At 71.3% G+C, this 50,815-nt stretch carries 46 protein-coding genes, 1 tRNA gene, 1 rRNA gene and 1 pseudogene; 22 read left to right on the top strand and 27 right to left on the bottom strand.

What is annotated here, in order from left to right; all coding sequences use genetic code 11:
* From AB0B33_RS37690 to dnaE, 4 genes are all read right to left on the bottom strand, one after another.
* Positions 1-72, bottom strand: a 16S ribosomal RNA gene (locus tag AB0B33_RS37690); the annotation flags it as partial.
* Between the two features lie 352 nt (positions 73-424).
* Complete coding sequence (locus tag AB0B33_RS37685) at positions 425-1,615, bottom strand: low temperature requirement protein A (protein WP_360781035.1); 1,191 nt, start codon at positions 1,613-1,615, stop codon at positions 425-427.
* Between the two features lie 420 nt (positions 1,616-2,035).
* Positions 2,036-3,511 (bottom strand): MFS transporter, encoded by a 1,476-nt coding sequence (locus AB0B33_RS37680; RefSeq protein WP_360781032.1) that lies wholly within the window; start codon positions 3,509-3,511, stop codon positions 2,036-2,038.
* Positions 3,512-3,578: 67 nt separating this feature from the next.
* Complete coding sequence (gene dnaE / locus AB0B33_RS37675) at positions 3,579-7,172, bottom strand: DNA polymerase III subunit alpha (RefSeq protein ID WP_360781030.1); 3,594 nt, start codon at positions 7,170-7,172, stop codon at positions 3,579-3,581.
* Between the two features lie 357 nt (positions 7,173-7,529).
* Between dnaE and AB0B33_RS37670 the strand changes: the two genes are divergently transcribed.
* The 5 genes from AB0B33_RS37670 to AB0B33_RS37650 are packed head-to-tail and all read left to right on the top strand — an operon-like array spanning position 7,530 to position 13,569.
* A complete protein-coding gene (locus tag AB0B33_RS37670; protein ID WP_360781044.1) occupies positions 7,530-8,177 on the top strand; it encodes a FadR/GntR family transcriptional regulator in 648 nt (215 codons plus the stop codon).
* The gene (locus tag AB0B33_RS37665; RefSeq protein WP_360781027.1) at positions 8,174-9,592 is read left to right on the top strand and encodes an amino acid permease; all 1,419 of its coding nucleotides are present in this window, start codon (positions 8,174-8,176) and stop codon (positions 9,590-9,592) included. Before AB0B33_RS37670 ends, AB0B33_RS37665 begins: the two co-directional genes overlap by 4 nt.
* Positions 9,589-10,506: an asparaginase gene (locus AB0B33_RS37660; protein ID WP_360781024.1), complete on the top strand. Its 918-nt coding sequence runs from the start codon at positions 9,589-9,591 to the stop codon at positions 10,504-10,506. Before AB0B33_RS37665 ends, AB0B33_RS37660 begins: the two co-directional genes overlap by 4 nt.
* Positions 10,503-11,894: an aspartate ammonia-lyase gene (locus tag AB0B33_RS37655; RefSeq protein ID WP_360781021.1), complete on the top strand. Its 1,392-nt coding sequence runs from the start codon at positions 10,503-10,505 to the stop codon at positions 11,892-11,894. Before AB0B33_RS37660 ends, AB0B33_RS37655 begins: the two co-directional genes overlap by 4 nt.
* A gap of 52 nt (positions 11,895-11,946) precedes the next feature.
* Positions 11,947-13,569: a CocE/NonD family hydrolase gene (locus AB0B33_RS37650; RefSeq protein ID WP_360781018.1), complete on the top strand. Its 1,623-nt coding sequence runs from the start codon at positions 11,947-11,949 to the stop codon at positions 13,567-13,569.
* Positions 13,570-14,030: 461 nt separating this feature from the next.
* On the opposite strand, the gene AB0B33_RS37645 is transcribed toward AB0B33_RS37650, so the two are convergent.
* Together AB0B33_RS37645 and AB0B33_RS37640 are read right to left on the bottom strand one after the other, a co-directional pair.
* On the bottom strand, positions 14,031-14,786 hold the full coding sequence (locus AB0B33_RS37645; protein ID WP_360781015.1) for a metallophosphoesterase: 756 nt from the start codon (positions 14,784-14,786) through the stop codon (positions 14,031-14,033).
* Entirely contained in the window at positions 14,783-15,415 is a 633-nt protein-coding gene (locus AB0B33_RS37640) for a GntR family transcriptional regulator (RefSeq protein WP_360781012.1), read from the bottom strand. Before AB0B33_RS37640 ends, AB0B33_RS37645 begins: the two co-directional genes overlap by 4 nt.
* 46 nt (positions 15,416-15,461) lie before the next feature.
* Between AB0B33_RS37640 and AB0B33_RS37635 the strand changes: the two genes are divergently transcribed.
* Entirely contained in the window at positions 15,462-16,631 is a 1,170-nt protein-coding gene (locus AB0B33_RS37635; RefSeq protein ID WP_360781009.1) for an aminotransferase class V-fold PLP-dependent enzyme, read from the top strand.
* On the opposite strand, the gene AB0B33_RS37630 is transcribed toward AB0B33_RS37635, so the two are convergent.
* Positions 16,628-17,572, bottom strand: coding sequence for an SDR family NAD(P)-dependent oxidoreductase (locus tag AB0B33_RS37630; RefSeq protein ID WP_360781007.1), 945 nt, complete (start codon positions 17,570-17,572; stop codon positions 16,628-16,630). The two genes, AB0B33_RS37635 and AB0B33_RS37630, sit on opposite strands and share 4 nt — an antisense overlap.
* A gap of 40 nt (positions 17,573-17,612) precedes the next feature.
* The gene (locus AB0B33_RS37625; protein WP_360781004.1) at positions 17,613-18,749 is read right to left on the bottom strand and encodes an acyl-CoA dehydrogenase family protein; all 1,137 of its coding nucleotides are present in this window, start codon (positions 18,747-18,749) and stop codon (positions 17,613-17,615) included.
* 31 nt (positions 18,750-18,780) lie between these two features.
* Here AB0B33_RS37625 and AB0B33_RS37620 point away from each other — a divergent pair, with 31 nt between their 5' ends.
* Both AB0B33_RS37620 and AB0B33_RS37615 read left to right on the top strand, forming a co-directional pair.
* Positions 18,781-20,268 carry an AMP-binding protein gene (locus AB0B33_RS37620; protein ID WP_360781001.1) on the top strand — a complete coding sequence of 496 codons (1,488 nt, stop codon included), beginning with the start codon at positions 18,781-18,783 and terminating at the stop codon, positions 20,266-20,268.
* Positions 20,269-20,281: 13 nt separating this feature from the next.
* Positions 20,282-20,698, top strand: coding sequence for a cupin domain-containing protein (locus tag AB0B33_RS37615; protein ID WP_360780998.1), 417 nt, complete (start codon positions 20,282-20,284; stop codon positions 20,696-20,698).
* Here the strand turns inward: AB0B33_RS37615 and AB0B33_RS37610 are convergent.
* A complete protein-coding gene (locus AB0B33_RS37610) occupies positions 20,695-21,159 on the bottom strand; it encodes a MarR family transcriptional regulator (protein WP_247012667.1) in 465 nt (154 codons plus the stop codon). The two genes, AB0B33_RS37615 and AB0B33_RS37610, sit on opposite strands and share 4 nt — an antisense overlap.
* A 74-nt stretch (positions 21,160-21,233) precedes the next feature.
* On the opposite strand from AB0B33_RS37610, the gene AB0B33_RS37605 reads away from it, so the two are divergent.
* Complete coding sequence (locus AB0B33_RS37605) at positions 21,234-21,797, top strand: carboxymuconolactone decarboxylase family protein (RefSeq protein ID WP_360780994.1); 564 nt, start codon at positions 21,234-21,236, stop codon at positions 21,795-21,797.
* Positions 21,798-21,880: 83 nt separating this feature from the next.
* Positions 21,881-22,588, top strand: a complete 708-nt coding sequence (locus AB0B33_RS37600; RefSeq protein ID WP_360780991.1) for an SdrD B-like domain-containing protein — start codon at positions 21,881-21,883, stop codon at positions 22,586-22,588.
* A gap of 6 nt (positions 22,589-22,594) precedes the next feature.
* Here AB0B33_RS37600 and AB0B33_RS37595 read toward each other — a convergent pair whose 3' ends face one another.
* On the bottom strand, positions 22,595-23,176 hold the full coding sequence (locus AB0B33_RS37595) for a short chain dehydrogenase (protein ID WP_360780988.1): 582 nt from the start codon (positions 23,174-23,176) through the stop codon (positions 22,595-22,597).
* Positions 23,177-23,248: 72 nt separating this feature from the next.
* On the opposite strand from AB0B33_RS37595, the gene AB0B33_RS37590 reads away from it, so the two are divergent.
* Complete coding sequence (locus tag AB0B33_RS37590) at positions 23,249-24,442, top strand: GAF domain-containing sensor histidine kinase (RefSeq protein ID WP_360780985.1); 1,194 nt, start codon at positions 23,249-23,251, stop codon at positions 24,440-24,442.
* Between the two features lie 10 nt (positions 24,443-24,452).
* On the opposite strand, the gene AB0B33_RS37585 is transcribed toward AB0B33_RS37590, so the two are convergent.
* The 5 genes from AB0B33_RS37585 to AB0B33_RS37565 are packed head-to-tail and all read right to left on the bottom strand — an operon-like array spanning position 24,453 to position 27,268.
* Positions 24,453-24,815, bottom strand: a complete 363-nt coding sequence (locus tag AB0B33_RS37585; RefSeq protein ID WP_360780982.1) for a response regulator — start codon at positions 24,813-24,815, stop codon at positions 24,453-24,455.
* A complete protein-coding gene (locus AB0B33_RS37580; RefSeq protein ID WP_247012679.1) occupies positions 24,812-25,495 on the bottom strand; it encodes a response regulator transcription factor in 684 nt (227 codons plus the stop codon). The genes AB0B33_RS37585 and AB0B33_RS37580 overlap by 4 nt, the downstream gene beginning before the upstream one ends.
* 38 nt (positions 25,496-25,533) lie before the next feature.
* Positions 25,534-26,055, bottom strand: coding sequence for a signal peptidase I (locus AB0B33_RS37575; protein WP_360780979.1), 522 nt, complete (start codon positions 26,053-26,055; stop codon positions 25,534-25,536).
* A gap of 10 nt (positions 26,056-26,065) precedes the next feature.
* The gene (locus AB0B33_RS37570) at positions 26,066-26,608 is read right to left on the bottom strand and encodes a hypothetical protein (RefSeq protein WP_360780976.1); all 543 of its coding nucleotides are present in this window, start codon (positions 26,606-26,608) and stop codon (positions 26,066-26,068) included.
* A 3-nt stretch (positions 26,609-26,611) separates the two neighbouring features.
* Positions 26,612-27,268 carry a TasA family protein gene (locus AB0B33_RS37565; protein ID WP_360780973.1) on the bottom strand — a complete coding sequence of 219 codons (657 nt, stop codon included), beginning with the start codon at positions 27,266-27,268 and terminating at the stop codon, positions 26,612-26,614.
* Between the two features lie 179 nt (positions 27,269-27,447).
* On the opposite strand from AB0B33_RS37565, the gene AB0B33_RS37560 reads away from it, so the two are divergent.
* Complete coding sequence (locus AB0B33_RS37560) at positions 27,448-28,887, top strand: MFS transporter (RefSeq protein ID WP_360780970.1); 1,440 nt, start codon at positions 27,448-27,450, stop codon at positions 28,885-28,887.
* A 3-nt stretch (positions 28,888-28,890) separates the two neighbouring features.
* Here the strand turns inward: AB0B33_RS37560 and AB0B33_RS37555 are convergent, their stop codons facing one another.
* The 4 genes from AB0B33_RS37555 to AB0B33_RS37540 all read right to left on the bottom strand — a co-directional run bounded on the left by AB0B33_RS37555 (position 28,891) and on the right by AB0B33_RS37540 (position 30,789).
* Complete coding sequence (locus AB0B33_RS37555) at positions 28,891-29,670, bottom strand: hypothetical protein (protein ID WP_360780967.1); 780 nt, start codon at positions 29,668-29,670, stop codon at positions 28,891-28,893.
* 35 nt (positions 29,671-29,705) lie between these two features.
* Positions 29,706-29,777 (bottom strand) — tRNA-Val (locus tag AB0B33_RS37550).
* 46 nt (positions 29,778-29,823) lie between these two features.
* A complete protein-coding gene (locus AB0B33_RS37545) occupies positions 29,824-30,285 on the bottom strand; it encodes a peroxiredoxin (protein WP_247012691.1) in 462 nt (153 codons plus the stop codon).
* A gap of 72 nt (positions 30,286-30,357) precedes the next feature.
* Entirely contained in the window at positions 30,358-30,789 is a 432-nt protein-coding gene (locus AB0B33_RS37540) for a DUF3052 domain-containing protein (RefSeq protein WP_247012693.1), read from the bottom strand.
* A 420-nt stretch (positions 30,790-31,209) separates the two neighbouring features.
* Between AB0B33_RS37540 and aceE the strand changes: the two genes are divergently transcribed.
* Entirely contained in the window at positions 31,210-34,005 is a 2,796-nt protein-coding gene (gene aceE / locus AB0B33_RS37535; protein WP_360780962.1) for a pyruvate dehydrogenase (acetyl-transferring), homodimeric type, read from the top strand.
* Between the two features lie 83 nt (positions 34,006-34,088).
* Positions 34,089-35,300 (top strand): alpha-hydroxy acid oxidase, encoded by a 1,212-nt coding sequence (locus AB0B33_RS37530; RefSeq protein WP_247012697.1) that lies wholly within the window; start codon positions 34,089-34,091, stop codon positions 35,298-35,300.
* On the opposite strand, the gene AB0B33_RS37525 is transcribed toward AB0B33_RS37530, so the two are convergent.
* A complete protein-coding gene (locus AB0B33_RS37525; protein ID WP_360780959.1) occupies positions 35,301-36,044 on the bottom strand; it encodes an SDR family oxidoreductase in 744 nt (247 codons plus the stop codon).
* 82 nt (positions 36,045-36,126) lie between these two features.
* On the opposite strand from AB0B33_RS37525, the gene AB0B33_RS37520 reads away from it, so the two are divergent.
* Both AB0B33_RS37520 and AB0B33_RS37515 read left to right on the top strand, forming a co-directional pair.
* Positions 36,127-36,717 carry a TetR/AcrR family transcriptional regulator gene (locus AB0B33_RS37520; RefSeq protein ID WP_360780956.1) on the top strand — a complete coding sequence of 197 codons (591 nt, stop codon included), beginning with the start codon at positions 36,127-36,129 and terminating at the stop codon, positions 36,715-36,717.
* 133 nt (positions 36,718-36,850) lie between these two features.
* Entirely contained in the window at positions 36,851-38,461 is a 1,611-nt protein-coding gene (locus AB0B33_RS37515; RefSeq protein WP_360781041.1) for an L-lactate permease, read from the top strand.
* On the opposite strand, the gene AB0B33_RS37510 is transcribed toward AB0B33_RS37515, so the two are convergent.
* From AB0B33_RS37510 to AB0B33_RS37490, 5 genes are all read right to left on the bottom strand, one after another.
* Positions 38,442-39,080, bottom strand: coding sequence for a nicotinamide mononucleotide transporter family protein (locus AB0B33_RS37510; RefSeq protein ID WP_247012703.1), 639 nt, complete (start codon positions 39,078-39,080; stop codon positions 38,442-38,444). The genes AB0B33_RS37515 and AB0B33_RS37510 overlap by 20 nt on opposite strands.
* A gap of 54 nt (positions 39,081-39,134) precedes the next feature.
* Positions 39,135-39,854, bottom strand: coding sequence for an MOSC domain-containing protein (locus tag AB0B33_RS37505; protein ID WP_360780952.1), 720 nt, complete (start codon positions 39,852-39,854; stop codon positions 39,135-39,137).
* A 298-nt stretch (positions 39,855-40,152) separates the two neighbouring features.
* The gene (locus tag AB0B33_RS37500) at positions 40,153-40,926 is read right to left on the bottom strand and encodes a hypothetical protein (protein WP_360780949.1); all 774 of its coding nucleotides are present in this window, start codon (positions 40,924-40,926) and stop codon (positions 40,153-40,155) included.
* A gap of 349 nt (positions 40,927-41,275) precedes the next feature.
* Positions 41,276-42,496, bottom strand: coding sequence for an ABC transporter permease (locus AB0B33_RS37495; RefSeq protein ID WP_247012708.1), 1,221 nt, complete (start codon positions 42,494-42,496; stop codon positions 41,276-41,278).
* Positions 42,493-43,401, bottom strand: coding sequence for an ATP-binding cassette domain-containing protein (locus tag AB0B33_RS37490; RefSeq protein WP_247012710.1), 909 nt, complete (start codon positions 43,399-43,401; stop codon positions 42,493-42,495). Before AB0B33_RS37490 ends, AB0B33_RS37495 begins: the two co-directional genes overlap by 4 nt.
* A 128-nt stretch (positions 43,402-43,529) precedes the next feature.
* On the opposite strand from AB0B33_RS37490, the gene AB0B33_RS37485 reads away from it, so the two are divergent.
* The 5 genes from AB0B33_RS37485 to AB0B33_RS37465 all read left to right on the top strand — a co-directional run bounded on the left by AB0B33_RS37485 (position 43,530) and on the right by AB0B33_RS37465 (position 48,421).
* Positions 43,530-44,744, top strand: a complete 1,215-nt coding sequence (locus AB0B33_RS37485) for a helix-turn-helix domain-containing protein (protein WP_360780945.1) — start codon at positions 43,530-43,532, stop codon at positions 44,742-44,744.
* Positions 44,745-44,916: 172 nt separating this feature from the next.
* Positions 44,917-45,840: an ACP S-malonyltransferase gene (locus tag AB0B33_RS37480; RefSeq protein ID WP_360780941.1), complete on the top strand. Its 924-nt coding sequence runs from the start codon at positions 44,917-44,919 to the stop codon at positions 45,838-45,840.
* Positions 45,837-46,820: a beta-ketoacyl-ACP synthase III gene (locus AB0B33_RS37475; protein ID WP_360780938.1), complete on the top strand. Its 984-nt coding sequence runs from the start codon at positions 45,837-45,839 to the stop codon at positions 46,818-46,820. The genes AB0B33_RS37480 and AB0B33_RS37475 overlap by 4 nt, the downstream gene beginning before the upstream one ends.
* Before the next feature lie 75 nt (positions 46,821-46,895).
* Complete coding sequence (locus AB0B33_RS37470) at positions 46,896-47,141, top strand: acyl carrier protein (RefSeq protein WP_004559006.1); 246 nt, start codon at positions 46,896-46,898, stop codon at positions 47,139-47,141.
* 29 nt (positions 47,142-47,170) lie between these two features.
* Entirely contained in the window at positions 47,171-48,421 is a 1,251-nt protein-coding gene (locus AB0B33_RS37465; protein WP_247012718.1) for a beta-ketoacyl-[acyl-carrier-protein] synthase family protein, read from the top strand.
* Positions 48,422-48,470: 49 nt separating this feature from the next.
* On the opposite strand, the gene AB0B33_RS37460 is transcribed toward AB0B33_RS37465, so the two are convergent.
* Both AB0B33_RS37460 and AB0B33_RS37455 read right to left on the bottom strand, forming a co-directional pair.
* On the bottom strand, positions 48,471-49,064 hold the full coding sequence (locus AB0B33_RS37460; RefSeq protein WP_360780935.1) for a hypothetical protein: 594 nt from the start codon (positions 49,062-49,064) through the stop codon (positions 48,471-48,473).
* Between the two features lie 30 nt (positions 49,065-49,094).
* Positions 49,095-49,598, bottom strand: a complete 504-nt coding sequence (locus AB0B33_RS37455; protein ID WP_290054326.1) for a DUF3145 domain-containing protein — start codon at positions 49,596-49,598, stop codon at positions 49,095-49,097.
* 273 nt (positions 49,599-49,871) lie between these two features.
* On the opposite strand from AB0B33_RS37455, the pseudogene AB0B33_RS37450 reads away from it, so the two are divergent.
* Positions 49,872-50,815, top strand: a pseudogene (locus AB0B33_RS37450) (hypothetical protein); the annotation flags it as partial.

Raw genomic sequence — 50,815 nt, 5'->3', positions numbered from 1 at the left:
TCAGCGTTCGACTTGCATGTGTTAAGCACGCCGCCAGCGTTCGTCCTGAGCCAGGATCAAACTCTCCAACAATGAACAGTTTAATCGAGGCAATTTAATGCTCTCAAAGGAACCTCATACGAGGTTCAATACATAAGCTCTACTGGCTTAGTTCACTAGCACACTGTTGAGTTCTCAAGCAACACACTTCGGACCGCCGCGCTGCGAAGCGCCTTGGTCTTCGGCTTTTGTTTCAAGCTTTGTTCCAGGGATACCACCCTGGATCGGGACCACCCACTCTACCACGACTGTGGGAGCTTGGTTCGTGTTCCCGGCGGCCACCCGGTTTCCCTGGCGACTTGGAGAACTTTACATGCCCCCGAAACCCCCTTGCACAGGGGGGTCCCTTTTTCGCGCCAGGCCGCTGACCTGCACCGATCGGCGCTCACCGCGGCTGCGGCTCCCCGTGCGTCGCGACGACCGTCAGCGCGACGAGCGCGGCCGCCAGCACGGCGGTCACGTGGACGGGCGCCGGCGTGAACGACGCCGCCAGGACGAGGACCGCCGTCACCGGGAACCCGATGGCGATCGGGCGGCACTCGTTGGTCGGGCCGATGTGCAGCAGCCACACGCTCAGCAGGAAGACCGCGACCGGCACCGTCGTGGCCATCGCCGCCGCCACGCCGCGGAGGTCGTGCAGCGCGCCCGTGTCGTAGGCGACCGCCACCTCGAGCCCCGCGCCCACCGCCGCGGCCGACGCGAAGATGAAGTAGTGGCCGTAGCCCCAGCTCATCGACGTGAACATGGTCGGGCGGCGGACGAGCCGCGCGTGGCCGGGACGGTCGAAGTACAGCCACCACATCGAGAACACCAGGACGAGCGCGGCCGCGGCCAGCGAGATCAGCGCGCCGAGGTGGCCCGGCTCCGCGGTCCCCTCCTTGAGCGCGTTCGTCGCGCCGAGGATCACCTCGCCGAGCACGATCAGGGTGAACAGGCCGTACCGCTCGGCGATGTGGTGCGGGTGCCACGTCGTGCCCTGCCGGCGTTCCGCCCACACCGGCACAGCCATCTCCAGGACGGCGAACACGACGAACGCGGGCAGCTGGGCACCGTGCGGCACCCACAGGAACGCGACCCACAGGACCTGCACCCCCGCGATGCCGGCCGCGTACCGCAGGGCGGCCGGACGGCACGACGGGTCGGACCGTGCGGCGCGCAGCCACTGGACCACCAGCGCCAGCCGCATCAGGACGTACCCGGCGACCATCAGCCGGAAGTCGCCTTCGAAGGCGCTCGACACAGCCGCCGCGACGGTCAGCCCGCCGGCGATCTGCACGAGCGTCGCCAGCCGGTACGGCACGTCGTCGGTGTCGAACGCCGAGGCGAACCAGCTGAAGTTCAGCCAGCCCCACCAGATCGCGAAGAACACCATCGCGAACGACAGGACGCCGTGGCCGGTGTGGCCTTCGGCCAGCGCATGGTGCAGCTGCGCGGCCGCCTGGCCGACCGCGACCACGAAGCAGAGGTCGAACAGGAGTTCCAGCGGCGTCGCGACGCGGTGGTGCTCACCGCGGTCCCGCGATCGCATGGGGCGGCGCCACACCCGGATCTCCGGGCGCAACGGCTGTTCGGTCATCGGTGCTCCCCGGGCTCGTGCCTGTCGGACGCCGTCATCCCACATGATCACGAGCCGGTGCGCAAAACCCGACACGAAGAACGGACGGGCCCGGTTCCCCCTCCCCCGGGCCCGCCCGCGCCGTCACGCGCCGGCGGCACCGACGGGCAGCCCTTCCGCGAGTGCCGGACGGTCCCCCGCGGACGCCGACAACTCACTGGACGGAAGGTGACCGAGCGTGTCCATTCCCTCGAACTCCGGACGCCTCGATCGCTCAAGCCGGTCACCCCATCCCCGGGTGGCCGACTGATTGCCACTGTCGGTAGCCGAAGCCGCGCAGTGAAGGCTCCATAAGATCTACCCGGTCGCTCTGCGTAGCACCAGGGAATTCCCGCGCTCGTCACCCGGATGGAGCATCGCAGCTCTGCGGAAAGTAGTGTCTCAGCCCCGCTGGACGTCCGCGGCCGAGCTGTGCGCCTCCCGCGCTTCGCGCTCTTCTACCGAGGCGCGGTGCCGGCGCGCCCGGAGCTCGGCGACCGCCAGCGCCAGCGCGCCGCACGTCAGGACGGCCGCGCAGCTGAGCGCGACGGTCAGCGCGACCGGGTAGGCCGAGCCCGTACCCACGACCGCGCCGAACACCGAAGCGAGCACCGCGGTGCCGATCGCGGTGCCGATCCGCTGCCCGGTCTGCAGCGCGCCACCCGCGACGCCGGCCATCCGGACCGGCACGCATTCGAGCGTCAACGTCGTGTTCGGCGAGATCACCATCCCGCCGCCCACGCCGGCGAACAGCAGCGGCAGCGCGAACGCCCAGCCGGACGACGCGGGCGGGACCAGCTCGGCGAGCAGCGCGACGAGGAGCAGGCCGAGGGCGACCATGCCCAGCCCCGTGACGGTGAGCCGCCTGCCGAAGCGGGGCACCAGCCGCCCGGCGACGGCCGCCGACACCGCCGAGCCGAGCGCGAACGGCGTCACCGAGAGCCCGGACTGCAAGGGCGAGTAGCCGAGGCCCTGCTGGAAGAACATGGCGAAGACCAGCCAGATCCCGGCGAACCCGCAGAAGTAGAGCGCGCCGACCGCCGCGCCGGTCGCGTAGCCGGGGGTGCCGGTGAACAGCCGCGTGTCCAGCAGCGGCGTCCGGCCGCGCCGGGACACCGAGTGCTCCCAGCGGATGAAGGCGACGCCGAAGACCAGGGCGATCGGGAACAGCCACCACAGGCGCGCCAGGCCGTCGTCGTCCGATTCGACGACCGGCAGCAGCACGCCGAGCACCGCGACCGCGAGCAGCACGATGCCCACGAAATCGATCTCCGACCGGATCTTGAGCTGTTTCTTCTCGCTGCGCGGCAGCAGCCGCAGGGCCAGCGCGAACGCGAGCACGCCGATCGGGACGTTGACGTAGAACACCCAGCGCCAGCCGTCCTCGGCGCCGAAGACCGCGATGATGGCGCCGCCGAGGATCGGGCCGACCGCCGTGGAGATCCCGACGACGGCGCCGAACATCCCGAACGCCCGGCCGCGCTCGGCGCCGCGGAAGAGGTCCTGGATCAGGCCGGTGTTCTGCGGGGTCAGCATGCCCGCCGCGATGCCCTGGGCGAGGCGGGCGAGCACCAGCGTCGTCTCGTTCGGGGCCGCGCCGGCCAGCGCGCTCGTGACGACGAAGGCGGCGAGGGCGCTGAGGAACATGTTCCGGCGGCCGAACGCGTCCCCGAGCCGGCCGCCGGTGACCAGGACCAGCCCGAACGCCAGCGCGTACCCGGACACGACCCAGCGGATCCCGCCGCTGCTCGCGTGCAGCCCGGACTGCATCGACGGGAGGGCGACGTTGACGATGCTGACGTCGAGCAGCCCCATGAACCCGGCCGTCAGCGAGACGGCGAGCGCTTTCCAGCGGCGGGGGTCGGGTTCGTGGGTCATCCCGTCCAGCAAACACGAAGGGCGGGGTCCGCGCGCGTTGTGCCCGCGAACCCCGCCCTCCGGGGGCTCACGTCGACGCGGTGATGCCGCGGATGCCCTTCAGCTCGCCGATCAGCATGGAGCTGACCTTCACCGGGTAGTCGTGGAGCGCGAACACCGTCTGGTTCCGGCCCACCAGCTTGAGGTGGACCATCGTTTCGCCCTTGTGGGCGAGCAGCGTGGACCGCAGCTCGCTGACCACCGACTGGTCGATCTTCTCCGCCGCGGCCAGCAGGACCAGCGGCGGTTCGTCGTCGCCGTTGCCGGTGCCGACCTCGGACAGGTCGAGCGTCGCGAGGCCGCCGCCGAAGATCGACATCTTGTCCTCGCGCCAGTTGACCCGGCCCTTGACCAGCACCGCGTTGTCCTCGATCAGCTCACTCGAGAACAGCGCGTACGACTTCGGGAAGAACAGCACCTCGAGCGAGGCGTCCATGTCCTCGACCGTGCAGATCGCCCAGGGCTCGCCCTTCTTGTTGACCCGCCGCTCCAGCGACGTGATCAGCCCGGAGATGACGATCTCGCCTTCGCGCGGCGGATCGGCGAGGATCCCGGCGATCGGCTTCGGGGCGTGCTTGCGCAGGATCCGCTCGGCGCCGTCCAGCGGGTGCGCCGAGACGTACAGGCCCAGCATCTCGCGTTCGTAGGCGAGCAGCTGCTTGCGCGGGTACTCCTCCTCGCCGAACTTCAGGTGCGCGAGCGGCGAGGAAGAAGCCGCTGCGGTGTCGTCTCCGTCGTCCCCGCCGAAGCCGAACAGGTCGAACTGGCCCATCGCCTCCTGGCGCTTGAGCGGGACGACGGCTTCGACCGCGTCTTCGTGGACCTGGATCATCGACAGCCGCGTGTGGCCGAGCGAGTCGAACCCGCCCGCCTTGATCAGCGATTCGATGACCCGCTTGTTGCAGGCCACCAGCTCGGACTTGTCGAGGAAGTCGGTGAAGGAGGCGTACTTCCCCTTCTCCTCGCGGGTCTTGATGATCGACTCGACGACGTTCGCGCCGACGTTGCGGACGGCACCCATGCCGAAGCGGATGTCGTCCCCGACCGCCGCGAACCGCAGGGCCGACTCGTTGACGTCCGGCGGCAGCACCTTGATGCCGAGCCGGCGGCACTCGGACAGGTAGACCGCCGACTTGTCCTTGTTGTCGCCGACCGACGTCAGCAGCGCGGCCATGTACTCCGGCGTGAAGTTCGCCTTGAGGTACGCGGTCCAGTAGGAGACCAGGCCGTACGCGGCCGCGTGGCTCTTGTTGAACGCGTAGCCGGCGAACGGGAGGATCGTGTCCCAGAGCGCCTTGACGGCCTCGGCGGAGAACCCGCCCGGGACCAGCTCGCTCGCCTTCATCCCGGCTTCGAAGCCCTCGTACTCGAGGTCGAGGACTTCCTTCTTCTTCTTGCCCATCGCGCGGCGGAGCACGTCCGCGCGACCCATCGTGTACCCGGCCACCTTCTGGCCGATGTGCATGATCTGCTCTTGGTACACGATCAGGCCGTAGGTGTCGGCCAGGATCTCCCGCAGCGGCTCGTCGAGCTCCGGGTGGATCGGCTTGACCTTCTGCCGGTTGTTCTTCCGGTCGGCGTAGTCGTTGTGCGCGTTCATGCCCATCGGGCCGGGGCGGTACAGCGCGCCGACCGCGACGATGTCGTCGAACACCGTGGGCTCCATGCGGCGGAGCAGGTCTCGCATGGGGCCGCCGTCCAGCTGGAACACGCCGAGCGTGTCGCCGCGGGCGAGCAGCTTGTAGGTCTCCGAGTCCTCGACGCCCAGGGTGTCGAGGTCGATGTCGATCCCGCGGTTGGCCTTGATGTTGTCGATCGCGTCGCCGATGACCGTCAGGTTCCGCAGGCCCAGGAAGTCCATCTTGAGCAGGCCGATGGCCTCGCACGAGGGGTAGTCCCAGCCGGTGATGATCGAGCCGTCGTCGCGCTGCCAGAGCGGGATGGCGTCGGTCAGCGGGTCGCACGACATGATGACCGCGCAGGCGTGCACGCCCGCGTTGCGGATCAGGCCCTCGAGACCGCGGGCGGTCTCGAAGATCGTCTTGCACTCTTCGTCGGTCTCGACCAGCGCGCGGACCTCGGCGGCCTCGCCGTAGCGCTCGTGCTTCGAGTCGACGATGCCCGAGAGCGGGATGTCCTTCGCCATGATCGGCGGCGGCAGCGCCTTGGAGATCTTGTCCGCGATCGCGTAGCCCGGCTGCCCGAAGTGGACGCGCGCGGAGTCCTTGATCGCCGCCTTGGTCTTAATGGTGCCGAAGGTGATGACCTGGGCGACCTTGTCCGCGCCGTACTTCTCGGTGGCGTACCGGATCATCTCGCCGCGCCGGCGGTCGTCGAAGTCGATGTCGATGTCGGGCATGGAGACGCGCTCGGGGTTCAGGAACCGCTCGAACAGCAGCTTCTGCGGGATCGGGTCCAGGTTGGTGATGCCGAGGACGTACGCGACGAGCGAGCCGGCGGCCGAACCTCGGCCCGGGCCGACCCGGATGCCGACCCGGCGGGCGTAGCTGATGAGGTCGGCGACGATGAGGAAGTAGGCCGGGAAGCCCTTCCCGATGATGACGTCGAGCTCGATCTCGATCCGCTGGTTGTAGTACTCGTCCGGCACGCCGTCCGGGAAGCGCCACTTGAGACCGCGCTGGACCTCTTCGCGCAGCCAGCCGCCCTGGTCGTAGCCCTCCGGCACCTCGAAGAACGGCAGCCGGTCCTTGTGCGCGTAGACGTCGTCGTAGGACTCGACGCGCTCGGCGATCAGCAGCGTGTTGTCGGCCGCGCCGGGCACCTCCCTGTCCCAGTACTCGCGCATCTCGGCGGCGGCCTTGAGGTAGTAGCCGTCGCCGTCGAACTTGAAGCGGGTCGGGTCGTTGAGGGTCTTGCCCGCCTGGACGCACAGCAGCGCCGAGTGCGTGTCGGCCTGGTCCTTGGTGACGTAGTGCGAGTCGTTGGTGGCGATCGGCTTGAGGTCGAGCAGGCGGCCGACCTCGAGCAGGCCCTCGCGGACCGACCGCTCGATGGGCAGGCCGTGGTCCATCAGCTCGAGGAAGAAGTTGTCCGCGCCGAAGATGTCCTTGTAGTCGGACGCGGCCTGGATCGCCGCTTCCTTCTGCCCCAGCCGCAGCCGGGTCTGCACCTCACCGGACGGGCAGCCGGTGGTGGCGATGATGCCGGCGTGGTTTTCGGCGATCAGCTCGCGGTCCATGCGCGGCTTGCGGTAGTAGCCCTGCATGCTGGCCAGCGAGGACAGCTTGAAGAGGTTCCGCAGCCCGGTGGCGTTCTGCGCGAGCATCGTCATGTGGGTGTAGGCACCGGCGCCCGAGACGTCGCCGCCCTCGCCCAGCTCGTCGGAGCCGCGCTGGTTCGACTGCCCCCAGAAGACCGGCTTCTTGTGGAAGCGGCTCTCCGGCGCGATGTAGGCCTCGATGCCGATGATCGGCTTGAGGCCGTGCTTCTTCGACTGCTGGTAGAACTCGTCGCCGCCGTACATGTTGCCGTGGTCGGTCATGCCGACCGCGGGCATGCCGAGGCGCGCCGCCTCCGCGAAGAGAGGGGCGATCTTCGCCGCACCGTCGAGCATCGAGTACTCGGTGTGGACGTGCAGGTGGACGAAAGAATCGTTCGACACCAGCGAAAACCTCCCCTGTCTGGATGGGACCGGCGCGCCCGGGTCCCCCAGCCTATCCCGCACTCACCGGGCTCGATTGTGCGCCTCTGGGGGCCGGGAGCGGAGGCACGACTCGCACTCATTTCGGGCGGTGATGATCACGGCACGCGGTGCGGCCGGGCGATCACGCGGAGCGGCCGGCGGGGTAGGCGAGGACGACCGCCGCGGGTACGGCGGCTCCCGTGAAGCCGCCGGTGAGGTGAGCCACAGCCGCGCCCGCTCGCGTTGACACCCGGGGGTGCGGGACCGAGCATTCCCCGCATGAACCTGTCTGACAGCCAGACAGCCGGACAAGGTGGTCCTCGCCGGGTGAGTGCCATGGAAGCCGTGCTGGCGCACCTTCGGCGGCTGATCGAACGCGGGGACTACCCCGTCGGCGCCAAGCTGCCTTCCGAAGCGTCCCTGAGCAGGGAGTTCGAGGTCAGCCGGTCGGTCATCCGGGAAGCGCTGCGCGGTCTGCAGGCCCTCGGGATGACCGAGTCCAAGACCGGCAAGGGCACCTTCGTCACCGCGACCGGGCCCGCCGAGAACCCCACCTTCGGGCCCTACTCCGCCCGGGACCTCATCGAGGTGCGCCGGCACGTCGAGATCCCCGTCGCCGGGTACGCCGCCCTCAGGCGCGACCAGGACCACCTCGACCTGCTCGGCCACCTCCTGGACCGGATGGACGCCGAGACCGACAACACCGCGTGGGTCGCGCTCGACTCGCTCTTCCACATCACCATCGCCCAGGCTTCGGGCAACCCCGTGTTCGGGAAGGTGATCGAAGAGATCCGGGACGCGCTGGCCCGCCAGTCCGCCTTCCTCAACCAGCTCGGCGACCGGCGCGCGCGGTCCGACGCCGAACACCGCGAGATCGTCACGGCCATCGCGAGCGGCTCCGAAGCGGACGCCGTCGCCGCCATGACCGCGCACCTCGAGCACGTCGAGGCCACCCTGACCAGCATCGTGAACGGGGACCAGTGACCGAACAGACCCTCACGCCGTCAGCCGACGCGGGCGACGCCGGCTACCAGAAGGCGCTCAAGCCCCGGCACGTGAACATGATCGCCATCGGCGGGGCCATCGGCACCGGCCTCTTCCTCGGGGCCGGCGGCCGGCTCGCCCAGGCCGGCCCGGCGCTCGCGATCGTCTACGCCGTGTGCGGGCTCTTCGCCTTCTTCGTCGTCCGCGCGCTCGGCGAGCTCATCCTGTACCGGCCCTCCAGCGGCGCCTTCGTCTCCTACGCCCGCGAATTCATGGGCGAGAAGGGCGCGTACGTCGCCGGCTGGATGCACTTCCTCAACTGGTCGACCACCGGCATCGCCGACATCACGGCGATCGCGCTCTACGCGCACTTCTGGTCGTTCTTCTCGCCGATCCCGCAGTGGGTGCTCGCGCTGATCGCGCTCGCCGTGGTCCTGACGCTGAACCTCGTCTCGGTGAAGCTGTTCGGCGAGATGGAGTTCTGGTTCGCCATCGTCAAGGTCGCCGCGCTCGTGCTGTTCATGGCGATCGGGATCTTCCTGCTGGTGACGCAGACGCCGATCGACGGCAGCGTGCCGGGCCCGCAGCTGATCACCGAGCACGGCGGGATCTTCCCCACCGGCCTCCTGCCGATGGTGCTGATCGTGCAGGGCGTGGTGTTCGCCTACGCCTCGGTCGAGCTGGTCGGCGTCGCCGCCGGCGAGACCGAGAACCCGGAGAAGATCATGCCGAAGGCGATCAACTCCATCATGTGGCGGATCGCGGTGTTCTACGTCGGTTCGGTCGTGCTGCTCGCGATGCTGCTGCCGTGGAGCTCCTACACGAAGGACCAGAGCCCGTTCGTCACCGTGCTCTCCCACCTCGGCGTGCCCGCCGCGGACAGCGTGATGAACCTGGTCGTGCTCACCGCCGCGCTGTCCAGCCTGAACTCCGGCCTCTACTCGACCGGCCGCATCCTGCGGTCGATGGCGACGGCGGGCTCGGCGCCGAAGTTCACCGGCGTGATGAACCGCAACCACGTGCCCTACGGCGGGATCCTGCTCACCGCGGCCGTCTGCGTGCTGGGCGTCGGGCTCAACTACGTCGTGCCGAAGGACGCCTTCGACATCGTCCTGAACTTCGCCGCGATCGGCATCCTCGCCACCTGGGCCATCATCGTGCTCTGCCACCTGCTGTTCGTCCGCAAGGCCGAGCGCGAAGGCTTCGAGCGGCCGTCGTTCCGGCTGCCGTTCTCGCCCTGCACCGAGATCGCGACGCTGGTGTTCCTCGCCGCCGTCGTCGTCCTGATGGGCTTCGACGAGACCGGCCGGATCACCCTCCTGGCGCTGCCCGTGATCCTCGTCGCGCTGGTCGTGGGCTGGTTCGCCGTGCGCAAGCGGATCGACATGCGCGCGTTCGACGAGGAGGGCGTGTGAGTCACGAACCCCTGGTCGAGCTGGTCCGCGGTGGCCTGGTCGAGGGCGTGCACCACGGCTCCCTGGTCGTGCTCGCCCCGGACGGCACGACGCTGTTCGCCGCGGGCGACCCGGACGTCCCGATGTACCCGCGCTCGACGGCGAAACCGTTGCAGGCCACGGCGATGGCGCGGCTCGGGCTGCGCCTGTCCCCCGCCGGCTTCGCGATCGCGGCGGCCAGCCACTCCGGCGAGCGGATGCACCTCGACGCCGTCGCGGACGTGCTCGGCGGCCGCTCCCCCGACGCGCTCGGCAACCCGGCCGACTTCCCCTACGACCCGGTCGAGCGCGACGACTGGCTCGCGGCCGGCCGCGCCCCGAGCCGCGTGGCACACAACTGCTCGGGCAAGCACGCGGCGATGCTCGCGACGTGCGACCTGAACGGCTGGGACATCGGCGGCTACCTCGATCCGGCGCACCCGCTGCAGCGCGCGATCGCCGCCACCGTCGAGGACCTGACCGGGCACGGCATCGAGCGCGTCGCCGTCGACGGCTGCGGCGCGCCGCTCTTCGCGACGACGCTGCGCGGGCTCGCCACCGCCGTTTCGAAGATCGCCACGGCCGCGCCCGGGACGCCGGAGCACCTGGTCGCCGACGGCGTCCGGCGGCACCCCGAGCTGGTCGGCGGCAGCCGCCGCGACGTCACCGCCGTCATGCGCGCGGTGCCGGGGCTGCTCGCGAAGGACGGCTTCGAGGCCGTCCAGGTCGCCGCGCTGCCGGACGGCACGGCGATCGCCGTCAAGATCGCCGACGGCGGCGACCGGGCGCGCTACCCGGTGCTGGCCGCCGCGCTGAAGCTGTGCGGCATCGACGTGCCGCCCGGCCCGGAAAACCTGCGTTTCGTCGGAAACCTGCCCGTGGGGAGCCTGCGATGACCACCCGCCGCGAACACGACCTGCTCGGCGACAAGGACGTCCCCGCCGACGCGTACTGGGGCGTGCACACCGCCCGCGCCCGCGAGAACTTCCCCATCACCGGCACGACGATCGCCGCGTACCCGCACCTGGTCGAGGCGCTCGCGTCGGTGAAGGAGGCCGCGGCGCGCGCCAACGCCGAACTCGGTCTCCTCCGGCCCGAGATCGCCGACGCCATCACCGGGGCCTGCCGGGAGATCCGCGAAGGCGCGCTGCACGGCGAGTTCGTCGTCGACGTCATCCAGGGCGGCGCCGGGACGTCGACCAACATGAACGCCAACGAGGTGATCGCGAACCGCGCGCTCGAACTGCTCGGGCACGCCAAGGGCGACTACCACGTCGTGCACCCCAACGAGCACGTCAACCTCGGGCAGTCCACGAACGACGCCTACCCGACCGCGGTCAACGTCGCGACGATCATCGCCGTGCGCGAGCTGGCCGAGTCGATGGTCGTGCTCGAAAAGGCGTTCGCGGCCAAGGCCGTCGAGTTCCACGACGTGCTGAAGATGGGCCGCACGCAGCTGCAGGACGCGGTCCCGATGACGCTCGGCCAGGAGTTCGGCACCTACGCGGTGATGCTCGGCGAGGACCGGTTGCGGCTGAACGAAGCCGTTGCCCTGCTGCACGAGATCAACCTCGGCGCGACCGCCATCGGCACCGGCCTCAACGCCGCGCCGGGGTACGCCGAAGCCGCGTGCCGGCACCTGCGCGAGATCACCGGGCTGCCGGTGGAAACGGCAGCGGACCTCGTCGAAGCCACTCAGGACTGCGGCGCGTTCGTGCACCTTTCGGGGGTGCTCAAGCGGATCGCCGTCAAGCTCTCGAAGAGCTGCAACGACCTGCGCCTGCTGTCCTCGGGCCCGCGCGCCGGCCTGAACGAGATCAACCTGCCGCCGGTGCAGGCCGGGTCGTCGATCATGCCCGGCAAGATCAACCCGGTCATCCCCGAGGTGGTGAACCAGGTCGCGTTCGAGGTGATCGGCAACGACGTCACCGTGACGATGGCCGCCGAAGCCGGCCAGCTGCAGCTCAACGCGTTCGAGCCGATCATCCTGCACGCGCTGTCGGAGAGCATCACGCACCTGGGCGCCGCCTGCCGGACGCTGGCCGAGAAGTGCGTTTCGGGGATCACGGCCAACGTCGACGTCCTGCGCTCCTACGTCGAGAACTCCATCGGGCTGGTGACCGCGCTGAACCCGGCCATCGGCTACGCGGCCGCGACGGAGATCGCCAAGGAGGCGCTGGCCACCGGCCGGGGCGTGGCCGAACTCGTGGTCGAAAAGGGCCTGATCCCGGCCGAAGAGCTGGCCAGGCTGCTGCGTCCCGAGACGCTCGCCCGCGCGAACTGAGGTACGGTCGGATCCGGAAGGATCGACTCCGCTTCGGCTGACAGGGGACCCCGTGCTGGACCGACTTGTCGACAAGCTGCTCGGGCTCCCGCGTGCCGAAGGGCCGAAGCCGGTCGTGACGCGCGACCTCGAAACGACGATGCCCGACGGCGTCACGCTGCTGGCCGACCGGTACGCCCCCGAGGGGACCACGCCGGCGCCGGTGGTGCTGATCCGCACGCCGTACGGGCGCACGGGCCTGCTGTCCAAGCTCTTCGGCGACACCTTCGCCCGGCACGGGCTGCAGACGGTCATCCAGAGCACGCGCGGCTCGTTCGGCTCCGGCGGCGAGTTCCGGCCGTTCCACCTCGAGCGCGAGGACGGCGTGGCGACCGCGGAATGGCTGCGGGAGCAGCCGTGGTGCGACGGCCGGGTCGCCATGGCCGGCGCCAGCTACCTCGGGCACACGCAGTGGGCGGTCGGCCCGTACCTCGAACCTCCCCTCGAGGCGATGTGCCTCGGCGTGACCGCGTCGGAGTTCGTCTCGACGTTCTACCCGGGCGGTGTGCTCGCGGCGGACAACATGGTGTCCTGGTCGGCGATGATCGGCCGCCAGGAAGAGCGGTTCGCCGCGCTGCCCAACCCGATCCAGAAGCGCAAGACCCGCCGCGCGATGGCGCACCTGCCGCTCAGCGGCGCCGACGTCGCCGCGATCGGGAAGCCGGTGCGGTTCCTGCAGGACATCACCACCCACTTCGTGCCGGACGACGACTACTGGGTGATGTCCGACCACAGCGCCGAAGTCGCGAAGCTCGACGTCCCGGTGTCCATGGTCACCGGCTGGTACGACCTGTTCATCCGCGGGCAGCTGCGCGACTTCCGGATCCTCGCCGAAGCGGGCAAACAGCCGCGGATCACCATCGGGCCGTGGGCGCACGGCGAGCCGGCGAGCATGGGCCCGATGATCCGCGACCAGCTCGGGTTCCTCCGCGCGCACCTGCTCGGCGACCGCGCCCAGCTGCAGCGCTCGCCGGTCCGGCTGTTCCTGCAGGGCGCGAACTCCTGGCTGGACTTCGAATCGTGGCCGCCGCCGTCGACGGCGACCGCGTCGCACCTGCGGCCGGTCGGCGGGCTCGGCGAGGTGGCCGAGCAGGCGCTGCCGGCGACGTTCACCTACGACCCGGCCGACCCGACCCCGGCGGTCGGCGGTCCCCTGCTCACCGGCGACACGAAGCAGCGCGACAACCAGGAGGTCGAGGCCCGCCCGGACGTGCTCGTCTTCACCGGCGAGCCGCTGCCCGCGGACCTCGACGTCATCGGCGACGTGGCCGCGACCGTGCACGTGCGCACCGAGCTCGGCCACGCCGACGTCTACGTCCGCCTCTGCGACGTCGACCCGGACGGCGTGTCCCGCAACGTGACCGACGGGATCCTCCGGTTGCGCCCGGGTTTCCCGGCCGCGGACCCCGACGGCGTGGTGACGGCGGAGATCGACCTCGACCCGACGGCGTACCGCTTCCGCCGCGGCCACCGCCTGCGCGTCCAGGTGGCGGGCGGCGGCTTCCCCCGCTTCGCGCGCAACCACGGCACGGGCGAACCGATCACGTCGGCGGTGGACGGCAAACCGAACCGCTTCGAGATCTTCCACGACGCGGCCCGGCCGTCCCGGATCACGCTGCCGGTGTTCAGCCGCTGACGGCCCGGTGGTGGCTGGTCACCCGGCCGTCGTTCAGGACCTCCACCACCGCGCGTCAAGCGGAGTCACTCGGTGTGCGATGCGCACCGGCCGCTTGTGGGCATCGCCGCCACCCGGTCAGACGGCACCGGGCGCTCCCGTCGAGACATCCAGCGTGGGCTTTCGAGCCGGTGGACAACCGAATAGAGCTCAGTCGTCGACTTCGGCGGGAGCGTTCTGCTGAAGACAGCCGAGGTGTGCGCTGCCGACCGCATCTCCTGCTCGAAATCGAGAGACTCGGTGGAGGCCGCGACGCTGACACTCAGCTCCTCGGCAACTCCCACAGCAGCGGCGATTCCCACACCCGTCGCCGACAGCCATGACGGTACGTTTCCCCAGTCGAGCCCGAGGCAAGCCATGGGTTCCCCTCCGCTTCGCGCACGAAGCGCAAGGCACCGGGCGCGCGCCTCGCCGAGGACCGGTCAGCCGACGACCCGGTGGTGGCTGGTCACCCGGCCGTCGTCGTGCAGGACGTGCAGCAGCAGGGACGGCGGCCGCTCGTGGTCCAGCGGGCCGCCGTCGGCCCAGCCTCGGTCCGCGCCCGGCTCGACCGGCAGCAGCGACTGCGAGACGACGCCGGGCGCGATGCGCAGCGGCACCCCGGCGAACACCGTCGAGGCGCCGGTGTGCACGTGCCCGGCCAGCAGCGCCTTCACGCGGGGATGCCGGGCCAGGACGGCGGCCAGCCGCTCTTCGCCGCTCTGGCGGATCGCGTCCACCAGCGGGACGCCGACCTCGACCGGCGGGTGGTGGAAGGCGACGATCGCCGGGCCGTCCCCGCCGGAAAGCACGCCGTCGAGCCAGTCCAAGGTCGAGTCGGCGAGGAAACCCGCACCCGCACCGGGGATCGTCGAATCGCACAGGGCGAACAGCACGCCGCCGACCTCACGGGCGAAGTCGATCGGCTCGTCGGACGGCGCAGAGCCGAGCAGCCCGGCCCGGAACTCCGCGCGGACGTCGTGGTTGCCCGGGCAGACCAGCACCGGCGCCGGGTGCTCGAGGAGCTCGGCGGCGCGCGCGTACTCGGCGGCCGCGCCGTGGTCGGCGATGTCGCCGGTGACGACGACGGCGTCGACCGGCCGCGCCAGCCCGCCCAGGTAGGCCATCACGGCGGCGACGCGTTCTTCGGCCCGCGGCTCGCCGTCGAGGTGGAGATCGCTCAGGTGCGCGATGATCATCGATCGTCCTTCCCCAGGTAGGCCAGTGCTTTCACCCAGTTGCGGACGAGCACCGCGGACGCGGCGGGCAGGTCGCCCTCGCGCAGGGCCGCGGCGATCCGGCGGTGCTCGCCGATGCTCTCCGCGGCCCGGCCCGCCCCGCCGAAGTAGCACGATTCGTACCGCTTGAGCAGCGGCTTGGTCTGCCCGAGCAGCCGCAGCAGGTGCGGGTTCGGGCAGCGGGACAGCAGCAGCGCGTGCCACCGGTCGTCCACATCGGACAGATCGCCGCCGTCGGCCAGCACGGCGTCCATTTCTTCGGCGACGGCGTCGAGCGCGTCCGGCAGCCCGGCCAGCTCCAGCGGCGACGTCCAGCGCAGCGCGAGGGCTTCGAGCTCGGCGACCAGCGGGTAAAGCCGGCGGGCCTCGTCCGGGTCGAACGGCGGCACGAGGAAACCGCGGCCGGGCGCGGAGACGAGCAGGCCCCGGTCGGCGAGCCCGATCAGCGCTTCCCGCAGCGGCGTCCGGCTGACGCCCAGCTCACGGGCCAGGTGCACCTCGTTGACGCGGCTGCCGGCGGCGAGCCGGCCGTCGAGCACGCGGGCGGTGATCCGCTCGATGAGGTCGCTGCGCAGCGGGGTCCGGGCCATGGCCGGAAGTATTGCATACAGTACCCATCTACTGTATTCAGTTGGTATGGCCTTCGACGTCGAGCGCGCACGCCGTGAGACCCCCGGCTGCGCCGAAGTTGTCCACCTGAACAACGCGGGCTCCGCGCTCCCGCCGTCCGTCGTGACCGACACGGTCGTCGACTACCTGCGCCACGAGGCGCTGACCGGCGGGTACGAAGCGATCGCCGAGGCGTCGGACCGCTTCGACGCCGTGTACGCGTCCGCGGCGCGGCTGGTCGGCGCCGGACCCGACGACATCGCCCTCACCGACAACGCGACGCGCTCGTGGCAGGCGGTGTTCTACGCGCTGCCGTTCGGTCCCGGCGACCGGATCCTCACCTCCCGCGCGGAGTACGCGAGCAACGCCATCGCGTTCCTGCAGGTCGCCAAGCGCACGGGCGCGGTCGTCGAGGTGATCGGCGACGACGAGTCCGGGCAGCTGGACGTCGAGGAGCTGCGCCGGCGCGTGGGCGGCGACGTCAAGCTGATCGCCGTCAGCCACGTGCCCACCCAGGGCGGCCTGGTGAACCCGGCCGAGGAGATCGGCGCGATCGCCGAGGCCGCCGGCATCCCGTTCCTGCTCGACGCCTGCCAGTCGGCGGGCCAGCTCGACCTCGACGTCTCCCGCCTGAAGTGCGACGCGCTGTCGGTGACCGGCCGCAAGTACCTGCGCGGCCCGCGCGGCACCGGCTTCCTCTACGCGCACCCCCGGCTGCGGGAGCGGCTGGAGCCGGCGATGCTCGACCTGCACTCCGCGAGCTGGACGTCGCCGGCGGAGTACGTCGTCGACCCGACCGCCAAGCGCTTCGAGGTGTGGGAGAAGGACTTCGCCGCCGTCCTCGGCCTCGGCGCCGCCATCGACTACGCGCTCGAGTGGGGCCTGCCGGCCATCGAAACGCGGGTCACTTCGCTGGCCGCCACACTGCGCGAACGGCTGACCGAAGCCGGCGCCCGCGTGCGCGACATCGGCGCCCGCCAGTGCGGCATCGTCACCTTCACCGTGGAGGGCACGCCGGCCAAGGAGATCAAGGCCCGGCTGGCCGAAGCGGGCATCAACACGTCGGTGTCGTCACGGCCGTCGGCCCAGTACGACTTCACCGCGCGCGGCCTGCCGGACCTGCTCCGCGCTTCGGTGCACTACTACAACACCGAGGACGAGATCGACCTGCTCGTGCGGCAGATCGAGAAGCTCTAGAAGGCGTTGACGCCGGTGAGCTCGGCCGACACCGTCCACAGGCGCTCGGCCAGGGCGGGGTCGATCGCGTAGTCCTTGACGCCCGTGCGCGTGCCGTCGGCCGGGGCGGGCTCGGCGACGTCGCAGTCTTCGAGGTAAACGCCACCGAGGCCGTCGAGCTGCGGGGACGTCGCCGCCCAGACCTGTGTTGCGGCGCCCTGCTCCGGCGTCTTGGCACCGCCGGTCACCCGGCCGTCGGCGTCCACCATCCCGGCGTCGACCAGCTCCTGCCGGTCGAGGTGGCGCACGAGGTCGGTCAGGATCCGGCCCGGGTGCAAGGAAAACGCACGGACGCGGTCCCCGGCGAGCTTGTCGAGCCGGACCGCGAAAAGCACGTTCGCCGTCTTGGCCTGGCCGTAGGCGAGCCACTTGTCGTAGCCCCGCCGGAATTCGAGGTCGTCGAAGCGCACCGGGCCGTAGTGGTGGCCGCGCGAAGACACCGAGACGACGCGGGCGCCGTCGGTGAACGCAGGCCAGAGCCGGTTCACCAGGGCGAAGTGGCCGAGGTGGTTGGTCGCGAACTGCGCCTCCCAGCCCGGTCCGACGCGGGTCTCCGGCGACGCCATGATCCCGGCGCTGCCGATGAAGACGTCGATCCCCCGGCCCGAAGCGAGGAACCGCTCGGCGAAGGCGCGAACGCTGCCGAGATCACCCAGGTCGAGTTCGTCGACTTCGACGTTCCCGATGCCCCGCAACGCTTCTTCGGCGGTGGCCCGCCGCCGGGCCGGGACGACGACGTGCGCGCCCGCCGCGGTCAGCGCCCTGGTGGTTTCCAGGCCGAGGCCGGAGTAGCCGCCGGTGACGATCGCCAGCTCGCCGGTCAGGTCGATCCCCGCGACGACCTCGGCCGCGGTGCTTTCGGCCCCGAACCCGGAGCCGATCTTGTGCTGTGGGGTGCTCATGCTCCCGACAGTAAGAGCTGGAGCGGACTCCAGCGCAAGTTCAGTCCTTGAGCAGCTGGCGCGCGATCACGAGCTTCTGGATCTCGCTGGTGCCCTCGTAGATGCGGAACAGGCGCGCGTCCCGGTAGATCCGCTCGACCGTCACCCCGCGGACGTACCCCATGCCGCCGTGCACCTGCACCGCGCGGTCGGCGACCCGGCCGAGCATCTCCGTGCAGAACAGCTTCGCCGACGACGGCCCGAGCTTGCGGTCCTCGCCCGAGTCGTACTTGGCGGCGGCTTCGTGCACCATCGCGCGACCGGCCGCCAGCTCCGCGTGCGACTCCGCGAGCAGCGCCTGGACCAGCTGGTACTCCCCGATCACGCGGCCGCCCTGCCGTGCGGTCCGCGCGTACTCGACGGCTTCGGCGAGCGCGCGTTCGGCCATGCCGACGCACAGCGCGGCGATGTGCAGCCGGCCGCGGGCGAGCGAGGCCATCGCGATGCCGAAGCCCTTGCCCTCCTCGCCGACCAGCGCGTCCACCGGCAGCTCGACGTCGTCGAAGACCACCTCCGACGTCCACGCGCCGGCCTGGCCCATCTTGGCGTCGTGCGGGCCGACGGTGACCCCTTCCGCGCCGGCGGGAACCAGGAACGCCGAGATGCCGCGGCTGCCGGTGCTTTCGAGGTCGGTGCGCGCGAAGGCGACGAAGACCTCGGCCAGCGGCGCGTTCGTGATGAACCGCTTGGTTCCCGAGAGCCGGTAGCGGTCGCCGTCGCGGACCGCGCGGCTGGTCAGCCCGCCCGGGTCCGAGCCCGCCTCGGCCTCGGTGAGCGCGAAGGAGGCGATCGCCTGCCCGGCGGCCAGCCGCGGCAGCCAGCGGGTGCGCTGATCGGGCGTCCCGTAGTGCACGATCGCCTGGCCGGCGATGCCGTTGTTGGTGCCGAAGAGGGACCGGAACGCGGGCGTCGTCCAGCCGAGCTCGATCGCCAGCCGGACGTCCTCGGCCATGGCGAGGCCGAGTCCGCCGTACTCCTCCGGCAGCGCCCAGCCGAACAACCCGAGTTCGGCGGCCTTCTCCCGGATCCCGGCCGGGATCTCGTCGTGCTCGTCGATCTCCGCCTCGCGCGGCACGACCTCCTTGCGCACGAACTCCCGCACCGCGCCGAGGACCTGCCCGAAAACGTCCGCGTCCATGCGTCGCACGGTACCCGGTAGCGTGCGGTGCGTGAGCACCTTCTTCGACGTCGCCGAGCAGCACCCGGGCAGGCTCGCGGTGCTCGCGCCCGACGGGACCGCCGCGACCTTCGGCGAGCTGGCGGCGCGGGCGAACCGGCTGACGCACGCGCTGCACCGGCTCGGGCTCGGGCCGGGCGACGGCGTCGTCGCGATCGTCCACAACGGACTCCCCTACTTCGAGCTGCTGTTCGCGACCCTGCAGGCCGGGATGTACTTCACCCCGGTCAACTACCGGTCTTCGCCTGCCGAAGTCGCCTACGTGGTGGCGAACAGCGGCGCCCGGGTCGTCGTCGCGGAGGCGGCCATCGCGCGGGAGTGCGACCTCGACGTGCCGCGGTTCTCGATCGGTGCGGCCGGGGGCTGGGGCGACTACGCGACCTGGGGCAAGGACGAGCCGTCGACGCCGCCCGAGCCGCGGACCGCGGGCCAGACGATGCTCTACACGTCGGGGACCACCGGGCGGCCCAAGGGCGTCCGGCGCGCGTTGAGCGGGAACCCGCCCGCGCTGCACCCGATCCACCGCGACCTGCTGGCCGCGTTCGGCGTTCTCCCGGGGCCGGGGGTGCACCTGGTGGCGTGCCCGCTCTACCACGCGGCGCCCGGTTCGTTCGCCGTCAACGCGATGCACCTCGGGCACAGCGCGGTGCTGATGGACCGCTTCGACGCCGAAGGGACGTTGCGGCTCATCGAACGGCACCGCGTCACGAGCACCCACCTCGTGCCGACCATGTTCCACCGGATGCTGCGGCTGCCCGAAGACGTCCGCGCGCGGTACGGCACGTCGAGCCTGGTGAGCGTGATCCACGGCGCGGCGCCCTGCCCGCGTGAGGTCAAGGAGCGGATGATCGCCTGGCTCGGCCCGGTGGTGCACGAGTACTACGGCGCTTCGGAAGGGCTGATCTGCGGCGTCACGGCAGCCGGGTGGCTGGCCGCGCCGGGCACCGTGGGCCGGCCCTTGACCGGCGTGCGGCTGAAGATCCTCGACGACGACGGCACCGAGGTCCCGGACGGCGAGCCCGGCACGATCTGGTTCAGCTCGGCCCACACCGCGATCAACTACCTGGGCGATCCGGAGAAGACCGCGGCGAACCGGTCAGGCGAGTTCATCACCGTCGGCGACTTCGGGCACCGCGACGCCGAAGGCCGCGTCTTCCTGCTCGACCGCCGGACCGACCTGATCCTCTCCGGCGGCGTCAACATCTACCCGGCCGAGGTCGAGGCGCGGCTGCTCTCGCACCCCGACGTCGCCGACGCGGCCGTGATCGGCGAGCCGGACGACGAATGGGGACAGCGCGTGATCGCCGTCGTCGAGCCGGTGCCCGGCGTTCTCCCGGGCGACGACCTGGCCGCGCGGCTGGCCGAGCACTGCCGGGCCGAGCTGGCGGGGTTCAAGACGCCGAAGCGGTTCGACTTCACCGATCGCCTGCCGCGCACCGAATCGGGCAAGATGATGCGGCGCACCCTGCGCCCGTCCTGAGGAGTACCGCCCGATGCGCAAACTCGTCACGATCCTCGCCACGACCGCCCTGGCCGTCACGCTGGCCTCCGGGACCGCGTCCGCGACGCCCGGCAGCGGCGTCGCCGGCACCGTCCTGGCTCAGAAGACCATCGGCAAAACCGACTACACCCTGCGGGAAATCACCATCCAGCCCGGCGGCTACACCGGCTGGCACTTCCACGACGGCACGCTCTACGCGTACGTGAAGGCCGGGACGCTGACGCACAACCTGGCCGACTGCAGCCTCGACGGCGTCTTCGGCACCGGGCGCGCGTTCACCGAGAAGCCCGACCAGGTGCACATCGGCCGCAACCTCGGGTCGACGCCGCTGGTGCTGGAGGTCCTGTACGTGCTGCCGGCGGGCAGCCCGCTGTCGGAGGACGCGCCGGACCCGGGCTGCGGGTACTAGCTCGTGAACCAGCCCGCGGCGTCCAGCCGGTAGGCCGCGGGCCCGACGACCTTGCGCAGGTCGGCTTCGAGCGCGCCGACGCGCTCGGCGCCGACCGCGCGCGCCCACTCCGCGCGCAGGTCGTCGAAGATTTCCGCCGACTTCGTGAGCGCGTCGACGCCGTGCGCGCTGAGCCGCACGATCTTGCGGCGCGCGTCGGCGGGGTCGTCGGCGCGTTCGGCGTACCCGAGCGCTTCCAGCCGTTCGACGGTCTTGCCCGCGGCCTGCTTGGACACGCCGAGGCGGCGGCCGATCTCCGACGCCGTCGCGCCCTGTGCGCCGATGGCCTGCATGGCGAAGCCGTACGACGGCCGGACGTCCGGGTGGCCGCGGCGCGCGAGCTCGGCGTGCAGGCGGTCGATGAGCGTGCGGAAGCCGCCGAAGAGGAGGAAGGGCAGCTCGTAGCCCGGCGGTTCGGTCATCGCCCCTTGCCCTTTTCGACAACCAGGTTTACGGTTTCGACAACCACATTGTCGATCCTACCTCTGGAGACGTCTTGTTCCCCGATCACACCCCGGAGTCTGCACCCCCGGCCGCGCGCCCGACGATGGCGGCCACCGCGAAGAAGTTCGGCCACGTCCCGGCCGCCGTCGCCCGGATGGCGACGTCCCCGGAACTGCTGAACGGCTTCCTCAAGCTGAACGCGATCTTCGAAGCCACGACGCTGCCGGCGCTCGAGCGCGAGGTCGTGATCATGACGGTGGCCACGCGCAACGGCTGCCACGTCTGCGTCGCGATGCACACCGCTTCGCTGGAAGGGCTGTCGGCGGCGCCGGAGCTGGTGACGGCGTTGCGGGCGCAGGTTCCCCTGCCGTCCGCGCGGCTGGAAGCGCTGCGTCGGTTCGCGTCGACCGTGATGGACACGACCGGCGATGTCCCGCCCGCGTCGCTGGCCGCTTTCGTCGAGGCCGGCTTCACCCCGCGCAACGCGCTGGAGGTGGTGCTGGGGATCGGGACGTACACGGTTTCGACGTACGCGAACCGGTTGATCCAGGCGCCGCTGGACGAAGCTTTCGCTGCTCACGCTTGGGATCCCGAAACTGTCGGTGCCTCGCGGTAGCTTCTTTCCACCGGCGGCGAGGGGCCGCCCGAGAAGGGGGATCCACCATGGAGTTCCGGCGAAGAGCGGCTGTTCTGGGGGCCGTGGCCGCGGTGCTGACGGGGGTATTGGCCGGCCCGGCCGCGGCGGCGGCGGACATCGGTGACCTGACCGGCCTGGTCTGGTTCGACCGCAACGGCGACTTCCGCCACGACCCGGGCGACCCCGGCCGCGCGGGCGCCAAGGTGACGCTGCACCTGGTCGCGCCACCCACGGACTACGTCACGTTCACCGACGCCCAAGGCGGCTACGCGTTCACCGGCCTGCCACTGGGCGACTACCGGATCCACGCGGTCGACGACGGCTACCGGTCGATCAGCTCGAACACCCACGACCGGACGCTGACGGCGCAGTACTGGTCCGGGTACGACGAATTCGCCCAGATCGGCGCCCGCATCCACGGCCGCGCCTGGGACGACACGAACGGCGACGGCGTCCGCCAGAGCACGGAACCCCTGCGCGAAACGCAGATTTCGCTGGTGGGCCCGAGCGCGTTCGAAGGCCTGCTGAACCGCACGGTGACCACGACGGGCGGCGAGGTCTACTACTTCGAAGACGTCCCGCAAGGTACGTACAAGCTGCGGACGACGCCCCCGCCGGGCCTGACGGCGACGAAGTTCCACGCGGCGACGGAGTGGTACTTGGACTCGGACTTCCACGGTGGACTGGGAAGCACGCTGTCGACCGACCCGATGCCGGTGTGGCCGGACCAGTACAAGGCCAACAACGACGTGGGCTTCGTGCCCCGCTGAGCCGGGCTACCGGGGAACGACGGTGGTGCCGGTGGCGTCCCCTTCGACGAGGCCGCGGTAGGCCTCGGCGACGGCCGCCACCGGCGTCCCGCCGGCGCCGTCTTCCCCCATGGCCTCAAGGGTTTCGCTGATCCAGCCCGGGCTCACGAGGTTGATCCGCAGGCCCCGCGGCAGTTCCACGGCGGCCGACCGGACGAACCCCTCGAGCCCGGCGTTCACCAGCGCGCCGAGCCCGCTGCCGGGGATCGGCTCGGTGAACGTGCCGCCGGTGAGCGTGATCGAGCCGCCGTCGCTCAGGTGCCCGGCGGCGCGCCGGGCGAGGGCGACCTGGCCGAGCAGCTTGCCGCGCAGGTCGTCGAGCACCTGCTCGTCGGTCAGGTCGGCGAGTGCCCGCAGCGGCACGTTGGCGGCGCAGCACACAACGGCATCGGCACCGGCGGAAAGCACCGCGTCGAGAGAGGAGGGAGCACCCAGGTCGGCCCGGATCCCGGACGTCCGCGAGGAACGGACGACGTCGTGGCGGGGCTCCAAGGCGGCGACGACGGCTCGCCCGACGAGCCCGGTCGCGCCCAGCACGATGATCTTCACCCCGCTGACGCTACCGTCACCTGATCGGGTCGCCGGCAGGACAGCGGGGCCGCGCGCTTCGATACTGGGGCCGTGGACGGGGACGCGGAGCTGGCGCGGGTCGCCGCCGTGCGCGCGCTCGACCTGCTCGACACCCCCAGCGAAGAACGCTTCGACCGGATCACCCGGCTCGCCCAGCACACCTTCGGCGTGCCGATCGCGTTGGTGTCGCTGGTGGAGCTGGACCGGCAGTGGTTCAAGTCCTGCGCCGGGCTCGACGAGCGGGAAACCCCGCGCAGTGTTTCGTTCTGCGCGCGGGCCATCGAACGCGACGACCTGATGGAGATCCCGGACGCCCACCTGGATCCGCGCTTCGCGGACAACCCGATGGTGACGGGGCCGCCGTACATCCGGTTCTACGCCGGGCAGCCGTTGACCACGCCGTCCGGGCACAAGGCCGGGACGCTGTGCTTGATCGACCGCGAACCGCGGCGCCTGACGGCGGCCGAGCGCGGCCGGCTGCGGGACCTCGCGCACTGGGTCGAACTGGAGGTGGCGGTCGTCCAGGCGCGGCGGGACGCGAACCGCGCCCGCGAGGTGCGTGAGGAGCTCGTCTCGCTGGTGAGCCACGAGCTGCGGACGCCCCTGACGTCGATCCACGGTTCGCTGGAGCTGGTGGGTTCCGGCCGCTTCGGCGAGCTCGGCGAGCGCGCCGCCCGTCTGGTGGCGATCGCGGCGAAGAACACCGACCGGCTGATCCGGCTGTCCGACGACGTCCTCGACCTGACCCGCCTGCAGGGCGGCAGACTGCGCCTCCGGCTGTCCGATGTGGACATGGCGGCAGTGCTGGAGAGCGCGGTGGACAGCGTCGAAGGCGCGGCCGAGCGGATGGGCGTCCGCATCGAGCGCGCGGGCGAAACCGGCCCGGTCCGCGGTGACGCCGACCGCCTGGTCCAGGTGTTCACGAACCTCCTGGCCAACGCGGCGGCGGTGGCCCCGGAAGGCACGGCCATCACGGTCGGCGCCCGCGACGACCGGACGTGGGCCGAGGTCTCGGTCCGCGACCACGGCCCCGGCGTACCCCCGGGTGAGGAGGAGCGCATCTTCGAGCCGTTCGCCCAAGCAGGCGCTCCCACCGGCGGTGCGGGCCTGGGCCTGGCGATCACGCGCGGAATCGTCCAGGCCCACGGCGGCACGGTCCGTGCGAGCGCGGCAGCGGGCGGCGGCAGCGCGTTCACGGTCCGCCTGCCCTCGGCGGGCCCGGACACCGAACGCGCCTGGTGGTAGCTCGGCGGCTTCAGCCGTCCCAGCGCAGCAGGCCCGCCAGCCGCGTGCCGATGCCCAGGGGGTCGAACGGCTTCGCCAGCACCGCGAGCGCGCCCAGCTCCGCCAGCCCCGTCGTGTCCGCGGCCGCCGTCAGGAACACCACCGGCAGCGCCGCGTGCGCCCCCCGCAGTTCACGCAACGTGCGGCGGCCGTCGTAGCCCGGCATCTCCACGTCCAGCACGACCGCGTCCACCCCGCCGGAGCCGCACCGCAGCACCGCCTCCGCGCCGCCCGCCGCCGTCTCCACGCGCCAGTCCGCAAAAGCGCTCAGGGCCAGGCTCAGGACCTCCCGCACGTCCGGGTCGTCGTCGACCACCAGGACCGTGCGCGTCACCGGACGCCCCGGTCGATCCGGTAGCCGACCCCGCGCACGGTCGCGATCAGTCCCGGCGCGCCCGCCGCCGCCAGCTTGCGGCGCAGGTTGGACAGGTGGACGTCGACGGCGTGGTCGTCGGCCAGCCAGCTCTCGCCCCACGCCCGGCGGCGCAGCGCCTCGCGGCCGCACACCGCGCGGACGTTCTCGGTGAGCGCGTCCAGCAGCTCGAACTCGATCCGGGTCAGCTCGACGTGCACCCCCGAGACCGTCACGTCGCGGGCTTCGACGTCGATGCGGACCGGCCCGACCACCCGGCCGGCAGCCGGGACGGCGAACGAACGCGGCCGCCGCAGCATCGCCTGGATCCGCGCCACCAGCTCGCGCGGCGAAAACGGCTTCGTCAGGTAGTCGTCGGCGCCGCTGGCCAGCCCGACCAGCTTGTCGACCTCGTCGGACTTCGCGGTGAGCATGACGACGTAGGCCTCGGAGAACCCGCGCAGCCGTCGGCACACTTCGAGGCCGTCCGGACCGGGGATGTTCAGGTCGAGCACGACCACGTCCGGGTCCCACGCCCGCAGCTCGGCCAGCGCGCGGTCGCCGTCGGCGGCGGTGCGCACGTCGAAGCAGGCGTCGTCCAGCGCGAGCTCGACGACCTCCCGGATGCTGTCGGTGTCCTCCACCACCAGAACCTTGGCCATGGTCGCGATTGTGACGGCCCGGCGGCGGGCCGGCAGCTTCACCACAACGCCCGCTTCGCCGCGACCAGCAGGCAAAGCCCGGCGAACACGATCACCGCGACGCGCACCCCGCCGTACTGGCCGAGCAGCGCCACGCGCCCGATCCACGGCACGTGCCCGGCGACCACCGGCACCGCCGGCGACGTGATGCGCAGGCGCTGCGGGTCGGCGGCGGCGTTGTTGTCGCCCTTCGTCCGCACCCGCGGCTCGGCCTGCGACCGGTCGACCTCGACGACGCGGTGGGCGTACCGCTCCGCCGGCGCGTCCGGGCGGGGCAGCACGACGACGTCGCCGACATCCACCGATCGGGCGTCCACCTGACGGGTGATGAGCAGGTCTCCCGGCGCGAACCCGGGCTCCATGCTCGGCGACAGGACGGGCGCGAACCCGGCCCGGAGCACGAAGACCGCGACGGCACCGGCGACGGCGAGCACCGCGACCAGGCCGAGCAGCACGCCCGGCAGCCGGCGCGGCGGGCGGCTCGTGCGGTGCCGTCCGGGGGCGGGCGCGGTGGTGACCATCGGGTGGCTCCTACGAGTTCGTGGTGGTGGCGGCGCGGATCTGGGTGCGGGACACGGAGACGCCGACCGTCGCCGTGGTCGTGACCCCGGTGCCGGTGAGCGCGATCCGCAGGCTCAGCTGGTCGCCGGCGGCGAGCGCGCGGACGACGGCCGTCGGGCCCGCGGCCGAGTCGGTCAGCGCGACGACCGTGCCCGGGCACGTGCCGCCCGACCAGCTGCCGCCGGCGCAGGCGTCGAGGCGGACGCCCGCCGGGAGGAACCCGCCGGTGACGGCGACCGCGTAGGTCTCCCCCGTGAGCGCGACCGTGCCGTTGTTGCGGACCGACGCGTAGCGCGGCGAGGTGTCGAACAGCCCCCACGAGACGGTGAGCGGCTTGCCGGTCTGGACCGCGCCCGAGCTGTCGGCCAGCACCGCCGACCACGTCACCGTCGTCGCGCGGACCGCGTCGGCGGCGGTGGCGAGACCGGCGGCGCCGGCGGTGGCGGGCACGGCGGCCAGCGCGGCGGCCGTCGCGGTGACGGCCGCCGCCCGGACGGACCAGGACCGGCGCACGGCTCAGGAGTTCGTGGTGGTGGCCGAGCGCTGGGTCTCGGCGAAGGTGTAGGTCAGGTTCGCGGTCAGGCCCTGGATGGTCGACGCCGGCAGCGCGCCGTTGACCGTCGTCTCGGCCTGGTCCGGCAGCTGCACGGAGACCTGCAGGTGCGAGACGGAGCCCGCGGTCACCGCGCCGGCGATCAGCGACTGGGCGCTGCTGAGGCCGCTCAGCGCGGTCGCCGGGAGCAGCGTCGTCGCGGTGCCGCCGCCGCACGCGCCGGTCGAGGTGTTCCAGGTGCCCGGGCACTGCTTGACGGTGACCCGCAGCGCCTTGGTCGTGGCGCCGTCGGTGACGAGGGCGCCCGAGCCGGTGGCGGCGACCTGCACGGTCAGCGCCTGGGCGTCGAGGCTGCCGCCGCTGGTGAGGTCGACGTAGCGGTTGACGGTGTCGCCGGGGGCGAGGTTGGCGACGGCCTGGTCGAACCCGGCGCCGTTGGCCGCGAGGGTGAGCTTGAGGGTGCCGCTGCTGATCGTCTCGGGCGTCACGTTCGCGGCGGTGGCCGAGAGCGTCGCCCAGACGCCGGCGCCCATGGCGACGAGCACGGAGCCGCCGACGACGGCGAGGGCGACGGGGCGCCACGGGGAGCGGCGGCGGGCGGGGAGGGCGTGGTCGGCCATGGCGGTCCTTGTCCGGCGGGCACCACCCGGTGTGGTGCGCTGGAACCAGGTTCGGGCCCGGACCTCCGGCGTCCCTCCGCCGTTCCTCAAGATCGCCTCAAGAAAGTTTCCGCGCCCGTGTCCGGTCCGCGCGGGCGGCTCCGACCCCCTGGTGTCCGCACCACCGAGAAGGAGTCGAAATGGAGAACGTCGCCGGACGTCGGGAGTGGCTGGGCCTGGCGGTGCTCGTGCTGCCCACGCTGCTCGTCGCGATGGACATGACCTCGCTGTTCCTCGCGTTGCCGCAGCTCAGCGCGGATCTCGGGGCGAGCGCCACGGAGCAGCTGTGGATCACCGACAGCTACGGGTTCGTCGTCGCCGGGTTCGTCATCACGATGGGCACCCTCGGCGACCGCATCGGGCGTCGCCGCCTGCTCCTGATCGGTGGCGCGGCCTTCGGGATCCTCTCGATCGTCGCCGCGTTCTCGACGAGCCCGGAGATGCTCATCGTGGTCCGCGGGGCGCTCGGCGTGGCGGGGGCGACGCTGATGCCGTCGACGCTGGCGCTGATCACGAACATGTTCCGCGACGGCCGCCGGCGCGGAAAGGCCATCTCGATCTGGGCGACGTGCCAGTTCGCGGGCGGCGCGGCCGGTCCGGTGTTCGCCGGCTTCCTGCTCCAGCACTTCACGTGGGGCTCGGTGTTCCTGGTCGCGGTCCCGGCGGTGGCGGTGCTGCTGGCGACCGGCCCGTTCCTGCTCCCGGAGTTCCGCGCCCCGGCGTCCGGCCGCCTCGACTTCCCCGGCGTCGCGCTCTCGCTGGCCGCGGTCCTGCTGATCGTGTTCGGCCTCAAACAGCTGACCACCGGCGACCTGCTGATCCCCCTCTGCGCCATCGCCCTCGGCGGTCTGCTCGGCGCGGTCTTCGCCCACCGCCAGCTGACGACGGCGTCCCCGCTGCTGGACCTGCGCCTGTTCCGCAACCGCCCGTTCACGGCGGTCCTGGTGGCCCTGGTCTTCGCCGGTGTCGCGATGGCGGGCGTCGGCCTGCTGGTGACGCAGTACCTGCAGAGCGTCCTGGGCTACTCCCCGCTGCTGTCGGCGGTCATGTTCGCCCCGATGGGCCTCGGCGTGGCCCTGGGCACGATGACAGCCCCGTCCCTGACCCGCCGGCTCACCCCGGCCACGGCGATCGCCGGCGGCCTGCTCGTCTCGGCGGCGGGCAGCCTCCTGCTGGTCTTCGCCGACGGCGCGGCCCCGGTGATGGCGGCGATCGCGATCCTGACGCTGGGCACGGGCCCGCTGTTCGCCCTGGGCATCGGCCTGGTGATGGGCGCGGTCCCGCCGGAGCGCGCGGGTTCGGCGGCCTCGATGGCGGACACGGGCAACTACCTGGGTGGCTCCCTGGGCCTGGCCCTGATCGGCCTGACCGCGACGACGATCTACCACGGCGTCTTCCCGGCCGGTTCCACGCTCGCCGTGGACGTCACGCACCCGGAACTGGCGGCCCAGGCGAAGGAGGCGTTCACGACGGCGCTGAACGTGACGGGCGTGCTCGCGGCGGTGCTGTTCGCGGGACTGGCGGTGCTGGTCCGGGCGATGCGCCCGGCGCCCGCTCCGGAACCCGCCACGGCGGGGTGAGCGTCAGCCGAGCAGGCCGAGCGCGCCGACGAACTGCAGCGCGCCGAGCAGGCCGGCGAGGACGCCGAAGAACTGGAGGAGGCCGAAGCTGCCGCCCACCCTGCGGGCGACGGCTTCGGTGCGCGGGTCCAGCAGCACGACGACCGGCTTCCCGGGCCGCGGCGACCGGAAGCTGTACCGGCCGGCCCAGGCCGAACGGGTCCGGCCGTAGGCGGTGTAGCGCACCTTCGGCTCACTCGGCGCCCGGTTCAGCCACCGCCGCTCGTCGACGACGTGACCTTCGACCTCGCGCACGTGCCGCGCGAACCGCAGGCGGCCCGCCGCGATCCCGACCGCGACCGCGCCGAACAGGGTGAACAACCAGGCCACGAACAGGTACGAAGCGTTCTGACCACCGGTGACGTGCTCGTCGAGCCCGGTCCGGCCGACCGCGACCCCGAACACGACGAGCAGCGCGCCCCGCACGAGGAAAGTGCCGGGCAAGGCGGTCCGGGGCGTCGGCAGCAACCGCGCCCGCCCGCCACCGGCGGGCCGGCACCGCGCGACGTCACCGGCCAGCACGGGCACGGTGGTGCGCAGCAGTTCGCGTTCCTCGCCGGTCCGCTCGTCGACGACGGTCCCGGCCACCAGGGGAACGCGGGGAATCGACGGCAGCGGGCGAACGGCCTCCACCCGGAACGGCCTCAGCCCGCGGGCGAACCACCGGCGCAACCACACCCAGACACCGCCGGCCACGGCTTCGAGCGCACCGAGGACCACGAAGATCCAGGCCGAAGCGGGCACGAGCTCAGCCTGTCCTCTCCCGGGTGGTCGTTCGGTGGGCGCAGCAGGGTTCGAACCTGCGACCGCTCGGGTGTAAACCGAGTGCTCTTCCGCTGAGCTATGCGCCCCGCCGGTGGCGATCCCCCCACCAGGGGGACCGCCGCCGGGAAGAAATCAGACCAGTTCGGCGACGGCCTTCTTCCAGCCCTGCTGGTCGCGGGCCTCGCCCGGTGCGTTCACCTCGGCGAAGCGCACGACGCCGGACGTGTCGATCAGGAAGGTGCCGCGCACGGCCAGGCCCGCCTGCTCGTTGAACACGCCGTACGCGCGCGCCACCTCGCCGTGCGGCCAGAAGTCGGACAGCAGCGGGAACTGGTAGCCCTCCTTCTCGGCCCACGCCTTGAGCGAGAACGGCGTGTCGACCGAGACGCCCAGGACCTGGACGCCCTTGCCGTCGTAGTCGGCGAACTCGTCGCGGAGCTGGCAGAGCTCGCCGGTGCAGATGCCGCTGAACGCGAACGGGTAGAAGACCACCAGTACCGGCTTGTCGCCCCGGAAGGAGGACAGCTGGACCGGCTGCTTGTTGTAGTCGTTGAGCGTGAAGTCAGGGGCCTCGGAACCGACCTCGACTGCCATACCGCGTTTCCTCTCCCGTACGGACACGTGCCTGCGACGACAACCCTATCGTGTCCGCCGGCCCGGGCCGGGTCAGCGCTGCTTCGACTTCGACTTGGGGGACACCAGCCTGGTGCCGATCCAGTTCGCGCCGACGCTCATGTTGGCGGTCTGGGCCAGTCCGACGACGGGTACCGCTTCGGCGATCTCGCTCGGCTCGACGTGCCCGGGCTGTCCCGTCTTCGGGGTCAGCACCCAGATCACGCCGGTCTCTTCGAGGGGACCCCTCGCGTCGATGAGAGCGTCGCCGAGGTCGCCGTCGTCTTCGCGCCACCACAGCAGCACCACGTCGATGACCTCGTCGGCCTCCTCGTCGAGGATGTCCCCGCCGATCTGTTCCTCGATCGCCGCACGGAGGTCGTCGTCGACGTCCTCGTCCCAGCCGATCTCCTGGACGACCATCTCGGGCTTGATGCCGAGCCTCTCGGCGACGCTGCTCTGATCAGCGTCTCCCGCGGCGACCACTGCTTTCACTCCTCCAACTGCGACGGAGCGTGGCGTTCCCCACCCTCTTTCGGAGGGTACGGCTCCGCCACACTCGGCTACCCGGTTGCCGATAGCGAACACTGGTGCGGCTCCGCGCGCAACCGTCCACACCGGATCTGTGACAACTCGTGTCGCAGGATACGGCCCGGGAGGGGCTCGCCGCGACGGCGTTTCGGGTGCCTCGCACCACCGGTCTGCCACCCCGCCGGGGGCCGTCCCCTAGGGTGGGGGAGAAAAAAACGCGCGCGCGATACACCGCGCGCAGGGAGTGGCCCGACCGGGTCGGCCCATGTTACCGCCAAGTAGCGGTGCGGAAGCCGGGACGGAAGACGACGATGGAGAGTCGTACACGCCCGCGCACGAGCACCACCGGCTACGACTTTTTCGCAAGGAGACCCCTTGGCCCCGCAGAACGACGGCGCCTCCGGCAAGGAGACCCCGGCACGCGTACGCGTCATCCGTGACGGACTGGCGGCGCACCTGCCCGACATCGACCCGGAGGAGACCGCCGAGTGGCTGGACTCGTTCGACGAGGCTCTGGCGAGGGGCGGGCAGCAGCGGGCCAGGTACCTGATGCTGCGCATCCTCGAGCGGGCCCGCGAGCGGAACGTCGGCGTCCCGGCGCTGACCTCGACGGACTACGTCAACACGATCCCCACCGAGAACGAACCCTGGTTCCCCGGTGACGAGGAGATCGAGCGCCGCTACCGCGCCTGGATCCGCTGGAACGCGGCGATCATGGTGCACCGCGCGCAGCGCCCCGGCGTCGGCGTCGGCGGCCACATCTCGACCTACGCCTCCTCGGCGGCGCTGTACGAGGTCGGGTTCAACCACTTCTTCCGCGGCAAGGACCACTCGGGCGGCGGCGACCAGATCTACATCCAGGGCCACGCCTCCCCCGGCATCTACGCCCGCGCGTTCCTCGAGGGCCGGCTGTCCGAGCAGCAGCTCGACGGGTTCCGCCAGGAGTACAGCCACGCCGGCGAGGGCGGCGGCCTGCCGTCGTACCCGCACCCGCGGCTGATGCCGGAGTTCTGGGAGAACCCGACGGTGTCGATGGGCCTCGGCCCGATGAACGCGATCTACCAGGCGCGGTTCAACCGCTACCTGCGCGACCGCGGCATCAAGGACACGAACGACCAGCACGTCTGGGCGTTCCTCGGCGACGGCGAGATGGACGAGGCCGAATCGCGCGGCCTGATCCACATCGCGGCCGGTGAGGGCCTCGACAACCTGACCTTCGTGATCAACTGCAACCTGCAGCGGCTCGACGGCCCGGTGCGCGGCAACGGCAAGATCATCCAGGAGCTGGAGTCGTACTTCCGCGGCGCCGGCTGGAACGTCATCAAGGTCATCTGGGGCCGCGAGTGGGACTCGCTGCTGCACGCCGACCGCGACGGCGCGCTGGTCAACCTGATGAACGTGACGCCGGACGGCGACTACCAGACGTACAAGGCCAACGACGGCGCGTTCGTCCGCGAGCACTTCTTCGGCCGCGACCCGCGGACGAAGGACCTGGTCAAGGACCTCTCCGACGCCGACATCTGGAACCTCAAGCGCGGCGGCCACGACTACCGCAAGGTGTACGCGGCCTACAAGTCGGCGCTGGAGCACCACGGCCAGCCGACGGTGATCCTGGCCCACACGATCAAGGGCTACGGCCTGGGCCCGGCGTTCGAGGGCCGCAACGCCACGCACCAGATGAAGAAGCTCACCCTCGACGACCTGAAGCTGTTCCGCGACTCGCAGCGGATCCCGATCAGCGACGAGGAGCTCGAGCGCGACCCGAAGCTGCCGCCCTACTACCACCCGGGTGCGAACTCGCCCGAGATCGAGTACCTGATCGGGCGACGCAAGGCGCTCGGCGGCTTCCTGCCGGAACGCCGACCGAAGGCCGCGAAGGCGCTCGTGCTGCCCGGCGACAAGATCTACGAAGGCGTCCGCAAGGGCTCCGGCAAGCAGGAGGTCGCCACGACGATGGCGTTCGTCCGGCTGGTCCGCGAGCTGGCGAAGGACTCCGAGATCGGCAAGCGCGTCGTCCCGATCATCCCGGACGAGGCCCGCACCTTCGGCCTCGACTCGATGTTCCCGACGGCCAAGATCTACAACCCGCACGGCCAGACGTACACGTCGGTCGACGCGAGCCTGATGCTGGCCTACAAGGAGTCCGAGAAGGGCCAGCTGCTGCACGAGGGCATCAACGAGGCGGGCTCGACCGCGTCGTTCACCGCCGTCGGCACGTCGTACGCGACGCACGGCGAGCCGATGATCCCGATCTACATCTTCTACTCGATGTTCGGGTTCCAGCGCACCGGTGACGGCCTCTACGCCGCCGCCGACCAGATGGCCCGCGGGTTCGTCATCGGCGCCACCGCCGGGCGCACCACGCTGACCGGTGAGGGCCTTCAGCACGCCGACGGGCACTCGCTGCTGCTGGCGGCGACCAACCCGGCCGCCGTGGCGTACGACCCGTCGTGGTCGTTCGAGATCGCGCACATCGTGAAGGACGGCCTGCGCCGGATGTACGGCGAGACCGGCCCGGACGGCAACGGCGAGAACGTCTTCTACTACATGACGATCTACAACGAGCCGTACCAGCAGCCCGCCGAGCCGGAGAACCTCGACGTCGACGGCCTGCTCAAGGGTCTCTACAAGTACGCCGAGGCCCCGGAAGGCGACGGCCCGGAGGTGCAGATCCTCGTCTCCGGCGTCACGATGCCGGACGCGCTCAAGGCTCAGCAGCTGCTGGCCGAGGAGTGGGGCGTGCGGGCCGCGGTGTGGTCGGCGACGTCGTGGACCGAGCTGCGGCGCGAAGCCGTCGCGATCGACCACGACAACCTGCTCTACCCGGGCAGCGAGCCGCGCGTGCCGTTCGTGACCGAGAAGCTGCAGGGCGCGAACGGGCCGGTCGTGGCGGTGTCGGACTGGATGCGCGCGGTGCCGGACCTGATCCGCCCGTACGTCCCGACCGACATGCTGACGCTGGGCACCGACGGGTTCGGGTTCTCCGACACCCGGCCGGCGGCGCGGCGGAAGTTCCTGGTCGACGCCGAGTCGATCACCGTCGGCGCGCTGTCGATCCTCGCCAAGCGCGGCGAGGTCGAGCAGGCGAAGGTCCTCGAAGCGGCCACGAAGTACCGGCTCGACGACATCGCGGCCGCCGGGCCGCAGACGTCGGATTCCGGGAGCGCGTGACCTGGTGCTAGAAAGGAGCCCGGCAGACATCCGATGTCTGCCGGGCTCCTCTTGCCGCGTAGTTCGTTAGGGAGTTGATGAAGGTGACCAAGCGCCGCCTGCCGAAGCCGGCCGAGCTGAAGCAGATCCTGCGACCCAAGCCGATCGTCCTGAACCCGACCGAACGGCGGCTGGCGAACGCGCACACCATCGCCGACCTGCGGACGGCCGCGCGCAAGCGCACCCCGCGAGCGGCCTTCGACTACACCGACGGCGCCGCCGAGCTCGAGGACAGCCTGCTCCGCGCCCGGCAGGCCTACCGCCGGGTCGAGTTCCACCCGAACGTGTTGCGCGGGGTGTCCGATGTGGACACCACGCGGGAGATCCTCGGCAAGACCTCGGCGCTGCCGTTCGCCTTCGCCCCCACCGGGTTCACGCGGATGATGCAGCACGAGGGCGAGAGCGCGGTCGCGCGCGTCGCCGAGCGCAACGGCATCCCGATGGGCCTCTCGACGATGGCGACGACGTCGATCGAGGACCTCGCGGCGGCCGCGCCCGGCGCCCGCAAGTGGTTCCAGCTCTACGTCTGGCGCGACCACGCCGCCGGTGAAGATCTGATGAATCGGGCGTGGGAAAACGGCTTCGACACGCTCATGCTGACCGTGGACACCCCGGTCGGCGGCGCGCGCCTGCGGGACGTCCGCAACGGCCTGACCATCCCGCCGGCGCTGACGCTCAAGACGTTCCTCGACGGCGCCACGCACCCGGCGTGGTGGTTCAACCTGCTCACCACCGAGCCGCTGAACTTCGCCTCGCTCAGCCACTTCGACGGCACCGTCGCCGAGCTGCTGAACAAGCTCTTCGACCCGACGCTCAACTTCGACGACCTCGACTGGGTCCGCCAGACCTGGCCCGGCAAGCTCGTGGTCAAGGGCGTGCAGAACGTCGACGACGCCCGCGACGTCGTCAAGCACGGCGCGGACGCCGTCCTGCTGTCCAACCACGGCGGCCGCCAGCTCGACCGCGCCCCGACGCCCCTGGAGCTCCTCCCGGCGGTGCTGGACGAGCTCCAGGGCGGCGCCGAGGTCTGGATCGACACCGGCATCCTCTCCGGCGGCGACATCGTCGCGGCGATCGCGCGCGGCGCGGACGCTGTGCTGATCGGCCGCGCGTTCCTGTACGGCCTGATGGCCGGGGGCGAGCGGGGGGTCCAGCGCTGCGTCGACATCCTGCGCACGGAGATGGTCCGCACGATGCAGCTGCTGGGAGTCCGGACCCTGAAGGACCTGACCCCGGGCCACGCCACCCTGCGTTAGTCAGACCTGCGCGAGGCCGCCGTCGACGAAGAACTCGACGCCGTTGACGAAGCTCGACTCCGCGGAAGCCAGGAACAGCGCGGCGGCCGCGATTTCGGCCGGTTCGCCGACCCGGCCGAGCGGGACCTGCGCCGCGAGGTTGTCGACCAGGCCCTGCTGCTCGTCCTCGGCGACGAGGCCGAGCAGGCCGGGGGTGCGCGTGGGTCCCGGAGCCAGGACGTTGACCCGCGTCCCGGTCCCCTTCAGGTCGACCGCCCAGCCGCGGGCGAGGTTGCGAACCGCGGCCTTCGTCGCCCCGTAGACGCTGAAGGCCGGGTCGACCCGGGTCGACGCCGTCGAGCCGGTGAGGATGATCGAGGCGTCCGGGTTCAGCAGCGGCAGCGCCTTCTGGACGGCGAAGATGACACCCTTGACGTTCGTGGCGAAGGTGCTGTCGAACTGCTCTTCGGTGATCTCGCCGAGCGGGGCGAAGCTGCCGCCGCCGGAGTTGGCCACCAGGACGTCCAGGCCGCGGCCGCGCTCAGCCACCGCGCGGTAGAGCTCGTCCAGGTCGGCCAGGTTCGCCGAATCCGCCCGCACCGCCGTCACGTCGCCGCCGATCTCGGCGACCGCGTCGTCGAGGGCCTCCTTGCGCCGGCCCGTGATGAACACGTGCGCGCCTTCGGCCGCGAACCGCTTCGCGATGGCGAGGCCGATGCCGGTGCTCCCGCCGGTCACGACGGCGGTCTTGTTTTCCAGGTTCACGATGCCCTCCGAGTTCTTGACTATCTCGTCCAGAACGTACGCCGTTCTGGACGAGATAGTCAAGAATGGATAGGCTGATCTCATGGCGAGACCCCGGAGCTTCGACGAGGCAGCGGTCCTGCGCGCGGCCAGGGACCAGTTCTGGGAGCACGGCTACGCGGGCACGAAGGTCGACGACATCGCCGCCGCGACCGGCCTCGGCAAGGGCAGCCTTTACGGCGCCTTCGGGGACAAGCACGCGCTTTACCTGCGCGTCTACGACTACTACTGCACCGAATCGACCGATGGCGTGCGGCACCAGCTCGAAGGCCCCGACAACACGGCCCTCCGGCGGCTCGGCGACCACGTGCGGGCCATCGCCGAGTCGGTCGCCGCCGACCGGGAGCGCCGCGGCTGCCTGATGGCGAAGGGCGCCGCCGAATGCTCGGAGCACGATGACGCCGTCGCCGCGCGGACCGGGCGGGCGTTCCACGACCTGCAGGACTACCTGACGGCGTGCATCGCGGGCGCCCAGCGCGCGGGCGACCTCGACGCCGGTGCGGACCCCGCCCACCTGGCCGGGCTCGTGCTGGCCGTCCTGCGCGGCCTCGAAGCGCTGGGCAAGGGCGGCGTCGAGCCGGCGGAACTCCGCGCCATCGCCGAGACGGCGCTCGCCGTGCTGCCCCGGACGTGAACGGCTGACGCGTTGGGCCAACCGGTCTCAAGTTCTTGACGGAACGACCGGTTTGTGACGAAGATCTCGGGCACCCGCCGAAAGGCCGTTTTCGCATCGTGGAAAACGGAGGTCGCCCGTGTTCGTGCAGGCAGTGTTCGTGCAAGACGTGACTCCCCTCGGCTCGCTGGGCTTGTCGGCGCTCGTCGCCGTGCTGCCGCTGGCCACCGTCCTCGTGCTCCTCGGCGCCGTCCGGATGCGCGCGCACCACGCGGCCCTGATCGGGCTGCTCGTCGCGCTCGTCGTCGGGATCGCCGCGTTCGGGATGCCCGTCGTGCAGGCCGTCTCCGGCGCGCTGCAGGGCGCCGCGTTCGGGCTGTGGCCGATCATGTGGATCGTCGTCAACGCGCTGTGGATCTACCGCCTCACCGTGCGGACCGGGCACTTCGACGTCCTGCGCCGCTCGTTCGGCCGGATCTCCGACGACCCGCGGATCCAGGCGCTGATCATCGCCTTCTGCTTCGGGGCCCTGATGGAGGCACTGGCCGGCTTCGGCGCGCCCGTCGCGATCAGCGCCGTGATGCTCGTGGCCGTCGGCTTCCACCCGGTGAAGGCCGCGGTCGTCGCGCTGGTCGCGAACACCGCCCCGGTCGCGTTCGGCGCGATGGGCACGCCGGTGGTCACCCTGGCCCAGGTCACCGGCCTGCCGCTGCAGGAGGTGTCCTCGATCGTCGGGCGCCAGACGCCGCTGCTCGCGCTGGTCGTGCCGCTGCTGCTGGTGCTCATCGTCGACGGCAAGCGCGGACTGAAGGACACCTGGCTGCCCGCGCTGGTCTGCGGGGTCGCGTTCGGGCTCGTGCAGTTCCTCGCGTCCAACTTCGTGTCGCCGCAGCTGGCCGACATCGGCGCCGCGCTCGCCGGCGCCGCCGCGCTCGTGGCGCTGCCCCAGACCCGCCGCCCGGTCCCGGCGGAGGTCCGGATCGGCACCGGCGGGACGGCGACCGCCGAGGAGCCGCCGCACGACTCCCGCAACGACGTCGTGAAGGCCTACCTGCCCTACGCGCTGATCATCGTGATCTTCTCGATCGCCGTCCTCCCACCGGTGAAGAAGCTGCTGGACAAGGCGACCTGGAAGTTCCACTGGCCCGGGCTGGACGTGGCCGGGCCGAACGGGAAACCGGTGTCCGGCAACACCTTCTCGCTGCCGTTCCTCAACACCGGCGGCACGCTCGTGCTCATCGCCGGCGTGCTGACGGCGGTGATCCTGGCCGTCCCGGCGAGCGGCACCGCGCAGGAGTGGCTGGCCACCGTCAAGGAGCTGCGGTTCGCGATCCTCACCGTCACCGGGGTGCTCGCGCTGGCCTACGTGATGAACCTGTCCGGCCAGACTCCCGCGATCGGCACGTTCATCGCGGCGGCCGGCGCCGGGCTGGCGTTCCTGTCGCCGGTGCTGGGCTGGTTCGGCGTCGCCGTCTCGGGTTCCGACACCTCGGCGAACGCGCTGTTCGGCGCGCTGCAGGTGACCGCGGCGACCAAGACCGGCCTGCCGGCGGACCTGCTGGCCGCGGCCAACAGCTCCGGCGGCGTCCTCGGCAAGATGGTGTCGCCGCAGAACCTCACGATCGCCTGCGTGGCCGCGAACCTGCCCGGTGAGGAGGGCAAGCTGCTGCGGAAGGTGCTGCCGTGGAGCCTGGGGCTGCTGCTGGTGATGTGCCTGATCGTGCTCGGGCAGAGCACGCCGGTGCTCAGCTGGATGCTGCCATGACCCCGGCCGAGGCCGCGACGCGCTTGGCGGAGCGGTTCCAGCTCCACCAGCCGTGCACGACGAGCCCGGCGAACACGATGTAGATCGCGGCCGAGAAGTACAGGCCGGAGGAGATCTGCAGCGGCACGCCGATCGCGTCGACGACCAGCCAGACCAGCCAGAACTCGACGAGCCCCGCGCCCTGCGCGCCGAAGGCGACGAGGGTGCCGACGAAGATCGCGGCGTCCGGCCACGGCGCCCAGGAGGCGTGCAGCGCGTCCAGGACCAGCGCCATCACCGTCGTGCCCACGACGAACGCGCCCAGCATGGCCAGCCGTTCGGCGAGCCGGCCCGAGCGGACGACGACGCCGAACACCGGGTCCTTGCGGCGCGTCCAGGCCCACCAGCCGTAGAGCGAGATGGCGAGGATGGCGACCTGCCGGGCGGCGAGCCCGCCGAGGTGCGCGGAGACGTAGACGGCGAACAGCAGCACGGTGGCCCCGACCTGCACGGGCCACGTCCACAGCGTGCGACGCTGCGCGAGGAACACGACCGCCAGCGCGAACACCTGCCCGGCGAGCTCGGCGATCGAGATCCACTGGCCCAGCACGGTGATTCCGTGGTGCAGCAGGAAGTCCACGGCACGCCCCTTTCGTCCTACCGCTCCCAACATGCTCCGCGGGAGGCGAATTCCCTAGGGAGTGTGAGGGGCGGAACATCCCACCTCGTGGACGTCCCCGACGCGCAGCGCGCCGCCGCGGACCACGCGCGCCTGCACGCCGAACGTCACGCCGTTCACCTCGGAGATCGTCTTCAGCAGCCCGGGCGCGGCGGGCAGCCCGCCGGCCGGCAGCCCGACCATCACGCAGCGGACGGCCTTGCGGAGCACCTCCAGCTCGACCTCGCCGATCCGGAGCCGCTCCCCCACCCAGGCTTCTTCGGGGAGCCCGGGCGCCGGGCCGGTGTCGAGCAGCAGGTTGGCCCGGAAGCGCCGCTCGTCGAGCGCGACACCCGGCGTGCGCTCGGCCAGCCAGGCCAGCGACGACGTCGTGACCAGGTGGACGGCGGCTTCGTCGTGGTGCGGGAGCTCGCCTTCCACCACCAGCCTGACGCCCGGGAAGTCCAGCGCGGCGGCGAGCTCGGCGTGCACGCCGCCGTCGTCACCGCGCAGCACGCGCCCGTCCGGGAAGGTCAGCACCGGGACGTCGCCGTCGTAGCGGGCGGCGAACGCGGGCAGCCCCGGCATCCGCCGGAACCGGGTGGAGTTCTTGCCGCTGCCGAACTTGCCGCCGGGATCGTGGACCGCGTAGAGGCGGTCGCCGTCGAGGCCGCGCTCCCCGACCGCGACCTCGGTCAGCCGCTCCCCCGCCATCGACTTCACCGGATAGCGCCAGAGCGCCGCGACGACCCCCATCGCTCCAGGGTATCGGCCGCCCGCCCGTCTTGAATGGGTCATTCAGGTCTTCGGAGGTCTTGAATGACCCATTCAAGACTCGCCTGAACGGGAGCTTCCTCCTCCACCAAGCCCGAACGGAGTCGCGGGCCTCCCCCTGACGCAGTGAAAGACCCTTTCACCGCGTCCGACGCGGTGAAAGACTCGTTCATGACGTCGCCTGCGGCGCCTGGACCGGCAGGAGAAGGCCAGGAACGCGGGAACGGGCCCGGCGGCTTCCTCGTCCGCCGGGCCCGTTCCCGTTTTCACCGCTGCCGGATCAGACCGGCGGACGCGGGGTGCCCGCCGGCGGCGTCGGGGTGTTGTCCGCACCCACCGGCGTGCGCGGGCGCGCGGCGGTGCCCATCTCGCCGGTGCGCTGCTGCGGCGTCTCCAGCTGGTGCTCCATGTTCGCCATCCAGCCGCGCCAGCGGTCCTGGGCCGGCTTGATCAGGCCGCCGCCGAAGCCGACCACGATCACGCCGCCGATCGTGGCGAGGACCGCGATCAGGACCGGGCCGGTGATCGCCGTCGCGATGTTCACCTGGCCGAGGGCCGCGATGATGCCGAACGCCATGATCAGCCAGTAGGCGCCGATCGAGAGCGGCCGCGCCGCGCCCCGGCCGGACAGCGCCGACGCGACGACGTCACGCACGACCTTCGCGATGGCCGCGGCCACCACGACGAGCACGAGCGCGACCACGATCCGCGGCAGGAACGCGATGATGTCGTTGAGCAGCTGGCTCACCGGGTTCGTCGGCCCGAACACGCCGAACGCCAGCTGCAGCGCGATCAGCAGGACGAAGTAGTAGACCAGTTTCACGAGGATCCCGGCCGCGTCGATCTTCTGGCTGCCGACGCTGCCGGAAAGCCCGGTCTTCTCGACGAGTTTCCCGAACCCGACCTTTCCGAGGACGAGCCCCAGCGCTTTCGAGATCGCCTTCGCGATCAGCCAGCCGATCAGCAGGATGATCAAGAATCCCACGAGTTTCGGGACGAACGTGGCCACCAGGTTCCACGCCTGCCCGAGCCCGTCCTTCAGTTGCTGGCCCATATGACTCCCTCCACGGGTTTTGCGCCCGAATCTCCACCCGCAGATTCGGGGTGGTGCCGCTGTGTTGCACCGGATCGTTGATCAGGTACCCAGCGACGGCAACTCGTGCGCCCCACGATCGAGTGAGACGACTGGCGCGGAAAGATCACCCCTGGCCATACTGGTTCTACCGGTGGGGACCGGGGAGACGAGGCCGTCCGGCGCAGCGTAAACCGCGAGCGCCGGGCGGCCTCGAGCATTTACCGGGCTCCCTCGAGCATCGTGAAGATGCTCGAGCGTCTGGAAGGCAAAAGTGTTCCGGCCCCCGGACACCGAAGCGTCCGAGGGCCGGATGAACAATCGGCGAACCTCAGGCGGCGCGCAGGGCGTCGCGCAGTTTCACCTTCGCGCCGCTGCGCATGACCGCGTTCCGGTAGATCCGCGCGGCGAGCCAGATCAACCCCGGGATCATCAGCACCACGAGCCCCACCGACAACACGGCTTCCCAGACCGGGACCCCGCCCATCGCCAGCCGCATCGGCATCAGCGTCGGGGCGAACACCGGAATCACGGAAAGCACCTCGACGAACGTGTTCCCCGGGTCCGACGGCAGCACGGAAATGCCGACGACGTACCCGGCGATGACGAACATCAACGCGGGCATCGTCGCGCCGCCGACGTCTTCCTGGCGCGAAACCAGCGCGCCCAGCGCGGCGAACACGATCGAGTACATGAAGAACCCGAGCAGGTACCACACGATCAGCCAGACGACCGTGCCGACGGCGGCCGAAACGGAAATGGTGAGCACGCCGGACGCCAATCCGGCGATCACCCCGCCGGCCCCGATCACCAGCATCTGGATCAGCCCGACCACGCCGATGCCGAGCACCTTCCCGGCCATCAGCTGCCACGGCTTGATCGTCGACAGCAGCAGTTCCACGACCCGCGACGTCTTTTCCTCGACCACGCCCTGCGCCACGCTCTGGCCGTTGATCATCAGCGAGAGGTAGATCAGGATGCCCGCGGCGATGCCGAGCACCAGCTGCTGGCCGTTGTAGTCGTACGGCTGCTCCAGCGGCGGGTCCTCGATGAACTTCGCCGAGGCGATCGCCGCCTCGAACTGCGCGGGGTTCCCGCCCAGCGCGGTGATCTGCTGGTCGAGCGCGACCTGCCGGGACAGCAGCTGCAGGACGTTCGCGAGCTTGCCGTCGAGGTCCTTCTTCACCTGGACGTGCACGGTCTTGCCGTCGCCGGTGAGCAGCGCGTCGATCGAGCCGTCGGCCAGCTTGGCGCGCCCGGCGGCCTCGTCGGCGACCTGGGTGACGTCGATCTTCTCGTCGACGGCCTGGCCACCGGCCTTCAGCGACGCCGAGAGCGGCGCGGTCGCCGGCGTGTAGCCGACGGTCGAGTCGGCGCTGCCGCCGCCCGAGATCAGCTTGATCAGCACGATGCCGACCACGATCAGCAGCAGCATGACCACGGTGGTGACGCGGTAGGCCTTCGACTTGACGCGGGTGCCGATCTCGCGCGAGGCGACGAGGCCGACCGCGCTCATCGGGCTCATCCGCACGTCCGGGAGCGGCGTGCTCATGCGGGAACCTCCTCGGTCGTCACGACGGAACGGAACAGGTCGGCCAGCGAAGGCTGTTCGCGCGCGAACTCGCGCACCGGCCCGGAGGCCAGCGCCGCCTTGAGGACGTCCTGGTCGTCGGCGTCCTCCCCCAGCTCCAGCTCGGTGACCGTGCCCTTGCGGCCGAGCACCCGCACGCCCGGGACGCCGTCGGCCCAGCCGTCACCGGCTTCGGGGACGTCGACGCGCAGCCGCACGGCGCCGCCGGAGCGCAGCTCGCCGACCGTGCCGACCTCGACCATCTGTCCACTCCGGACGATCCCGACGCGGTCGCACAGCCGCTCGACGAGGTCGAGCTGGTGGCTGGAGAACACGACCGGCACTCCCTCGGCGGCCTTTTCCTTGAGCACCGCGCTCATCACGTCGACCGCGACCGGGTCGAGGCCGGAGAACGGCTCGTCGAGCACCAGGATCCGCGGCTCGTGCACCAGCGCCGCGGCCAGCTGGACGCGCTGCTGGTTGCCGAGGCTGAGCTTCTGCACCTCGTCTTCGCGGCGGGCGGCGACGCCCAGCCGTTCGGTCCACTTCTCCGTCGACGTCCGCGCCTCGGCCGCGGACATGCCGTGCAGCCGCGCGAGGTAGGTCAGCTGCTCGGCGACCTTCATCTTCGGGTAGAGCCCGCGTTCTTCGGGCATGTACCCGATGTGGCGCCGCGTTTCGTGCGTCACCGGCCGCCCGTCGTAGCGGACTTCGCCGGCGTCGGCCGACAGCACACCGAGCGCGATGCGCATCGTCGTGGTCTTCCCCGCCCCGTTGCTGCCGACGAACCCGAACAATTCGCCCGGCCGGACGTCGAAGGTCATTTCCCGCAAAGCGACCACGTCGCCGTAGCGTTTGGAGATCGCGTCGATCTCTAAACCGGTCATCCCGGTCCCCCATTCTCTTGTGTTCCCCGGTGCCCGCGATCCTAGGCAGTACGTGCACGCACCGCATAGCGTCCGGCGTTGCCACCGGGGGCTACGAAAGTTGCGGAGCACGTAGGATCGCGTCAGCCATGGATGGAACCCCCACGCCGCGCCGGGTGCCGAAGCACCACGGACTGTCCGCGAAGACGCTCCGGCGGCTCGAGCACGCGTCCGGCAGCCTGGCCAGCGCCAGCATCGCGGTGATGGAGCAGCGGCTGACCTGGTTCGCCCGGCTGCCCGCCGACCAGCGCGCGAGCGTGCTGCTGATCACCCAGGCCGGCGCCGCCGGGTTCGTCAGCTGGCTGCGAGACTCGGAGGAAGCGCTGAAGCTGACGACCGAGGCGTTCCGCGACGCGCCGGCCGAGCTCTCCCGGTGGATCAGCCTGCGCCAGGCCGTCGGCATGGTGCGGCTGGCGATCGAGGTTTTCGAAGAGCAGCTGCCCGATTTCGCCGCGAGCGAAGGGGAACGCGCGGCGCTGATCGAAGGAATCCTGCGGTACGGCCGGGAAATCGCGTTCGCGGCGGCCAATTCCTACGCCGCCGCCGCGGAAGCGCGCGGCGCGTGGGACGCCCGGCTGGAGGCGCTGGTCGTCGACGGCATCGTCCGCGGCGACGCCGAGGAGTCGGTCCTTTCGCGCGCCACGGCGCTGGGGTGGGACCCGACCGCGGCGGCGACCGTCCTGGTCGGCAACCCGCCGTCGGACGACCCGCCCGCCGTGGTGTTCGAGGTCCGCAGCCGCGCCGCCCGCGTCGGCCGCCCGGTGCTGCTCTCGGTCCAGGGCTCGCGGCTGGTGGTCGTGGTCGGCGGGCCGACCGACGGCGGGGTGAAGGAGCGGGAAATCCTGGCGCGCATGTCGGTCGCGTTCGCCGAGGGCCCGGTGGTCGCCGGCCCGACGGTCCCGTCGCTGGCCGAAGCCCACCACAGCGCGACGGAGGCGCTCTCCGGGCTGCGCGCGGTGGTCGGCTGGCCGAACGCGCCCCGGCCGGTCCGGTCGGAAGACCTGCTGCCCGAGCGCGCGCTGTCCGGGGACGCCGAGGCCGAGCGCCTGCTGGTGGACTCGATCGCGCGCCCGCTGGAGGAAGCGGGCCCGACGCTGCAGCGCACGGTCGAGGCGTACCTGGAGAGCGGCGGCGTGCTCGAGACGTGCGCGAAGACGCTGTTCGTGCACCCGAACACCGTCCGGTACCGGTTGCGGAAGGCGGCGGAGCTGACCGGCTGCCAGCCGACCGACCCGCGGGACGCGCTGGTGCTGCGGATCGCGTTGACGGTGGGCAGGCTGGCCCGCGCCCGCGGCCTCTGGTGAGGGCCGCGTCACGTGATGGACTTAACAGCGAAAGGTGATTGAACCCGACAAGGCATCCGGGTTACGCGCGAGCTTCTCCGGCGCGTCTTTGGAGGGTTCCGACAAAGACGCCGCGTAGACACTGTGAGCGTCGGCATCCCGGGAAAGCACCCTCGCCGTGTTGTCTTAGAGGGTGACAGCAGCAGTCCTCGCTCCCGGTCAGGGGTCCCAGGCCCCCGGCATGTTCACGCCCTGGCTCGACCTCGACGGCGCGCGCGAGCGCGTCGCCCAGTGGTCCGACCGCGCCGGGCTCGACCTGCTCCACCTCGGCACCGAGGCGGACGCGGACGAGATCCAGGACACCGCGGTCGCGCAGCCGCTGATCGTCGCCCTCTCGCTGCTCACCTTCGAGCACCTGCAGGCCACCGCCCCGGTCGCCGAGGACGCGCCGGTCGCCGGCCACTCCGTCGGCGAACTCGCCGCGGCCGCGATCGCCGGCGTGCTGAAGCCCGAGGACGCCGTCGCGCTCGCCGCCGTCCGCGGCGCCGAGATGGCGAAGGCCTGCGCGCTCGAACCGACGTCGATGGCCGCGGTCATGCTCGGGGACCCCGAGCAGGTCGTCGCCTGGCTGGAAGAACGCGGCCTGACCGCCGCGAACCGCAACGGAGCCGGGCAGATCGTCGCCTCCGGCGCCGCCGACGCCGTCGCGAAGATCGTCGCCGAGCCCCTGGAAGGCACGAAGATCCGCGCCCTCAAGGTCGCCGGCGCGTTCCACACGCAGTACATGGCGCCCGCCGAAGAGGCGTTGCGCGCCCACGCCGCCGAGCTCACCCCGGCCGACCCCACCCGGCCGCTGCTGTCCAACGCGGACGGCACCGTCGTCACCAGCGGGGCCGAGTACCTGGAGCGCCTGGTCGCCCAGGTCACCCGGTCGGTCCGCTGGGACCTGACGATGGACGGCCTGGTCTCGCTCGGCGTCACCCGCACCGTCGAACTCGCGCCCGCGGGCACGCTGACCGGCCTGGTCAAGCGGCAGCTCAAGGGCGTCGTCACCACTACCACCGCGCTGAAGACGCCGGCCGAACTGGCCGCGCTGCGCCAGGAGGACGCCTCGTGACCGACCGACCGGCCCTGAGCCTCAACCCGGGCTCCCGCGGCAGCCGCGTGCTGGGCGTCGGCAGCTACCAGCCCGAGAAGGTCGTCACCAACGACGACCTCTCGAAGGTCATGGACACCAACGACGAGTGGATCCGGACGCGCGTCGGCATCATCGAGCGCCGCTTCGCCGACAAGGGCGAGCTGCTCACCGACATGGCGGTCGCCGCCGGCACCGCCGCGCTGGCCGACGCCGGGGTCGATCCGTCCGAAGTGGACACCGTCATCCTGCCGAACTGCACGATGCCGACGCCGATCCCGAACGCGGCCGCGCAGGTCGCCGCGCGGATCGGCATCCCGAGCCCCGGCGCGTTCGACCTCAACGCCGCGTGCGCCGGGTTCTGCTACGGCCTGGGCGTCGCCTCCGACCTGATCCGCGGCGGTTCGGCCAAAAAGGTCCTCGTGATCGGCGCCGAGAAGCTCACCGACTCGATCGACCCGACCGACCGCGCGAACGCGATCATCTTCGCCGACGGCGCCGGTGCCGCGGTCGTCGGCGCGTCCGACGAGCCGAAGATCGGCCCGGTTTCCTGGGGCAGCGCGGGCGACCTGGTCGACCTGATCGGGATGACCGAAGAGAAGTTCATCTACCAGGAGGGCCAGTCGGTCTTCCGGTGGGCGACCACCCAGATCGCGCCGATCGCCCTGCGCGCGCTGGAGGTCGCCGGGCTGAAGCCGTCCGATGTGGACGTGCTGATCCCGCACCAGGCGAACCTGCGCATCGTCGAGGCGATCGCGAAGAAGCTGCGGGCGCAGGGCGCCCGTGAGGACATGGTCGTCGCGGACGACATCAAGTACTCCGGCAACACCTCGTCGGCGTCCATCCCCCTCGCGCTGGACCACATGCGCAAGGCCGGGACGGCGAAGTCCGGCGACGTGGTGCTGGCGGTCGGGTTCGGCGCGGGCTTGTCCTACGCCGGGCAGGCGTTCGTCTGCCCCTGACCACCGTTACGCTCCCCGCGGGCAATTTCGCCCGCGGACCAGAGACCCCAGAAACACCGAGAAGGGAACTACCCCATGGCTGACAACGCTGAGATCCTCGCCGGCCTCGCCGAGATCGTCGAAGAGGTGGCCGGTGTGGCTCAGGACGACGTCACCGCCGAGAAGTCGTTCGTGGACGACCTGGACATCGACTCGCTGTCGATGGTCGAGATCGCCGTGCAGGCCGAGGACAAGTTCGGCGTCAAGATCCCGGACGACGAGCTCGCCAACCTCAAGACCGTGGGCGACGCCGTGAACTACGTTTCGGCCAACTCCAAGTAAGTCCTCTTCCCCTCCTTGAGGAGACTCCCATGAGCAACATCGACGTCGTGATCACCGGTCTCGGCGCCACCACACCGCTCGGCGGGGACGTGACGTCCACCTGGGACGGTCTGCTGGCCGGGCGGAGCGGGGTCCGGGCGATCGAGGCCGACTGGGTCGAGGAACTGCAGCTGCCGGTCAAGATCGGCGGTCAGCTGGCCGTCGATCCCTCGGAGGTCCTCCCGCGGGTGCAGGCCCGCCGGCTCGACCGCTGCGAGCAGGTCGCGCTGATCGCCGCGCGTCAGGCGTGGGCCGACGCCGGGTACAGCGAGCCGACCGACGAGCACACCGACGTCGACCCCGACCGCCTCGGCGTGTCGATCGGCACCGGCGTCGGCGGCCCGGTCACCCTGCTCACCCAGAACGATCTGTTGCACCAGCAGGGTCTCCGCAAGGTGTCGCCGCTGACCGTGCCGATGCTGATGCCGAACGGCCCGGCCGCGCACGTCGGCATCGACCTGAAGGCGCGGGCCGGCGTGCATTCGCCCGCTTCGGCCTGCGCTTCGGGAGCCGAAGGCATCGCGAGCGGGGTCGAGATGATCCGCTCCGGCCGCGCCGACGTCGTGGTCGCCGGGGGTGCCGAAGCGTGCATCCACCCGATCACGCTGGCCGGGTTCGCCCAGGCCCGCACGGTGTCCACGCGCAACGACGACCCGGGCGCGGCCTCGCGGCCGTTCGACGCCAACCGGGACGGCTTCGTCCTCGGCGAAGGTTCCGGCGTGGTCATCCTGGAGCGCGCGGACCTGGCGAAGGCCCGCGGGGCGCGCATCTACGCGACGATCGCCGGGCACGGCATCACCTCGGACGCCTACCACATCACCGGCAACCACCCCGAGGGCATCGGCCAGATCGCCGCGATGCGCGCGGCGATGAAGATGGCCGGCGTCACCGCGGCGGACGTCGGGCACGTGAACGCCCACGCGACGTCCACTGTGGTCGGTGACATCGGCGAGGCGGCGGCGATCCGCAACGCGGTCGGGGAACACCCGGTCGTGACGGCGCCGAAGGGCGCGCTCGGCCACCTCGTCGGCGGCGCCGGCGCGGTCGAGGGGATCATCACGATCCTGTCGCTCTACCACGGCATCGTGCCGGCCACGATGAACCTGACCGACCTGGACCCGCGGGTGCAGCTGGACGTCGTTTCGGGTGAGCCGCGCAAGGTCGAGCTGACCGCGGCGATCAGCAACTCGTTCGGCTTCGGCGGCCACAACACCGCCCTGCTGTTCACCCCCGCGGCCTGACGGACGCGAAAGAAAAGGGGCCCGGCTTCGGCCGGGCCCCTTTTTTTCGTCAGCACTTTTCGTGTTCGGGCGGCGGGCCCTTGTCGATCGAATCGATCTTCAGCGCCGCCTGCTCGACGACCATCGGCAGCACCAGCCGCCACTTGATGCACGGCTCCTGGAAGAACTGCGGGGCGTCCTCGGGGTTCTGCACGCTGGTGAACCCGACCAGGACCCGCAGCGACGAGCCGGAGCCGCGCTCGATCCGGTAGACGACGGCGTCCCGGTCCTTTGTGGTCCGGATGCCGTTCTTCCAGGCGGTGAGTGACTGTTCGGCCACCCGCTGTGCGCTGACCACGCTCGTCCACTGCTGGTACTGCTTGGTGTTGATGGCCGAGAAGTACGTCTCGATGACCCGGCGGACGGCGTCGGCCTGCGGGTGCGCCCGCGCGTCGTCGGTCATCCGCACGGCGTCCGCGGCGGCCGGCTCGCCACTGCCCGACGTCGACGGCGGCAAAACCGCGGCGGAGGTGTCGTCGGCCGACTGGTCGGGACGGCGGTAGAGCTCGCGCGCGAGCAGGCCGGCCCCGACGGTCACGGACAGCACGACGACCACGACGGGCACCAGCCAGCGCTGGCGAGAGCTGGGGGCGGGGGTGGTCACGCCGTGAGCGTACCGGCCCCCGTCCCGCGGCTACCCGACCTGGTGCAGCCAGGTCACCGGGGCGCCGTCCCCGGCGTGGCGGTAGGGCTCGAGCGCCTCGTCCCAGCTCGCGGCGAGGAGTTCGTCGAGCTTGTGCGCGAGGGACTCACCTCCGCGGGTCATGGCGACGAGGGCGCGCAGCTGGTCTTCGCCCACCACGATGTCGCCGTTGGCGCTGGTCCGCCCGTGCCACAGGCCGAGGCCGGGCGCGAAGCAGTACCGTTCGCCGTCGACGCCCGCGCTGGGCTCTTCGGTCACTTCGAACCGGATCATCGGCCACGCCTTGAGGGCGGACGCCAGTCTGGCGCCGGTGCCCGCGGGCGCGCGCCAACCGCATTCGGCGCGAAGCTGACCCGGACTGGCCGGCTGCGCCGTCCACTTCAGGTCAACGCGGGCACCCAGGGTGCCCGAAATGGCCCACTCGACGTGCGGACACACCGCAGACGGCGACGAGTGGACGTACACCACACCTCGGGTGCTGCCACGGGTGCTCACTGCTACCTCCGCTTGTTGCTCGACGAGGGACGTCTTCCCCTACGCCCTGACTCGAGCTGCGGAACGGCTTCAGTGCGGCTCCCGAATGCCGCCTCCGATGCGTTGAAGCACATTCTGCACCCCAACCGTGCTGTTTGGCCACATGAACACCACAAGTCACCCGGGGCACCACTTTCGGAGGGCACGCGGCCGCGTCGTCCCCGTGTCGCACGATGGATACGGCCACGCGCGCTAGCGTGATGACCCGGAACGACGAGCAGGGAGGGGTTTTCGGTGCGACTGGTGCGCCTGGAGCGGCAGCAGTCCCGGGTGGCGGACGACATCCGGGCGGCACTGGCATCCCTGGGCCGCGGCAGCACCGTGATCGGCGGCATCGCCCTGATCGGCGTCGGCACGGTGACGGACCGCCCGATCGAAGCGGTGGTCATCCTGCCCCACGGCGTGATCATCGTCATCGGCGTGGACCTCCCGGACCCGGCCCTGCGCCTGGAAGCCCCGCTGGGAGCGTCGTGGCGCGCGGACGGCTGGCCCCTGGTGGCCGACGACGACGCGGTCAACCCGGCCACGGAGGCCCTGGACGTCTCCCAGGCGTGCGAGCGGAAGATCGCGGCGGTGGTCCCGGGCACGGCCCCGGTGGGCACGATCATCGCGGTGGGCCCGTACGTGGAAACGGTCGACCAGCCGGCGAGCGACCTGGCCGGCCCGGTCCGCGTCCTGCACCCGACCCCGACGACGATGCTGGCGGCGACGGTCTCGCTGGCGACAGCGCACCGGCCCCGGTCGGTCGACCAGGTCCGGGCGCTGATCCGCGGCCTGGCCCCGGAGGCCCCGGAGTTTTCGGACGACATCCTGGTGGGCGAGGGTTTCAGCCGCTTCACGGACGACGCGCCCCCGGAGTCCCTTTGGGACAGCGGCCCGGAGGTCCCGAAGCAAACGGCGAGCCCGGCGGCCGCCGCCGGCCCGGCCGCGGCTTCGGCCCCGTCCGGCGTGTCCGATTGGCGGACCGCGACCCCGGTCCCGCCCCAGCCCCAGCCTGAGCCCGAGCCGGCCGAAGCGCCTGTCGCCGAGCCCGAAACCGCACTCGCTGACGCCACTGCGGCCCCCGAACCCGCGCTCGCCGAGCCCGCACCGGAGCCAGAACTCCTTCCGGCCGCCGAGCCCACACCCGCCGAGCCCGCCGCACCGCTCGCGGAAGCCGAAGTCGCGCCGGAGCCGGA

This window comes from Amycolatopsis sp. NPDC049159 (assembly GCF_040648295.1).
In the GTDB taxonomy this organism is placed as follows: Bacteria; Actinomycetota; Actinomycetes; order Mycobacteriales; family Pseudonocardiaceae; genus Amycolatopsis; species Amycolatopsis pretoriensis_A.
This window is presented reverse-complemented; position numbering and strand designations above follow the sequence as displayed.

What these genes read in the sequence shown, in the direction of transcription:
- AB0B33_RS37685 (WP_360781035.1), bottom strand. Translation starts at nt 1,615, where the DNA reads ATGACCGAACAGCCGTTGCGCCCGGAGATCCGGGTGTGGCGCCGCCCC.
- AB0B33_RS37680 (WP_360781032.1), bottom strand. Translation starts at nt 3,511, where the DNA reads ATGACCCACGAACCCGACCCCCGCCGCTGGAAAGCGCTCGCCGTCTCG.
- AB0B33_RS37670 (WP_360781044.1), top strand. Translation starts at nt 7,530, where the DNA reads ATGGAAGCCGTGCTGGCGCACCTTCGGCGGCTGATCGAACGCGGGGAC.
- AB0B33_RS37655 (WP_360781021.1), top strand. Translation starts at nt 10,503, where the DNA reads ATGACCACCCGCCGCGAACACGACCTGCTCGGCGACAAGGACGTCCCC.
- AB0B33_RS37645 (WP_360781015.1), bottom strand. Translation starts at nt 14,786, where the DNA reads ATGATCATCGCGCACCTGAGCGATCTCCACCTCGACGGCGAGCCGCGG.
- AB0B33_RS37640 (WP_360781012.1), bottom strand. Translation starts at nt 15,415, where the DNA reads ATGGCCCGGACCCCGCTGCGCAGCGACCTCATCGAGCGGATCACCGCC.
- AB0B33_RS37635 (WP_360781009.1), top strand. Translation starts at nt 15,462, where the DNA reads ATGGCCTTCGACGTCGAGCGCGCACGCCGTGAGACCCCCGGCTGCGCC.
- AB0B33_RS37630 (WP_360781007.1), bottom strand. Translation starts at nt 17,572, where the DNA reads ATGAGCACCCCACAGCACAAGATCGGCTCCGGGTTCGGGGCCGAAAGC.
- AB0B33_RS37625 (WP_360781004.1), bottom strand. Translation starts at nt 18,749, where the DNA reads ATGGACGCGGACGTTTTCGGGCAGGTCCTCGGCGCGGTGCGGGAGTTC.
- AB0B33_RS37615 (WP_360780998.1), top strand. Translation starts at nt 20,282, where the DNA reads ATGCGCAAACTCGTCACGATCCTCGCCACGACCGCCCTGGCCGTCACG.
- AB0B33_RS37610 (WP_247012667.1), bottom strand. Translation starts at nt 21,159, where the DNA reads ATGACCGAACCGCCGGGCTACGAGCTGCCCTTCCTCCTCTTCGGCGGC.
- AB0B33_RS37580 (WP_247012679.1), bottom strand. Translation starts at nt 25,495, where the DNA reads ATGGCCAAGGTTCTGGTGGTGGAGGACACCGACAGCATCCGGGAGGTC.
- AB0B33_RS37575 (WP_360780979.1), bottom strand. Translation starts at nt 26,055, where the DNA reads ATGGTCACCACCGCGCCCGCCCCCGGACGGCACCGCACGAGCCGCCCG.
- AB0B33_RS37565 (WP_360780973.1), bottom strand. Translation starts at nt 27,268, where the DNA reads ATGGCCGACCACGCCCTCCCCGCCCGCCGCCGCTCCCCGTGGCGCCCC.
- AB0B33_RS37560 (WP_360780970.1), top strand. Translation starts at nt 27,448, where the DNA reads ATGGAGAACGTCGCCGGACGTCGGGAGTGGCTGGGCCTGGCGGTGCTC.
- AB0B33_RS37545 (WP_247012691.1), bottom strand. Translation starts at nt 30,285, where the DNA reads ATGGCAGTCGAGGTCGGTTCCGAGGCCCCTGACTTCACGCTCAACGAC.
- AB0B33_RS37520 (WP_360780956.1), top strand. Translation starts at nt 36,127, where the DNA reads ATGGCGAGACCCCGGAGCTTCGACGAGGCAGCGGTCCTGCGCGCGGCC.
- AB0B33_RS37505 (WP_360780952.1), bottom strand. Translation starts at nt 39,854, where the DNA reads ATGGGGGTCGTCGCGGCGCTCTGGCGCTATCCGGTGAAGTCGATGGCG.
- AB0B33_RS37500 (WP_360780949.1), bottom strand. Translation starts at nt 40,926, where the DNA reads ATGGGCCAGCAACTGAAGGACGGGCTCGGGCAGGCGTGGAACCTGGTG.
- AB0B33_RS37495 (WP_247012708.1), bottom strand. Translation starts at nt 42,496, where the DNA reads ATGAGCACGCCGCTCCCGGACGTGCGGATGAGCCCGATGAGCGCGGTC.
- AB0B33_RS37490 (WP_247012710.1), bottom strand. Translation starts at nt 43,401, where the DNA reads ATGACCGGTTTAGAGATCGACGCGATCTCCAAACGCTACGGCGACGTG.
- AB0B33_RS37485 (WP_360780945.1), top strand. Translation starts at nt 43,530, where the DNA reads ATGGATGGAACCCCCACGCCGCGCCGGGTGCCGAAGCACCACGGACTG.
- AB0B33_RS37470 (WP_004559006.1), top strand. Translation starts at nt 46,896, where the DNA reads ATGGCTGACAACGCTGAGATCCTCGCCGGCCTCGCCGAGATCGTCGAA.
- AB0B33_RS37465 (WP_247012718.1), top strand. Translation starts at nt 47,171, where the DNA reads ATGAGCAACATCGACGTCGTGATCACCGGTCTCGGCGCCACCACACCG.